At 67.9% G+C, this 57,671-nt stretch carries 43 protein-coding genes and 1 pseudogene (2 of these 44 running past the window's edge); 21 read left to right on the plus strand and 23 right to left on the minus strand.

Annotation, left to right across the window (positions count from 1 at the left end; genetic code table 11):
• Nucleotides 1–1,190, plus strand: the 3' portion of a protein-coding gene (locus C8271_RS02000; protein WP_106505902.1) for an MBL fold metallo-hydrolase. 262 nt of this gene lie to the left of the window's left edge; 1,190 of the gene's 1,452 nt are visible here — the last part of the coding sequence; its start codon lies off the left edge, out of view; it ends in the stop codon at nt 1,188–1,190.
• A gap of 479 nt (nt 1,191–1,669) precedes the next feature.
• On the opposite strand, the gene C8271_RS02005 is transcribed toward C8271_RS02000, so the two are convergent.
• The 6 genes from C8271_RS02005 to C8271_RS02030 all read right to left on the minus strand — a co-directional run bounded on the left by C8271_RS02005 (nt 1,670) and on the right by C8271_RS02030 (nt 7,405).
• Entirely contained in the window at nt 1,670–1,891 is a 222-nt protein-coding gene (locus tag C8271_RS02005) for a hypothetical protein (RefSeq protein WP_025403776.1), read from the minus strand.
• The gene (locus C8271_RS02010) at nt 1,888–2,196 is read right to left on the minus strand and encodes an ArsR family transcriptional regulator (RefSeq protein WP_106505903.1); all 309 of its coding nucleotides are present in this window, start codon (nt 2,194–2,196) and stop codon (nt 1,888–1,890) included. The genes C8271_RS02005 and C8271_RS02010 overlap by 4 nt, the downstream gene beginning before the upstream one ends.
• Nucleotides 2,197–2,542: 346 nt before the next feature.
• A protein-coding gene (locus C8271_RS02015) for an IS5 family transposase (RefSeq protein ID WP_106505904.1) occupies nt 2,543–3,431 on the minus strand; the annotation gives its coding sequence in 2 pieces (ribosomal slippage) (nt 2,543–3,079 and nt 3,081–3,431; 888 coding nt in all).
• A gap of 59 nt (nt 3,432–3,490) precedes the next feature.
• Entirely contained in the window at nt 3,491–4,603 is a 1,113-nt protein-coding gene (locus tag C8271_RS02020; protein ID WP_106505905.1) for a C40 family peptidase, read from the minus strand.
• Nucleotides 4,604–4,827: 224 nt separating this feature from the next.
• Nucleotides 4,828–6,129, minus strand: coding sequence for a dipeptide epimerase (locus tag C8271_RS02025; protein ID WP_106505906.1), 1,302 nt, complete (start codon nt 6,127–6,129; stop codon nt 4,828–4,830).
• Nucleotides 6,130–6,253: 124 nt separating this feature from the next.
• Complete coding sequence (locus tag C8271_RS02030; protein ID WP_106505907.1) at nt 6,254–7,405, minus strand: DUF819 family protein; 1,152 nt, start codon at nt 7,403–7,405, stop codon at nt 6,254–6,256.
• Nucleotides 7,406–7,553: 148 nt separating this feature from the next.
• Between C8271_RS02030 and C8271_RS02035 the strand changes: the two genes are divergently transcribed.
• Nucleotides 7,554–8,762 (plus strand): MFS transporter, encoded by a 1,209-nt coding sequence (locus tag C8271_RS02035; RefSeq protein WP_245920749.1) that lies wholly within the window; start codon nt 7,554–7,556, stop codon nt 8,760–8,762.
• Between the two features lie 1,024 nt (nt 8,763–9,786).
• Here C8271_RS02035 and C8271_RS14415 read toward each other — a convergent pair.
• A pseudogene (locus C8271_RS14415) lies at nt 9,787–10,818 on the minus strand (IS30 family transposase).
• A 1,526-nt stretch (nt 10,819–12,344) separates the two neighbouring features.
• The gene (locus tag C8271_RS02055; RefSeq protein WP_170957767.1) at nt 12,345–19,091 is read right to left on the minus strand and encodes a DNRLRE domain-containing protein; all 6,747 of its coding nucleotides are present in this window, start codon (nt 19,089–19,091) and stop codon (nt 12,345–12,347) included.
• Between the two features lie 134 nt (nt 19,092–19,225).
• Between C8271_RS02055 and C8271_RS02060 the strand changes: the two genes are divergently transcribed.
• On the plus strand, nt 19,226–20,623 hold the full coding sequence (locus tag C8271_RS02060) for an IS30 family transposase (RefSeq protein WP_425428177.1): 1,398 nt from the start codon (nt 19,226–19,228) through the stop codon (nt 20,621–20,623).
• A 102-nt stretch (nt 20,624–20,725) separates the two neighbouring features.
• Here C8271_RS02060 and C8271_RS13810 read toward each other — a convergent pair whose 3' ends face one another.
• Nucleotides 20,726–20,890, minus strand: a complete 165-nt coding sequence (locus C8271_RS13810) for a hypothetical protein (protein ID WP_170957768.1) — start codon at nt 20,888–20,890, stop codon at nt 20,726–20,728.
• Between the two features lie 47 nt (nt 20,891–20,937).
• On the opposite strand from C8271_RS13810, the gene C8271_RS02070 reads away from it, so the two are divergent.
• A complete protein-coding gene (locus C8271_RS02070) occupies nt 20,938–21,762 on the plus strand; it encodes an alpha/beta hydrolase (RefSeq protein ID WP_106505911.1) in 825 nt (274 codons plus the stop codon).
• 189 nt (nt 21,763–21,951) lie between these two features.
• On the opposite strand, the gene C8271_RS02075 is transcribed toward C8271_RS02070, so the two are convergent.
• Nucleotides 21,952–23,121, minus strand: coding sequence for a MalY/PatB family protein (locus C8271_RS02075; RefSeq protein ID WP_106505912.1), 1,170 nt, complete (start codon nt 23,119–23,121; stop codon nt 21,952–21,954).
• 651 nt (nt 23,122–23,772) lie between these two features.
• Here C8271_RS02075 and C8271_RS02085 point away from each other — a divergent pair.
• Nucleotides 23,773–24,378, plus strand: coding sequence for a hypothetical protein (locus tag C8271_RS02085; protein ID WP_106505914.1), 606 nt, complete (start codon nt 23,773–23,775; stop codon nt 24,376–24,378).
• On the opposite strand, the gene C8271_RS02090 is transcribed toward C8271_RS02085, so the two are convergent.
• The 3 genes from C8271_RS02090 to C8271_RS02100 all read right to left on the minus strand — a co-directional run bounded on the left by C8271_RS02090 (nt 24,362) and on the right by C8271_RS02100 (nt 26,896).
• Nucleotides 24,362–25,627: an alkaline phosphatase family protein gene (locus C8271_RS02090; RefSeq protein ID WP_245920761.1), complete on the minus strand. Its 1,266-nt coding sequence runs from the start codon at nt 25,625–25,627 to the stop codon at nt 24,362–24,364. The genes C8271_RS02085 and C8271_RS02090 overlap by 17 nt on opposite strands.
• Before the next feature lie 145 nt (nt 25,628–25,772).
• Entirely contained in the window at nt 25,773–26,633 is an 861-nt protein-coding gene (locus C8271_RS02095) for a hypothetical protein (RefSeq protein WP_138774506.1), read from the minus strand.
• Nucleotides 26,630–26,896, minus strand: a complete 267-nt coding sequence (locus C8271_RS02100; protein ID WP_106505917.1) for a hypothetical protein — start codon at nt 26,894–26,896, stop codon at nt 26,630–26,632. The genes C8271_RS02095 and C8271_RS02100 overlap by 4 nt, the downstream gene beginning before the upstream one ends.
• 129 nt (nt 26,897–27,025) lie before the next feature.
• Between C8271_RS02100 and C8271_RS02105 the strand changes: the two genes are divergently transcribed.
• Nucleotides 27,026–28,504, plus strand: a complete 1,479-nt coding sequence (locus C8271_RS02105; protein WP_106505918.1) for a serine/threonine protein kinase — start codon at nt 27,026–27,028, stop codon at nt 28,502–28,504.
• A gap of 80 nt (nt 28,505–28,584) precedes the next feature.
• Here the strand turns inward: C8271_RS02105 and C8271_RS02110 are convergent, their stop codons facing one another.
• Genes C8271_RS02110 through C8271_RS02125 form a run of 4 tightly spaced genes read right to left on the minus strand, consistent with a single transcriptional unit; the run spans nt 28,585 to nt 35,615 of the window.
• Complete coding sequence (locus C8271_RS02110) at nt 28,585–30,174, minus strand: serine hydrolase domain-containing protein (RefSeq protein ID WP_106507804.1); 1,590 nt, start codon at nt 30,172–30,174, stop codon at nt 28,585–28,587.
• A 5-nt stretch (nt 30,175–30,179) separates the two neighbouring features.
• Entirely contained in the window at nt 30,180–30,971 is a 792-nt protein-coding gene (locus tag C8271_RS02115) for an SWIM zinc finger family protein (protein ID WP_245921163.1), read from the minus strand.
• Nucleotides 30,972–30,981: 10 nt separating this feature from the next.
• Nucleotides 30,982–34,068 (minus strand): DEAD/DEAH box helicase, encoded by a 3,087-nt coding sequence (locus tag C8271_RS02120; protein ID WP_245920764.1) that lies wholly within the window; start codon nt 34,066–34,068, stop codon nt 30,982–30,984.
• Nucleotides 34,029–35,615: a MinD/ParA family ATP-binding protein gene (locus tag C8271_RS02125; protein WP_106505920.1), complete on the minus strand. Its 1,587-nt coding sequence runs from the start codon at nt 35,613–35,615 to the stop codon at nt 34,029–34,031. Before C8271_RS02125 ends, C8271_RS02120 begins: the two co-directional genes overlap by 40 nt.
• A 129-nt stretch (nt 35,616–35,744) precedes the next feature.
• On the opposite strand from C8271_RS02125, the gene C8271_RS02130 reads away from it, so the two are divergent.
• Nucleotides 35,745–36,536, plus strand: a complete 792-nt coding sequence (locus C8271_RS02130) for a protein phosphatase 2C domain-containing protein (protein ID WP_106505921.1) — start codon at nt 35,745–35,747, stop codon at nt 36,534–36,536.
• A 599-nt stretch (nt 36,537–37,135) separates the two neighbouring features.
• Here the strand turns inward: C8271_RS02130 and C8271_RS02135 are convergent.
• The 4 genes from C8271_RS02135 to upp form a co-directional block, all read right to left on the minus strand.
• Nucleotides 37,136–38,299 carry an IS1249 family transposase gene (locus C8271_RS02135; protein WP_106505922.1) on the minus strand — a complete coding sequence of 388 codons (1,164 nt, stop codon included), beginning with the start codon at nt 38,297–38,299 and terminating at the stop codon, nt 37,136–37,138.
• Between the two features lie 124 nt (nt 38,300–38,423).
• On the minus strand, nt 38,424–39,158 hold the full coding sequence (locus tag C8271_RS02140) for a winged helix-turn-helix domain-containing protein (RefSeq protein WP_106505923.1): 735 nt from the start codon (nt 39,156–39,158) through the stop codon (nt 38,424–38,426).
• Nucleotides 39,159–39,325: 167 nt separating this feature from the next.
• The gene (locus C8271_RS13815; protein ID WP_170957769.1) at nt 39,326–39,502 is read right to left on the minus strand and encodes a hypothetical protein; all 177 of its coding nucleotides are present in this window, start codon (nt 39,500–39,502) and stop codon (nt 39,326–39,328) included.
• Between the two features lie 40 nt (nt 39,503–39,542).
• Entirely contained in the window at nt 39,543–40,181 is a 639-nt protein-coding gene (gene upp / locus C8271_RS02145; RefSeq protein WP_106505924.1) for a uracil phosphoribosyltransferase, read from the minus strand.
• Nucleotides 40,182–40,268: 87 nt separating this feature from the next.
• Between upp and tadA the strand changes: the two genes are divergently transcribed.
• Nucleotides 40,269–40,730 (plus strand): tRNA adenosine(34) deaminase TadA, encoded by a 462-nt coding sequence (gene tadA, locus C8271_RS02150; RefSeq protein ID WP_281260354.1) that lies wholly within the window; start codon nt 40,269–40,271, stop codon nt 40,728–40,730.
• A 5-nt stretch (nt 40,731–40,735) separates the two neighbouring features.
• Here the strand turns inward: tadA and C8271_RS02155 are convergent, their stop codons facing one another.
• A complete protein-coding gene (locus tag C8271_RS02155) occupies nt 40,736–41,785 on the minus strand; it encodes a hypothetical protein (protein ID WP_106505925.1) in 1,050 nt (349 codons plus the stop codon).
• Between the two features lie 242 nt (nt 41,786–42,027).
• On the opposite strand from C8271_RS02155, the gene C8271_RS02160 reads away from it, so the two are divergent.
• The 13 genes from C8271_RS02160 (at nt 42,028) to C8271_RS02220 (ending at nt 56,089) form a co-directional block, all read left to right on the plus strand.
• On the plus strand, nt 42,028–43,026 hold the full coding sequence (locus tag C8271_RS02160) for a helix-turn-helix domain-containing protein (protein ID WP_138774507.1): 999 nt from the start codon (nt 42,028–42,030) through the stop codon (nt 43,024–43,026).
• Nucleotides 43,027–43,337: 311 nt separating this feature from the next.
• Nucleotides 43,338–44,747: a sugar transferase gene (locus C8271_RS14075; protein WP_245921164.1), complete on the plus strand. Its 1,410-nt coding sequence runs from the start codon at nt 43,338–43,340 to the stop codon at nt 44,745–44,747.
• Nucleotides 44,747–45,898, plus strand: a complete 1,152-nt coding sequence (locus C8271_RS02170) for a glycosyltransferase family 4 protein (RefSeq protein ID WP_106505927.1) — start codon at nt 44,747–44,749, stop codon at nt 45,896–45,898. Before C8271_RS14075 ends, C8271_RS02170 begins: the two co-directional genes overlap by 1 nt.
• Nucleotides 45,895–47,031 (plus strand): hypothetical protein, encoded by a 1,137-nt coding sequence (locus C8271_RS02175; protein ID WP_106505928.1) that lies wholly within the window; start codon nt 45,895–45,897, stop codon nt 47,029–47,031. Before C8271_RS02170 ends, C8271_RS02175 begins: the two co-directional genes overlap by 4 nt.
• Complete coding sequence (locus tag C8271_RS02180) at nt 47,028–48,248, plus strand: glycosyltransferase family 4 protein (protein WP_106505929.1); 1,221 nt, start codon at nt 47,028–47,030, stop codon at nt 48,246–48,248. The genes C8271_RS02175 and C8271_RS02180 overlap by 4 nt, the downstream gene beginning before the upstream one ends.
• The gene (locus tag C8271_RS02185) at nt 48,245–48,862 is read left to right on the plus strand and encodes a YveK family protein (protein WP_106505930.1); all 618 of its coding nucleotides are present in this window, start codon (nt 48,245–48,247) and stop codon (nt 48,860–48,862) included. Before C8271_RS02180 ends, C8271_RS02185 begins: the two co-directional genes overlap by 4 nt.
• On the plus strand, nt 48,859–50,061 hold the full coding sequence (locus tag C8271_RS02190) for a polysaccharide biosynthesis protein (protein WP_106505931.1): 1,203 nt from the start codon (nt 48,859–48,861) through the stop codon (nt 50,059–50,061). The genes C8271_RS02185 and C8271_RS02190 overlap by 4 nt, the downstream gene beginning before the upstream one ends.
• Nucleotides 50,058–51,260, plus strand: a complete 1,203-nt coding sequence (locus tag C8271_RS02195; RefSeq protein WP_106505932.1) for a DegT/DnrJ/EryC1/StrS family aminotransferase — start codon at nt 50,058–50,060, stop codon at nt 51,258–51,260. Before C8271_RS02190 ends, C8271_RS02195 begins: the two co-directional genes overlap by 4 nt.
• Nucleotides 51,257–51,949, plus strand: a complete 693-nt coding sequence (locus tag C8271_RS02200) for a PIG-L deacetylase family protein (RefSeq protein ID WP_106505933.1) — start codon at nt 51,257–51,259, stop codon at nt 51,947–51,949. Before C8271_RS02195 ends, C8271_RS02200 begins: the two co-directional genes overlap by 4 nt.
• A complete protein-coding gene (locus C8271_RS02205) occupies nt 51,946–53,244 on the plus strand; it encodes a lipopolysaccharide biosynthesis protein (RefSeq protein WP_106505934.1) in 1,299 nt (432 codons plus the stop codon). The genes C8271_RS02200 and C8271_RS02205 overlap by 4 nt, the downstream gene beginning before the upstream one ends.
• Nucleotides 53,241–54,263: a glycosyltransferase family 2 protein gene (locus C8271_RS02210; RefSeq protein WP_106505935.1), complete on the plus strand. Its 1,023-nt coding sequence runs from the start codon at nt 53,241–53,243 to the stop codon at nt 54,261–54,263. The genes C8271_RS02205 and C8271_RS02210 overlap by 4 nt, the downstream gene beginning before the upstream one ends.
• 150 nt (nt 54,264–54,413) lie before the next feature.
• Nucleotides 54,414–55,208, plus strand: coding sequence for an ABC transporter ATP-binding protein (locus C8271_RS02215; protein ID WP_106505936.1), 795 nt, complete (start codon nt 54,414–54,416; stop codon nt 55,206–55,208).
• The gene (locus C8271_RS02220; protein ID WP_245920766.1) at nt 55,205–56,089 is read left to right on the plus strand and encodes an ABC transporter permease; all 885 of its coding nucleotides are present in this window, start codon (nt 55,205–55,207) and stop codon (nt 56,087–56,089) included. Before C8271_RS02215 ends, C8271_RS02220 begins: the two co-directional genes overlap by 4 nt.
• Before the next feature lie 135 nt (nt 56,090–56,224).
• Here the strand turns inward: C8271_RS02220 and C8271_RS02225 are convergent, their stop codons facing one another.
• Nucleotides 56,225–57,671: the 3' portion of a S9 family peptidase gene (locus C8271_RS02225; protein ID WP_106505937.1), read on the minus strand. Its footprint extends 677 nt past the window's final position; only the last 1,447 of its 2,124 coding nucleotides appear in the window; the start codon falls outside the window, past its right edge; the stop codon is at nt 56,225–56,227.

Genomic DNA, 57,671 nt, shown 5'->3' on the forward strand with positions numbered 1-57,671 from the left:
ACGGATTCGATGCCCAGCTTCTGCGCCACAACGACACGATCACACTTGGCAACATCACCGTTCAGGCGAAGCACACGCCAGGCCATACCCCCGAGCATCTGTCGTACCTGATCACCGACGGCGCCTTCACCGACCAACCGGGCTACTACCTCACCGGTGACTTCGTGTTCTCCGGGGATCTGGGCCGACCCGACCTGCTCGATGAGGCCGTCGGCATGAAAGACACCCGTTTCGCTGGCGCCAAGCAGCTGTTCGCCTCGCTGAAGGCCCACTTCGTGGACCTGGGCGATCACATCCAGGTGTTTCCCGGTCACGGGGCTGGCTCTGCGTGCGGCAAGGCCCTGGGCGCCCTGCCCTCCACCACCATCGGCTATGAGCGCCAGTTCGCGTGGTGGGGCAAGCATCTGGCGGCCGACGATGAGCAGGGCTTCATCGACGAGCTGCTTGATGGGCAGCCCGACGCCCACGCGTACTTCGCGCGCATGAAGAAGCAGAACAAGGAAGGCCCGGCGATCCTTGGCGAGCGTTCCGAGCCGCGCCTGGTCGAGATCGACGAGCTCATCTCTGGCATGGAGTCGGGAAGCCTGGCCCTGGTCGACACCCGCCCCGTCGATGATGTCCACGCCAAGGCAGTGCCCGGTGCATTGTCCATCCCGTCGCTGGGTAAGGCAGCCACCCACATCGGCTGGGCCTTCGACCCGGAAAAGGACTCGGCGCAGCTCGTGGTCCTCGCGCCCGACGCGAAGACCGCCCAGGAGTACGGCGACCACTTCGTGCGCGTCGGCGTCGATGCCTTGGTCGGTTACACGACCACTCTCGACGGGCTGCAGACCGTCGCGCCCGAGCTCGTGGACCCCAAGGACCTCGAGGCGCTGCGTGCGAAGGAATCGACCGTGCTGCTGCTGGATGTGCGCAACCGCACCGAGCATGCTGCCGGCACTATCCCCGGCGCTGAGCAGCTCTCCGCTGGCAAGGTCGTGTTCCACCAGGACCACCTTCCCGCCCCGGACGCTGGCACCATCGTGACCTTCTGCCAGTCGGGCGTGCGCAACGCGGTGGCTGCCTCGGCCCTGCGCCGAGCCGGCTATGACGTGGTGGAGATTGACGGCAGCTTCGCGGGTTGGGAGAAGTGGGCGCGGGAGAACGGCGAAGGCGCCCAGAAGCCAGCGTCCCACGGCGCCGAGGCCTGATCGGCTTGCTCGCGCTGACCTCGCGGGTTCGCGCCGACGTCGCGGGGCTCGCGCTGACCTCGCGGGTTCGCGCTGACCTCGCGGGGCTCGCGCTGACCTCGCGAACTTGGTGCGTAGAGCATCCCATTCATGCGATTTGAGATGTCCTACGCACCAAGTTCGGCGCAAGCCGCTGGCGCAAGCTGCTGGCTGCAAGATGTCGGCTAGCCGGCGGGGGCTCAGCCACCAGAACCCGGCGTGCTCTAGGGCGTGTCTCTTAAGGTCGTGGAGGTTGGAGGTCTGACGGTGGGTGGGCTTGGACGCCTCGAGCCCGGGGCACTCGGCGCGCCAAAGTCCGCGGCCGCCGGCCTGGATCGCTCACAGGTCACCGGAGCGGACGAGTGCGTAGGGCTGGGAGCGACCAATGGACATGATGGTCTGCACGCCCTCCAGCGTCATGAAGAGGGGCGTGGCGGTCACCGGCTCTCTGGAGGGCCTGATTACTCGGGGACCTCGCTGAGTTGGGCTTCAATCCGATCCAACCGCTCGGTGATGTTGCGTAGGTGCTCCACGATGAGTTGGTTCGAACCATCGATCGCCGTCGCCGTTTCGCGTCGTGCGCTGGTGACGGTGCGTACCACCCAGACGGTAAGAACAACGAAGATCGCGAGTGGTAGTGCGGCGGCGAGGATGATAACAAATACGGTAGCGGTAAGTGTCACGAAGATTCCCTTTCCTGTTCTTGATTAATCAGGTGCACAATGTGGTCTGGAGTTATTTCAAGCCGAAACGGAGCGATCCAGTAGTGCTTCCTCACTCGGCTCTCTCCGAGCTGTTCCAGGCCACTCTCGATGAGTCGAGCAGCTTCCAAGCGGTTGAGGTGCTGGTAGAGCAGTGGCCGAGACATCCCGAGTCGGCGGGCCAGCTCACTAACATGGGTCGACTCCGTCTCTAGGGAGGCGATAATTCGCAACCGAGGCTCACTTCCGAGAGCACTGAGCATCTGAGCTAGCCGTGCTGCGTCCATCACCCCTCCGGATCGTAATCGAACGATGTCAGGTGTAAGTATATGCTTACAGTCAGCGGTGCGCAAGTTCTGCCGGGTCTGGCGGAGACGCTGGCTGCTCACCCGGGGCGGCCGGTCGGACTGCGGGCCGGCCTGCACCGCCGGCGAGTACGGGAGGAGTCGACCTCATGGGGTCGACCCCTCCTTGCGTGCGACGAGCTGCGCAGTCTCCTCGCCGCAGCGCTGGATGGACGCCTCGAGCTCGGGGTGCTCGGCGCGCAACTGCCCACGGCCGCCGACTTGGATCGAGCGCAGCTCCCCGGAACGGACGAGTGCGTAGGTCTGGGAGCGATATCCCGAAACCTCGTCAAACGAGGTGGTTGAGCCATTGGATGATCGCGCGGAGGACGGCTCCGGCTCGGTAGGTCAGGCCGAGTTTGTCGTAGCGGGTGGCCAGGCCGCGCCATTGCTTCACGTCGCTGTAGCCGCGCTCGATGACGTTGCGGCCGCGGTAGGCCTCCATGTCGAGACCCACGGGGCGTCCGCCGCGTGAACCGCGGTTGCGACGGTGTTGCTGCTGGTCGCTGGGTTCGGGGATCACGGCCTTGATCCCGCGACGGCGCAGAGTCTGGCGTGTGGCGCGGGAGGAGTAGGCCTTGTCGCCGCGCAACATGTCCGGCCTGGTGCGCGGTCTACCTGGTCCCTTGCGGGCGACGGAGAGGGCGTCGAGCAGTGGGGCGAGCATCGGTGAGTCCCCTCCCTGACCGGGTCCGCAGAGGATTACCAGCGGTAGGCCGTGTCCATCGACGAGCTGATGGATCTTCGTCGAGAGCCCGCCGCGGGAACGGCCCAGCGCGTGATCAGCTGGCTCGACGCGGAGATTCTTGTGATTCCACTGCGCCCCCTGTGGTGCGCTCGAGGGTGGTGCCGTGCTGGTGAGCGCGGCAGATCGTGGAGTCGACCGCGACCGACCAGTCCAGGTCACCGTCCGCGTCGGCACGGACCAGGAGCGCGTCGAGGACCTGGTCCCAGGTGCCATCAACTGCCCAGGCGCGGTGGCGCTTCCAGACTGTCTGCCAGGGCCCGAAGTCGGCGGGGAGATCGCGCCAGGCGATCCCGCACCGGTAGCGGTAGATGATCCCCTCGACCACCTGTCGATGATCCCGTCTCGGCCTCCCTGACCAGGGGCGCTGAGCGGGGAGCAAGGGCTGGATCATCTCCCATTGGGTATCGGACAACACGCTTCGCCGGCTCATTGACCTACCGTCACCCCCGCGTCCTCACGAACTTAGGAGACACGCCCTAGCTGGCGGGCTCAGCCCTCCAGGACCCGACGCGCCCCGGCGTACTCGCCGTCCGGGTCGTACTCGGTCAGCGACATGACCTCCACGCTGCGGGATGCGTTCGGCGCATGCAGGATGAGGTCATCGCCCAGGTAGACGGCGACATGGCGGATCGACTCGCCGCCCGGCTCACTCGCGAAAAACACCAGGTCACCGCGGCGCAGATCCTCCCGCTCGACGGCGGCCAGACCCGACTCGTGCATCTGGTCACCGGCGTCACGGGCGATGGTGATGCCGTGGTGGTGGAACATCGTGTACGTGAAGCCCGAGCAGTCGAAGCCGTAGGCGCTCACGCCGGCCCACAGGTATCGCAGCCCGAGGAAACGCTCCCCGGTGGCGATGACGTCCTCGATCGTGGGTGTCGGAGGCTGTTCGCCGTGAGCGCGAACCACCACATCGTGCGAACGCAGGTATGCGGGGCCTCGTCCCGGCACGGCTACCCGTACGGCCTTCGCGGTGCGCCCGATCACCGGCAGCACCGTGTTGAAGGAGATCTCCATGACCGGGTGCTTGCCCGAGGGGGTCTTCGTCAGCAGTGCACGGTCCGCAGTGACCGTCGCAGTCGGAGTCGAGGCGCGCAGGGCGCCGAAGGCCTCGTCGGGTGCGAGTTGCACGACCGGCACCCACCCCGGGTAGCCGCGCGGGTCGCGGGCGGTCGGCTGGGCCGTGACGACCACACGCGCCCAGTCGCCGCGCACCTCATCGACGAGGACCTCGCCGCCGAGCACGCTCTGCGTCTCAAGATTGCCGGTCAGCCAGCGCCTCGGCTCGGTCTCCAGCATGTTCTGGTTCCACGCCTCGAGGTCCGTCGGGTTCCCCAGGGACGGAGTGTCAACCTCGGGCCGGAACGTCTCGGGCTCGACCCACAGGGTCGCGGCCTGGACGGCGACGTACGCGGTGGCTCCGGGCGTGATGGGCTCGGCGGGCTTCACCGACGGAGCCGTGGCTGGCCCGCCATCGGGAGCGGCGAGAGCCGGGCCTCCGACCAGGGCGGCGGCGCCACTGGTGGTACCGAGAGTGGCCAGGCGCAGTGCACCACGGCGCGTGGTGTGGTGGGCAGCGCTCCGTGCTGTCGCGGATGACATCTGGTTCTCCTCTGCGAGTGATGGTCCTCGTGTCGGGCGTCGCCCGTCGCGGCGGGCGACAACCCGGCACGACCCTACGAAGCAGCCGCCCCGACGAACAGGGGCGGCTGCCGATTGTGGATGACGCGCAGCGGGACGGCGTCGATGTGGCCTTCGGCATGGCCGATACAGCCTTCGGCGTGTGGGGCGTGCAGAATCCGGTCCTCGTCCCGATGGTCTTGCCGTCAGGCCGACGGGTCGTCTGCTGGTGCGAGGCGGTTCAGGGCCAGCCCGGGCCCATCCGCGAGCAGCAGATGCCCGTCCTCGGCGCGGTACCCGCCGGCGGGCAGATCCGTTGCGAACCACAGCGCCGAGTCCAGGTCGATCATCGTCACTGCAGGATGCGCGGCCGCCAGGTGGGCGGCGGCGGTGATCGAGATCTTCGGCTCCATCATCGCGCCGACCATGCAGGTCACGCCCGCCTGTTGGGCGACGTTCGCCAGAGCCAGCGCCTCCTGAAGACCGCCGGTTTTGGCGAGTTTGATGTTCAACAGGTCGGCTGCCTGGGCGTCGACGATCCGTCGGGCATCCTCAGCGGTCCACACCGCCTCATCGGCCATGATCGGCGTGGTCACGGCGGCGCGCACGCGGGCAAGGCCCGCAAGGTCCGCGGCATCCACGGGCTGCTCGACGAGTTCCACGGGCAGGCCGTCCGCCTCGAAGCCCTGGATGATGCCGATCGCCTCATCCACACCCCAGCCCTGGTTCGCGTCCAGGCGCAGACGCGCATCTGGTACGGCCTCGAGTACCGCAGCGAGCCGACGGCGATCCTCATCGGCATCGCGCCCGAGCTTGATCTTCAACGTCCGGTAGCCGTCGGCCCGCGCCTGCGCGGCATGCTGTGCCATGACCTCAGGCTCCTCGAGGGAGACCGTCATGTCGTTCAGCAGGCGAACAGGGGAGTGGAGTGCGGCCGACGGTGCGGGGGCGTCGACGGCCGACGGGGCACCGGCATCTGCCGCCGACGGGGCACTGGCTTCTGCCGCCGACGGGGCGCGGGTGCCCGCCACCGACGGGGCACCGGCATCTGCCGCCGATGGGACACATGTGCCTGCCGCCGGCGGGGCAGCTGCGTCCGTCCCCGACTGTGCGGGGACGAGCAGCTCGCGCAGTGGCTGCCCGGCCGAACGCGCCCAGGCGTCGTGCAGGGCGACGTCGGCGGCGGCCTTCGCGCTGGTCGCCCCGGGCAGGGCCGCCGCGATCCGGGCCGAGAGCTGCGTGATCGTGCCCTCGGCGCCCTCGAGTGCCTCCCGGATCGGGCTGCGCAGCGCCGCCAGAATCGAGGCGGCGTCCTCCTCGGTGACCGCCACAGTCTCCGCTGCGGAGCCCTGACCGATCGTCCCGTCGGCCAGCTCGACCTCGGCCACCACGTACTCGACCGCCTCGGTTCGCCGCTTGGCAGTCACGAAAGGCCGCAGCAGCGGAGCACGATGCGCGTGGCAACGCACGGAGATCACCTGGAGGGTCTTCGGTTCTGTCATCGTCATAGCACGCTTCCTCTCGTGGTCGGGATCGGCACTGCACCAGCCCGTGCACCGTCGTGCCGGCGCCGACCCCGGCGGGGCCTGTCAGACCGACGCAGTGTCACCGCAGTGCCGGCGCCTGCACTGGTCACAGTCCGGCCATCACCTGGGCGGCGGCCAGGCCGATCCAGGTGCCGGCCAGCGACCCGATCAGCGCCATCAGCACGCCCACGGGCACCAACTGGCGGTTATAGGCCGCCGCCACCACCGGGGCCGAGGCGATGCCACCGATGTTCGCGGTGGAGGCCACAGCGATGGAGAACAGCTCGGTCTTCGTGAGCTTCGCGTACACCAGCATGATCGCGGCGTGCACGGCGAGCACCAGGAAACCGGCAATGAGGTAGATCGGCGCCTGGGTGAGGGCCGAGAAATCCGAGCCGGAGGCGATCTGGCCGATCACGATGAACAGCATGAGCGTCGCGGCCTCAGAGGAGCCAGCGACCTTCGCCAGCGGCGTGTGGGCGGCGATCAGTCCCAGTGCAGACACGATGATGATCGTCCAGGCGGAGGCGTTGATGACGTCGCCGATCTCCGGCAGCTTGTCGCCGATCCACAGAGCCGCGGTGGAGACGAACACAGAGCCGAACAGGATGATCGCAAGCGACTGCACAGTGATCGGGGCTTTCTCGTCCTCGAGGGCGCCGGCGTGCTCGTCAAGGTAGGACGTGTCCGCCTTGGTCCACGTGTTGAAGCGGGGCGAGACCGCGACGGAGGCGAACATGACCATCAGCCACACCGAGTACACGATCGTGTCGGTGATCAGGGCGTAGCCGAAGATGTTCTCGGGCGCCTGCACGATGTCCTGGACAGCGACCATGTTGGCGCTGCCGCCGGTCCAGGAGGCGAGCATCGCGCCGAACGCCTTCCAGGACTCCTCGTGCAAGGCGCCCTGGAACACGGCATAGACCGCGACAACGCCGACGGCCAGGGAGAGGGCGGTCACGAAGAAGGTCAGCAGCAGCTTCGGGCCGAGCTTGATGATCTTGCGCAGGTCGCAGCCGAACAGGAAGAGGAAGATCATGGCCGGCAGCGCCACATCCTTGACCGCTTTCACCGGTGCTCGGGTCGCGTCCTCCTGCCCGAACACCCCCAGCGAGTTCAGGGTCGCGCAGACCAGGTACATGAGCACCATGCCGGGCACGTATTTAAAGATGCGCCATCCGGTGGAGCGTTCAAGAACGATCAGGGTGCCAGCCAGGGCGAGGAGTACGCCGAGCATCAAGAGCCCGTCGGTGATCACGGGGGACCTCCAGTGTCGTAGGAAGCCGTCGGGCCCATACCGGGGAGGACGGCCGACGACGCGGGATGTGCACAGACCGTAGCGTGTGTGAGGCACGTCGGCGCAAGATGACCGCGAATCGTCGGCCCGACATTGGCATGATCTCCCCGTGCCTTCCGAGACCCCTGCCATGCGACCGGCCACGATCGGGCCCCTGCTTGCCCTGGCTGCGGTCGCCACGATGTCCCTGACGCTGCGCCCTGGTGCCACGTCGCCCGGCCCGCTCGTCGATCCGATCCTGGAGTTCTACGGCGTGGGGGAGAGCGCCGCCGGCGCACTCACCGCCCTGCCCGCATTGAGTTTCGGCGTGCTGGGCCTGCTCGCGGTGCCGATCGCGCGACGGGCTGGACTCACCGGCGCGATCGTCGGCTCGTATGTGCTCGTCATCGCGGGGCTCCTGCTTCGTCCGGCCACGCCTGGATTCGGCCTGTTCCTGCTGCTCAGCGTGCTCGCACTGATGGGTCCGGCGCTCGCCAACGTGCTCGTGCCCGCGTGGATCAAGCAGCATGGCGGCTCCCGCACCGTCGTGCTCATGACCCTGTACTCCACGCTTCTCGCCGTGGGCGGCGCCTCCGGGTCCGGCCTCGCTGTCCCGCTCATGGATGCGGCAGGTGGCTCGTGGCAGGACTCGCTGCGGTTCTGGGGGCTCGCCTCGGCGGTGCCACTGCTGGTGTGGGTTTTCGCGCTTGTTCGGGTGCGGCACGACTTCCCGGCATCGCCTCCGCGCGGTGAACTGCATGGCAGCCTCATGCGGTCACCAACGGCGCTCGCCATGATCGCCATGTTCGCCTTGCAGTCGATGAACGCCTACACCCAGTTCGGCCTGCTGCCCACGATTCTTGTAGCCGACGGCGTCAGTGCCCACACAGCGGGCTACGCCACCGCTGTGATCTCCTTGTGGGGCATCGTCGGCGGCCTGGTGATGCCGCTTCTGGTGGCGCGCTCCCGGCATCTGCCGTGGATCAGTGCAGGCCTGGGCCTGCTCACCGCCGCCGGGTACATCGGCCTGCTCGCCATGCCCGGCACGGTGCCGTTTTTCTGGGCCAGCGTGCTCGGCATCGGAGGTTTCTGCTTCCCGACGGTGATCGCCCTGATCCCCGGGCGCAGCCGCGATGCGCTGGTGACCGCCCGCCTGTCCGGGCTGGTCCAACCGGTCGGCTACCTGGGTGCAGGCACAGGATCGCTGCTCGCGGGGTGGCTCCTGGAAGCAGCGGGATCCACGGCGATGCTGGTGATGATGGCGCTCAGCGGCGTGGCCTTGGCCGTCTGTGGGTCCCGCGCCTCCGCCCGACGCATGGTCGACGACGAGATCGCCTGACCGATTCGGCCGACCCAGCTGGTGTGGGAAAGCCGCCGCCCTGGCTCAGCTGGAGCAGGCGCCTCGTGTGCCCGTGGCTCGAACATCGAGCACTGCCGGGTCGCAGACGATATACCCCAATGGGCGGAACGGTTGCGCCTCACATCGTCGTTGGTCGAGCAGGGCGCCTTAGGGATCGTCGGGGAGATCGATAGGAGAGCACCGGTCGTAGGCTCCGCGCGCGAACCACGCGCCTGCCCCCGCGGCGCGCAGTGGACATAGCCAGTTCACGGAGTGGGCTTCGCACCATGCCATTACCTCCGGCAGTGTCAGCCCGATTGAGTCCACGACTGGGCGAGCTCGTCGGGAAAGCAGGTCGGGAGCGCCCGGCGGGGAGTAGATGTCGATGCAGAAGATGCGGCCATAGACTCGAATTTCGCCGCGCAGGCCCTGGAGAAGTGTTCTTTCTGGGATTCCTGGTGCTCACGCAACCGCTTCCGCGATGTCATTATCTTATGGTAGCGGCCTTCTTCGCCGCCCCCGTTGCACTGATTCCATTACTCTCACGCAGCGAGGATCACTTGAGCGGAACAGCGAACAAGCTCCTACGGCTCGAAGAATTCCGAAACGATCCTGGAGACAGCCTCCTCCCCGAGGACGTCAACCGCCAACTCCAGCCTGTAACGCCCCCAAAATGCGCGAAAGTCTGAAACGAATAAGATTCGATCACCAACGTCCACGCCAGGCACGGGCCGTCTCTTGCCGACCGCACTCTCATTAGCCCAGCTTGCAAGCAGGGTGGCGTCAGTGTGGGGCGAGAAGTGCCAAAACCGCAACCCACCGATAGACAGATGCTCCAGACCCATTGGGGGGACGGACTCCGAATCGAATCTGAGTTCAGAGTTCAAAGCCATGGCGCCCACTTTCGTGGTTTGGAGTGCCTAATGTGCAAATTCCTGTGCTGGTGGTGTCCCCGCTGATTGATTTCCAGATTCGAACTATATCAGGGGTTCAGAGTCGAGTGTGTGGTGAGGCGTCAGTGGTGTCAAGTCGTTGAAGCAACATGGGGCTCGCCAGCGAGTAGTCGAGCGAGTGCCTTGGTGGGGGTGGGTAGCTGAGCTGTCGGCGGGGTCGGTTGTTGATCTCCTCGGAGATGGTGGTGAGGTATGGCTGATGGTCCGGGATCACGGTGTCCTTGGGCAGGTACTCGCGGTAGAGCCCCTTGGTGTTCTCGTTGCTGGGCCGCTGCCAGGGCGAGTGGGGGTCGGCGAAGTAGACCGGCATGCTCGTGGCCAGGGAGACCTTCGCGTGCTGGGCCATCTCGCTGCCCTGGTCCCACGCCAGTGACGCCTTCATCATCTGGGGTAGAGCGTTGACGTGCTCGATGACCGCATCCGCGGTGGGCTTGGCCTGCTTTGAGGGCAGGGCCAGCAGTCCGGTGAAGCCGCCATTCGCTCCACCAGCGTCGCCGCGCACGAGGCGCCATTCTTCCTGATGATCGGGTCTCCCTCCCAGTGCCCCGGCACCCGGCGCTCGGCGGCGTCCTGGCTCCGTTCACTCAGGGGCACCATCCCCACGATCGCACCGCCCCGGGACCGACCGGTGGTGCGGGGTAGGCGCTTGGTGCGCTTGGACTGCAGGAAGATCCCGCGCCGTGCGAGCTCCGGCGGGGCATCACGTCGATGTACTGGTAGATCGCCTCAGCGGACACTGTGCGGCCCCGGGCATCGGGAGAGTTCGGCATGCGTTCAACGGTCGGGTCTGCAGCTTCCAGGCGCAAGCGGCCCGCGATCTCCTTCGGCGTCCACGACGCAGCCAGGTCCGCCTCCACCCTCGCCTGCAGCACCGGATCGCCCGCGACCTTCCGTTGCTGCGGGCGAGCCCGGCGACGCTGTGCGGCAACGTCCGCGGTCACGGCCTGGTAGCCGCGTGTCTTCGTTGAGTTCCGGCGGAGTTCCCTGGAGATCACTAACGGGCAGCGCCCCAGGTGACGAGCAATCCTCCGCACGGACCATCCCGCCTTCGACGCCGTCGAGATCTCCGACTTGTCACTGAAAGACAACCCCAATCGCGACATCCGCACACTCCACCGATCAGACCCCCGCCAACCGGGAGTGTTGCTTCGACGCTATGACACCACCACCTCACTTCCTGTTTGAATATATAAACTCGACTACGGGCAAGGTGGCGCCATCCCGGCAGTATATTACAGGCCGAATCCGCCTTGATCGAAAAAAACGGCGACGTACTGGCTCTAGGCGTATTCGATCGTCCGCAATCGATTGCGCCAGTACGATAATCTTGGATCGATACTTCCGCAGATTTAACTCCATTGATGATATGTGTGTCATATCAATGATGACTTCGTCTGCTATTCCATCGCGCACCGTCATGGTCACGCCACTGCCGGAGCAGCGGGCGACGACAGGGAGTGCCGAGTCGACATCTTGAACTTCGTCGAATCCGAAATGACTCACCAGGTATTGTATGAGGCTGAAATACTCTGGCCAGGCTACAGTCGCATCGCGACCATTATCTTCGACGGGAGGATCTTTTTCCATAGGGTCCATTCCACTTCAATCCGCTTCGATACGTCACAAGCTTGCGATTCCGATAGGCGCCTCTAAAGACTATCCCCTCTTTCTTCCGGCCATTGGGCCACCCAATACGGAACTTACCCTTGTTGAGCTTCGCATGATATCCGAAAAGTCGACTGTTGACGCCGATCCCCTTCATCTTGGCCTGCTTGGCCACGGCGCCGCGTACAACTTTCCCGATGAGCCGCCCAGACTTGGCTGCTTTGGGATGAGCCTTCAAAGTGCCTCACGCGAATGCCCTTCATCTCCGTCTAGCAAATTACCTACGCCTATTCCTCGTTGCCTCATCCCGCCATGCCTTCTGCCTGGATGAGGCCGATGGTCTCGTAGTAGCCCAACGTGGTCGCGGGCACCCCCCGACCGGGCTGTGACCTCGGAAAGTCGCACCACCGCAGGCTAGACCTTCCAGTCGACTCGAGGGTCTAGCGTTGCGACTGTGACTTATGTGATAGCCCACCCCGCTTCGGCGTGAACGACCGTGTCACTCGGAAGCTCCCTGGTTCTGCTAGCAGCACCTCAATCAAGAGCATAATCATCACACCCTGCACTGCAAGGAACCACTTATCCCAAGCTGCTGCTGGCGACAATCCACCGCGTATTTCCGCGTGAAAAGTTTACGAAGTCCCCCCTCGAGATTGGCACATGCAGTTTGTATCCTAGGAGCGTTCGGGTAATAGTAGCGCATCCAGTGCTATACGCGAGAGCAAGTTCCGCCAGCGGTCGATAAACCGACTCTTGAACTCTAGGAAACTCATCAATGGCATCCTGCCACCTCCATTGCCAAGCATCCGCAAGCGTCACCTCGAATGATGTACCGTCGGTTACGGCACTTAGGATCCGTGTCGATCCGTCGATGCTGGAGATGTCGAGCTTAACCGCGTCATCCCCTGACTGCTCAACGCTACCGAGTGCTCGTTCGTTGAGTACCCTCGTTACTCCTTCGAGGAGGGCCGCGGAGAACTCGCTCCACGATTCGTCATTGCGATCCATTGCGGCTCCAGCCTCCCTATCTCTTGATGCGAAGGGTGTGAGTTCTTCTCTTGGTGTGCCAAGAGAGTGCCACAACCTTCTTCTCGATGTGTAGGTGACCCCTAAAGACCGCTCGTGCTGGCCGCGAAAGCTTCGTCCAGTGGTTGCGTGCGGCACCGAAAGAAACACGGAATGGGGCACTTTTGTTAGGTCGGCCGACCCTAACTGTATTCTTCCGGAGTTTCTTCGCCCCGCCGTATAGCTTACCGGCAGCCGAGTAGAGCCTTTTGGAAAGCTTTGATCCTTTATAGCCCTTATAGAGCAGCGAGCCCACGCGAAGTACCCTGGCGCCGCTGGCCACAACACTCAGGCCGGGCACAAGCATAGCTGCCGTGAGAGCAATGTCCCACTTGTTCTTCCATGCCCATTTGCCGGCGGCCTTAGCCCAGCGCTTCAGCTTTCCTTTCTGCCCGTCGAGGTCGAGCGTGTTGATGGGGTCGGTGGGGTAGTTGTAGGCGGTGCTATTGCCGCCGGGGACGGGGTCCATGCTGGTGAAGGCGCCGGTGGTCCGGTTGTAGAACCGGACGCCCATGAGGGTGAGGTTCGCTGTCTCGGCAGTGGTGGAGCGTTCTTTGGCCCCGAGCCAGCCGTAGCCGGCGCTCGTGGCGACGGTCGCTGTCTGGGCGGGGTCGATGGGGGTGCCGTATTCGGTGTAGCTGGACCAGCCGGTGATGGTGGTTGCTGGCGTGGTGGCGGGGGCGCCGGCGGGGATCGGGATCGTGGTGGCGATGTCCCCGTGGATGTTGGGCAGTATGAGGGAGACACCGCCGTCGGTGGCGATGCTGGCGCCGAGGTCTCCGCTGATGGAGTTGGTGTAGCGGAGGGTCTCGGTGGTCCCGTCGGGGCGCTTCGTCTCGATCCAGGAGGGGTTGTCGGAGGAGTCGGTGTAGTGCCGGGTCGTGGTCGTCACCTCCCCGCCCGTGTCACTGGACTGGACCAGGCGTCGTTTCGCGACGTCCAGGGTGAAAGTCGTGGTGGTGCCGTCCTGGGCGACCTTTTGGGGGAGGTCGTTGTCGAAGTACCCCAGCTGCACGTCGCCACCGGCGGGGTTCGGGGCGTGGGCTGCGGGGAGGGTCGTCTGCCGCCCGAGAAGGTCGTAGACGTAGCCGCCGGTGAGCCTGTCAGCGGTGTCATAGGTCAGGGTCTGATCGATGCCAGCGGTGGCTGTACCGGCGGGGGTGCCGTCCGCGTGGATCGTCTCCTTCAGCGTGGCGCGGGCGCCGTTGGTGGTGAAGGTGTAGTCCCGCACCGTGTAGGGGCTGACGTCGCTGCCCTTGACCGGGGTGCCGGTGAGGTCCTCGACCTTCGCGAGGTTCCCGGATCTGTCGTAGGTGTAGCGGTGGTCGAAGACCAGCGGGTTCCCGCCGGTCGGTTCGGTCATCTCCCCGTCGGTGGTGCCGCCGTCGGGAAGGATCCCGGCGCTTGTGGCGATGGCGGAAGCGAACGTGGTCTGGTCGGTGCGGACCCGGCCGAGGATGTCGTTGGTCTGGGACCACGCGATCCAGTCCCCCGTGGTGACATCACCGGTATCGGGGTCGGTGAGCTGTCCCGCGTAAGTCAGGCCCACCTCTTCACCGGCCTCGTCCACGTGACGGGCGACGGTGATGCCGCCGGGCAGTTTCTCCGTGGTCATCGCGCCGTTGGGGTCGTAGGCGGCGGTGTAGGTGAGGACCTGGGTGCCGGTGCGGGTGACGGTCTGCGTCGTGATGACGCCGCGCCGTTCGGGCTTCCCGTTCGCATCGGTCCCGTCGTAGGCGAAGGTCGTGGTGCCCTTCGGGTCAGCGATGGAGGTGACCCGGGCGGCGGTGTCATACCGGGTGGTGGTCTTCTCGCCGAGCTGGTTGGTGTAGCTGGTCTCCTTGCCCCACAGGTCGTAGGTGTAGGTGTCTTTCGTGCCGCCGATCCCGGTGTTCATCGGGTTCGAAACGCCGATCGCATCGACCAGCCCGGTGACCGGGTTGTACTGGGTGTAGATCGCCTCGGTCGCGACTGATCCCGGCACTCCGCTGGTGGAGGTTCTTGTCCAGATTGCGCGGCCCGCGGCGTCGTACTTCACCTCGCTGGTGCGCGTGGCACCGTCAGAGGTTTCTATAGTCGTGGTCGGTGCGAGCCAGAAGTCATACCCGGTGACCTTCGTCGAGGGCAGGGTAGGACCGCTGCTGGGCGCGGCCGCGGGATAGGTGCGGCACAGCTCACCGGCCCAGGCCTTCGCCTGGTCACTCGCCCCGCAGGACGCATCCGCGGAGTTCGCGCCAGCGGTGTAGTAGATCGTTCTGGTGGTGCCGGCATCGGAACCGTTCGAGGCCGGCATCCGGGCCTCGAGCACCTTCCCGCGGGCATCGAAGCGCTGCTTCGTGGTCCTCCCCGCCGCATCGGTGACGGTGGTCGGGACGCCGAGGACCCATCCCGACGTCGGGTCATCCAGCGCCTTCCCGTCGATCGGGGCGTAGCCGTTGGTGGTCTTCGCGACCTCCTCCACGACCGTGGTCACGCCGTCGTTCATGTCGGTGGCGTTCACGGTGACCGTGGTTGGCAGGGCATAGGCCTGACCGGTCACGGGATTCACCCCACCATTCGGTGCGCCCTCGTCATAGGTCGTGCGCGTGTGGGGGCGCAGGCGCTGCGTGGTGCCGTCGGCGAGCATCACCGTGCGGGCGGGCCCGAACGTCTCTGTCACCACAGACCCAGCAGGCAGGATCACCTTTCCGGTAGCGTCCTTCTTCTCGTCGTTGAAGACCGTGCGCGTGCCCAGGTCATCAACCTGCGAGCCCTCGAGGCTGGGGTCGGCGATCGCAGTCTGGATCGCGGTGGCGTCGAGCTCACGGATCACGTTGCCGTGATCGTCATACCGGGTTGCGGTGATCTGCCAGGCTCCGGCGCCGTAGGACGCGGTGTTGACCGTGTACGCCTCGGAGTTGATGTACTGCAGATCCGCGTACTGCAGATCCGCTGCCGAGACCCCGGAGCCGACCAAGGCGGTGACGGGCTTGTCCGGCCCGAACACCGCGTACCCGTTCACGGGCTTTTGCGCGAGATACTCCGGTGTGCCGGGATCATCCTTCACCCACGCCGCGATCCCGTCCTCGGAAAGGTTCGGCAGCCCACTGCCGGAGACAGGCACGTTGTAGACGATCGAGGCGATCTGCACCGGCGCCCCGCCACTGGTCTGCGCGCCGCGCTGGACGTTCTTGACCACCTGCGTCGGGACCGACGCATCCGGGTTCGCAGCGTAGTTCAGCGTGTACCCGGCAAGACCAGACGGAGTGATCGTTCTGATCCGGGTGGTGCTGCCCTCCCACGTGTAGGAGGTGGAGAGGTTCGAGCGGACATCGGTCACCCGCGACAGGCGCGAGAGCGAATCGTAGGTGTAGCGGGTGACGGGCTTCGACTCGACCGTCTTCGTGCCCGCGTTGTACATCACCGCGGAGACCTGTGAGAGGCGCTGGACCTGTTTGCCGTTCGGGTCGGTGACCGTGGTGTAGCTCAGATCGATGGCCCGGCAGCCTGCCGCGAGAGCGCCGCTGGTGGGGCAGGCGGTGCCGGAGAGTCCATCGGGCAGCGGGGCCACGATCCGGGTGACGACCCCGGTGGTGGGGTCGTGCCCGAACGTGGTGGAGCCGGCCTGGCCGGGCTCTGCGATCGAGGCGGGCCGCCAGTCGAGGTTCTTCGAGGCCCCGCCCGTGACCGGCACGAACGTCGTCTTCGTGCCATCGCTCTCGGTCACCACCAGCGACGGTGCCGCCGCCGTCCCCGTGATCGTTGCGGTCACACCGGACAATGCAGTGTCCTCCGTGCCGGGCACGAGGGCGCCGACGACGGTGCCTGTCTTGCCGGTGGCATTGACGAACACGAGGGCCCCGCCCTCATCGTCCAGCAGCGCGATCGTCCCATCACTCATCCGCTGGTCCACCACGTCCATCCCGGCGAGCCCCACCGCATCATCACCCTCGAGGTTCGCGGTGAACCCGGGACCGAACACGCCGGTCACGGGATCGGTCGGCCAGGCCTTCACATCCCCCGTCCCGGTAAAGGAGAGGTGGGAGCGTTCCAGGGTGAGGTTGGAGCCGTACCCGGGCACGGTCACATCCGTGGCCGTGGTTTGGAACTCGCCGGTGTACAGGGCGACCTGCCCCGCCTCCACGTCAGTGGTGGGGTATCCGCCGCCGAAAGCGTGCGGGATCCGCACCAGCACCGACTCCTGCGTCTGTCCCGTGCACAAGGGTGTCGCAACGCCGGTGTAGGAGAAGCAGACCTGGAACTGCATCCGCACCGGGGCGCGGGAGGTGTTGCCCGCCGCGGCCAGCGCCGCAGCCGCATCGAACGTCGATGAAAGCTTGACCGGGGTGCCCAGTGGTGCGGTGACGTTCGTAGCCGTCCCGGCGTTGGTCCAGGCATCGTTCGTGCCGGCCAGACGCCACTGCATCTGCGCGGTCACCGCGGTGGTCTCACTCGCTGTGCGCGGCGGAGCCGTGGCCTGGACCTGGAACTTCCCGTTCGAGGCCGACAGCGGGCCCGGCGACAGCAGCGAGGGCCCACCCCAACCGGTCGTGAACACCGCCGCGTCACTGCCCAGACGCGACGCCGTATACACCCTGGCCCGGATCTGATGCCCACCCTCGGTCTTCGGCAGCTTCACCGTCACGGATTTCCCGGCCGTGACCGTGAAGATCTGGGCCTTCACGTTTCCGTCGATGCGCACATCGAGCTGGACCGCCTGATTGTTGCCCGTTGTCGCGGGCGCAGTGACCGTGCAGGACACATCCGCGGTCGGCGGTGTCTGCACCCAGCCGCCGTTGGTGTACGTGCTGCCGCAGGTGATCGTGGGCTTGGACGGAGTGGCCTGCGCCGTCTTGATCACCGTCGACGTCGACCAGCCCCCGTTCCACAGACCCAGCTCATCCGCGACAGCAGCCCGCACATACAACGTCTTGTTATCCGGCAGATCCACACCCGGGCTGCATGACAGAGTCGCCCCCGATACCCCCATAGACGTGTCACACTCCGCGACCAACGTCGAAGCCGACGCAGTCGCCGAGGTGTGCACCTCGATATTCGCCCTGACTCGGTTCCCGTCCGGATCGGTCGCGGTCGTGGAAAGCACCGGCCGCTTACCCGGAACGAATGAGGCCTTCCCCGAGGTCGCAGCGCCCGCGACCGTCGGCGCGGTCGCGAGGTTCGGCCTGCGGTTGTACGTGAAGGTGATCGACGGAGGCGTGGTCGACTCCATCGACCCGAACCGCTTCCACCCCTGCACATTCGTCTCCGAACCCGCCTTCAGCGCCAACGTCACCGACGACGCCGCGTTGGTCGACCACGACTGCGCCAGCGACGTGATCGGGATGTTCACCCACCCCGCCGCGCAGGAGCTGTTCGCGCCCTTCGCAACCGTCACCGACCCGTACTTCGTACCCAGCGCCGGCTGGTTCGTCCACCGCGTCGACGTCGACACACTCCCGGAGCTCCACACCTCCACCGCCGATGCCGTGCACGAATACGACCACGTCTCATACAGGTTCAGCGTCGCGGACAGGACCTTCACGCCCTTGAACGCCGTGTTCGAGAACGTCAGGAAAGACCTCGCCTTGTTCTTCCCGTCATACGTGCCGACCTTCAGCTCTCGCTCGCTCGAACGATCCGACGAAATATTCGTCTGCACAAACGCATCGAAGGTCGGTCGTGCCGTCCCCTTCGCATACACCGGATCCACCGTCACCGGGAAGACTCGGGCCTCATCCAGCAGCCAGTCCCGCTCTACCCCGAGCCGCAGCGTGACCGCCGTTCCCGACTGCTCCACGATCGCAAGGCTCACTCCGGCGCGCTGGAGATGCTCCCGCGAGGCCTCATCCACGCTCGCATCCCACGCGAGCGGCGCCTCGAACGTGGAGACCACCTCCTCGTCACCATCGACGAACTCGATCCGTTCCCCCGCAATCTCCCGCGCAGTCAGTCCCTCCGAGACCCGCAGCGGCACATCCCACGACACCACACCGGACTCATCCGCCGGGGCCGGCTCCGCGCCACCACCATCGCTCAGCCCAGGCTCACCGCCACCATCACTCGCCGCCGTCGCGCCTCCGACGTACTCCAGCAGCGCTTCCCGGTCGGAGATCACGAACGACTGCTCGAACCCATCCCGCGTCGCATGCACAACCAGATCGATCCCCGGCCACGCCCCCGCATACGTCGCTGCGGATCCCTCCAGCACCGGGGCGGGCAGCGAGTCCTCCCACGCCACCGCCACCGACGCGTCCTCGCCCGCGCCGACCTCCGCCACAGGGGCCGGCTCCCCGCTCGAGCCCGCGACCTCCCCGGAAAGCACCACCCCGTCCGGCACCGCGGCCGGCGCGATCGAACCGTCCTTCTGCTCCACCAGGGTGGTGTCGTACTCCTGCCACGCCCCCTCCCCATCCTGGAACCGCACCGGCGCCGCGTACTGCGTCGTCGTCACCGTGCCGTCAGGGTTCACCCACGTCGTCGACGAATCCGTCCGCTCCGCAGTGACCTCCACCCGCTCACCCGTCGCACGCGCCTGCACCACCGCCGACGGGAAATCCACCGATTCCGCAGACACCGGCGCCGACACCTCCGGCGAGGGCTCCACCGGCGGATCCTCACCCCACGCCTGATCCGACGGCAGCCCCGAGACCACCAACGCCGCAACACACAACGCCGCCACACCAGCCAGAACCCGGTGATACCACCGGCCCACCACAGAGGACTCCACCGTAGGAACTCCCATCCCACGCGCAGCACCCACGCTGCTCCACCCCTCCGAGGCCGGAGATTGCGCACATTATGCACCCCCCGTACAGGGCGGATTCAACTGGTCGTTGCAACACCCTGTCAGAGAGGGTGGTCATGGGTCGTCCAGCGGGATGGTTGAAGGAGCTCACGGGAAGGAATCCGATGATCTCGCCCGGGGCCCCATCGAGCAGGCGGAGCATCGAGCGAGAGTTCTGGGTGCGGATCGCCAGTGGGGCCTCGTCCGAGGATGCGGCGGCGGCGATCGGCGTGTCACCCGCGGTCGGGGCCCGCTGGTTCCGTCAAGGTGGCGGCATGCCGACGATCACGTTGTCCCCGCCAGGTGGACGGTACCTGTCATTCGCCGAGCGTGAAGAAATCGCGCTGATGCACTCCGGTGGTCTTGGTGTCCGCGAGATCGCACGCAGGCTCGGCCGGGATGCCTCGACGATCTCACGAGAGCTCCGCCGGAATGCGGCGACTCGGGGTGGGAAGCTCGAGTATCGGGCTTCGGTCGCACAGTGGAAGGCCGAACTGCTTGCCCGTCGCCCGAAGACCGCGAAGCTCGTAAGCAACCCAAGATTGCGCGAGTACGTTCAACAGCGCCTGGACGGGTGCCTGCGCTTGCCCGACGGAACTTGTGTCGACGGACCCAAGGTGGCGGAGTGGAAGGGCCGGAACAAGCCGCGCCGGGGCGACCGGAAGTGGTCTCTGGCGTGGAGCCCGGAGCAGATCGCTCAGCGAGTCAAGGTCGAGTTCCCCGATGATGAGAGCATGCGGATCAGTCACGAAGCGATATACCAGGCCCTCTACATCGAAGGGCGCGGAGCGCTCAGGCGTGAACTTGTCGCCGCGTTGCGGACCGGTCGATCACTGCGCAAGCCCAGAGCAAGGACGCGGAATAAGCCCCAGGGGCACGTCACTGCCGACGTCGTCATCTCCCAGCGGCCGGCCGAAGCCGCTGACCGGGCGGTGCCAGGCCATTGGGAAGGCGACTTGATCATCGGCACGAACCGATCTGCGATCGGCACCCTCGTCGAACGCAGCAGCCGCACGACGATACTGGTGCACCTGCCCCGCCTGCCTGGCTACGGCCAGCAGCCCCGAGAGAAGAACGGTCCGGCCCTGGCTGGCTACGGGGCCGGCGCGATGGCCCAGGCGCTGACCTCGTCAATCACGAACCTGCCGGCCCAATTACGCAAGACGCTGACCTGGGACCGTGGCAAAGAGCTCTCCGATCACGCGCAATTCTCGCTCGAGACGGGCACTCAGGTGTACTTCGCCGACCCCCACTCGCCGTGGCAGCGCCCGACGAACGAGAACACGAACGGGGTTCTGCGTCAGTACTTCCCGAAAGGCACAGATCTCACACGCTGGAGCGCACTGGAGCTCGAAGCCGTCGCATACACGCTCAACAACCGCCCCCGGAAAGTCCTCGGCTGGAGAACTCCCGCTGAGGTCTTCGCCGACCAGCTACACTCACTCGACAACACCGGTGTTGCAACCACCGATTGAATCCGCCCNGAGCTCGACGCCGTCGCATACACGCTCAACAACCGCCCCCGGAAAGTCCTCGGCTGGAGAACTCCCGCTGAGGTCTTCGCCGACCAGCTACACTCACTCGACAACACCGGTGTTGCAACCACCGATTGAATCCGCCCAGTCACCCAGCGCGATGCCGTCCATCACGATCAGGTCACAACGCACAGCACGTACCTCGCCATCTGCGCTCTCGCCGATCACCACGCTGCCCGGCCTGCACAGTGCGCCCCGTGTTCGCATGCAACGCACCTCGCCGTCCGCGGGTGCGACATGGGATCATGCAGACCATGAGCATCGTGCGCGCCCTGTCGGTCCTCGCCTCTCAGTCGCCCACGCGACCCCCACGCAGCGTCGCCGCGCGTGACCGCGTCGAGCGACGCCGGCACCGCTCCGTGCCCGTCACCTGGATCGACGCCGACCGTGCACACCGTGGGACGATCGTGCACCTGCACGGCGGCGGGTATATCACCGGCGAGACCCCGCGGCACTGGGCGTGGCTGGAGGAGGTCTGCCGACGCTCCGGCACGGCAGGCGCGATGATCCACTACCGGATGCCGCCGCGCCACCCCCACCCTGCCGCACTCGATGACACGATTGCCGCCCTCACCTCCATGCTGGACGCGGCTGACCTGCGCAGCGGACGGTGGGTGCTCTCCGGAGACAGCGCCGGTGCGGGCCTGGCTCTCGCCGCTGCGATGACGCTGCAGGAACGCGAGATCGCTGGCCCCGAACTGCTGCTGCTCACCTCGCCGTGGGCGGATCTGTCCACGCAGGAGCGGCTCGGCGATGAGCTGCGCCGCAGCCGAGTGCTGTACATCGACGGATCCGACCCCCTGGACCCGCTCATCTCGCCGGTGCACGGGGATCTCACGGGCCTCGCGCCGATCCACCTCACCAACGGCGCGCAGGATGATCTGGTCGAGGATGGTCGTCGTCTCGCCCGCACGGCGCAGGCTTGTGGCGTGCCGATCACCGTGCACGAGGAGCCGGAGGCTGGCCACGACTTCCCGTTCCACGGAGGCCCCGCGGCCCAGGCCGCCCAGCGCGAGCAGATTCTCGCTGTCCGCGAGGCGCTCGGACTGCAGCAGCACGCCGCCCCGGCCGCGCACTGAGGCGAGCCGGGGCGATCAGCGCTGGTCACTCGTGGGCGCGTGCGCTCTTGCGCATCCCCCACAGGTAGTACGCGGCCAGGATCGCGAGCAGCAGGGAAGCGCAGATCGCAAGGGCCGATGCCTCCCCATACTCACGTTGTTCGAAGGCCAGCGACCGGCCTGCAGTGTGAGCAGGGCAGCGTCGGCGGGTCAGCGTGTGCGCAGCGCCGACGTCACCCGCCCGATGACCTCGCGCAGGATTGGTTGCGGCATCGCGGTCGTCATGCGGATGCACCCCTGCCCGACAGCGCCGCACTGGGACCCGTCCGTGACCGCGACTCCCGCCCGCTCCAGAAGGAATGTGGCCGGGTCTTCGGGAGCATCGGCCTCGCGCAGATCGATCCAGCTCACGTAGGTCGCTTCCGGCCGGGTGACGCGCGCTCCCGGGATCGTCTCCACGACCTGGTCGTGCACCAATGCGGTGTTCTCCTCGAGGTAGGCCGTCACCTCGGGTAGCCAATCGGACTGATCGCGATAGGCGGCGATCGTCGCGGCCTGACCGATGGTCGAGGTGCGGTGCGCCAGGGGAGGGGTCATGTTGCGCCACTGTTCGCGATCGCGGTCATTGGTCGTGACAGCCTGGGCGCACTTGAGGCCGGGGATGTTCCACCCCTTGGAGGTGGAGATCGCTGTGATGCTGTGCTCGGCGGCCTGCTCGGACACACTCGCGTAGGGAATGTGGCGGTGCCCGGCGTGGACGAGAGGCGCCCAGATCTCGTCGGCGAACACTCGAACGCCGGTGTCGGTCATGACCTGGGCGAAGGCCTCGAGCTCGGCGCGCGTGTGCGCGCGGCCCGTCGGGTTGTGCGGATTGCACAGCACGACGAGCTCGGCTCCACTCGAACGGATCGCTGCGGCGAGAGCATCGAGATCCCAGGTGTGGCGCCCGGCCTCGTCCAGGACCATCGGCACCTCGACGACGCGTCGTCCCGCGGTTGCCGCAGCATTGAAGAAGTTCATGTACGACGGGGTCGGGATGACCACAGGTGACCCGGCGGAGGTCTGAGCCATCGCCTGCTCGAAGACGGTGATGACATCGGGCACGGGGTGAACATCGCTCGGCTCGACCCGCCACTCATGCGCCCGAAGGAGGCGTTCGGCAGTGGCGTCCTGAACCTCACGGATCAGCGGGTCTGGGGTGTACCCGAAGCACCCCTTCTCGACCGCCGCGACCAGGGCCGCCTGGACCGCGGGGGATGTGCCGAAGTCCATCTCGGCCACGAACGCCCCGATGGTGGGGGCGGGCAGCGACCATTTCATGGCTCCGGTGGCCCGGAGGTCCTCAGCGGTGAGGTTGTCGAAGGTCGCGCGGAAGCTCATCAGTGGGGTTCCCTTGGTGGTTTGCGTTCAGCAGTGGTGTTCTGGTGGCTATCTTCGCAGAGGTCGTATTCGCTGTCCGCATCGATGTAGTTATGCGCAACAAAGCGTCATCTTATGGGATCTGACCTGCATGGATAAGCAGGTATTTGGGATGTGGTCCCACTGTGTGAGAATTGTTGTGAGACGATTGCCAGCCCCGCCCCAGCCAGCGATGGTGTGTGAAATGTCAAGTACGTCATAGCGGGGTTCGGCCGAGAGCAGGAGGCAGTGGTGCCACGCCAGATCCATGACATCAGTGATCCACCCAGGGTTTTCGCGGTGATCGGCGGCGGGCATCGTGCAGCCGATCGGGGCGCGTATGCAGGTTGGCCGCGACGGCGCGGTCGTCTCAGGGGCGCTCGAGGTCGGGCCGCCGCCGTACCGGGTCGTGAACGCGCACGGAAGCGCCCAGCGCGGCCTCCTCGCCGTCGGCGTCCCGCTCGAATCGATCCTCTGGGGAACTCAGTTACAGCCTCTGGCCTGCACGAACTCACGCATGCTGCGGGAAACAGACGCTGTTGCGCGAGAGGCGCTCGTGCCGGGCATCGACCAGCGCGCGGAACATCCCGGCAGTCCTGAATCCCCAATGCTTCCGGACGGTAAGATCGCGGGATGACCACTGAGCAGACGGCCGCTGCGCACGCGGGAGAGGCCCGTCATGTCCTGTGGGACGGCGAGGACCCAGCCGTGCACCGGCTCCGCGCCGTGCTCGCCCCCTTTCTGCCGAACGGCACCGTGCGGGTGGTCCTTCAACAGCTCCGGCTGCATGAACACGGCCGCCTCGACGCCATCCATGAGCTGATCGACGTCATCGTGGACGTCGAAGGAAACCTCGTGGTGATGGCACTGGGCGAGACAGTCCGCGGCGATGCCGCGGCCGCCGCCCGCCTGGATGTTGAGCTCGCCGCCGTGCGCGCCACCCTGGACGCGCACGGCCTCGTGGGCCGTGATTCGCTCGAGATCGTGCTGGACGCCGACGGCTCCGAACAGGTGCTGCTCGCCTTCGGGCTCGAGCTCGCTGCGCACGACCTTCACGAGCGGCCCGAGGCCCTCCACGGCGGAGAGCATCACGTCGCCCAGCACTCCGCTGAGCTGGATGACCTGCGTGATCGTCTCGACGCGCAGCAGCGGCGCCGCACCCCGTGGTGGCGACGGCTGCGTCGGGCGATCAGTGACCGGATCCCGCACAGCCCCCGTATCCTCAGGCGATCTCCCTGAGCCTGGCCTCCCGCATGCCGGTTGCGGTCGCCTCCTCCAGGCGCAGCCCCATCGCGGAGGCCAGTGTCACGCCGAGGTCCGCCCACGAACCTGTGGCGGATGACCGTGGCAGCCCTGGTCCACTGGCCAGTGCGTCGATCGCCGCCGTCGGATCGGTGACCGCACGCGGACCCGCGTAGTACGGGTCATCGCCCGGCACCAGTGGCCGATGCGTCGCCGATTCCCCGAACAGGATGCCCGCAGGCCCCTCGATCACAGCGATCACATCCGTGGCGTCGGTAGCTCCGACGCCGTCCTCCACGGGCCGCACCCGCAGATCGGTCTCGCGTGCGAGCTCTTCCAGCACATCCATCGCTACGGCGCGCAGAGCTGATCCCTCATCCCGTCGCACGTGGAGGGCGCCGTGCGGACCATCGGGCCAGACAACAGCGCGGAAATCCGCCAGCTGTGGCCCGTCGGTGCGCAGCAGCCCGTGAGCGGCGAGGGCTGTGTTCGGGTGCACCAGCAGCGTCGTCGGCACGAGCGGCCTGTCGTGCACCAGAAGAATCCGGTCGCCGCTGCGCGCGTCGAAAGCCTCGAGCACGGCGAGGATCTGCTCGGTGACCTCGTCGAACGTACGGCGTGCCTGCAGTGAACCGATGCCGTGGGTGCGGCGAGCCGTTCCCAACCCGGTCAGGCGCACCGCGAGCAGATCTACCGACGCCGTATCGAGCTCCCGCACGATCTCGGTGACCAGTGCATCCGGAGGCACATGGGACAGCTGCACACCTGCTTCGCGGCGGGCCCGCAGATGCTCGCGCACCATCCGCTCCGAACTGGTGCGTTCGGCCATCGCCCAGCGGTCCCGGTAGTTGCGCAGGTCCTCCACGAGGGGCAAGCACAGGTCGATGTCGGCCCCGGCGGTCGCGGGCCACTGGAGGGCGGCCGTCACCATGCCGGCCTGGGCGGCGGCGTCGAACAGCGTCGGGGCGCGCAGGGAGCTCGCGTACCACGTCGACCCCGTGGACAGAGACTCCGGAGCGAACGGCCGCTCGGTGGTGACACCGTGCCGGGCCACCGTCGTGCCGGTCATGAGGGCAGTGAGAGCCGGAGCGGTCTGCGACGGTCCGCGTGGCTCGATACGCAGCGTCACCGCGGCTCGAAGCAGTGTCGCGAGATGCCCGTCGGCCTGAGCGGCGGCGTGCAGGGCATCGCTGTCGGACGGGCCGAAGCCGTCGACGGCGATCAGCAGGGTGCGTGCGCCCTTCACGTCCCTCCCTCCGCTGCAGGACATGTCACGTCGCGTCGGTGTGACGTGACGGGACATGACGGTAGGTGCCGCGGATGGACGCCTCGCCAGGGGGCGGTGAGCACGGGGTCACGTGTGGGTGAACACCCCGTGAGCACCGGTGCGCTCAGCAGTCCTCGACGAAAGCCTGCGGGTCGGCGTCAAAGGATGACGCCCATGGATCCAGGATCTGCTCACGGGGCACGCGAGGGGAACGCAGATAGGTCGTCATGACGTGGTCCCGCACGCGCTGATGGCTTTCGCTCTGTTCGAGGGCGGGCATGGCGCGTCCGTCGTCGGACGTGGTCGCGCACATGTCCAGGCCCAAGGCCAGCACCCGCAGTCGACCCGCACCGAGCACGCCTGATTCCTCGACAGTGATGTCGGCGGCGAACCGCAGCCCGGTCGCGGCCACGGCATTGCTCGTCGGATTGAGCACCGTCCACGCCACAGTGCCGCCCACGAACAGCTTCGGCTCTACGCCTTCCTGCCCCAGGAACCAGTCGGCGGCCACGAGCGGCGCCCCCACGTGCACGAGCCCGGAATGCAGTGCCGACGTGTGGAAATAAGCCATGCCCTCCGTGAACGCCTTGTCCAGATCCGAGCTCCAGTCGGAGGGCACCAGCTCGAGCAGGGTCTCGCGCCACTGATCCACCGAGAGGTCGGCGTGTTCATGGGTCTTCAGATAGCTGGCGTCGAAGAACGCGGCGAGACTCCGCTTGGCGGTGTCAACGTCCTCGTCGGTCACCCCGGCGTCGTTCCACACGGTCTGGTTGCGTTCGTCGTGCAAGGGCGCCGACAGCAGCGCCTGCAGATCATGGCCGTCGTAGAGGTCCGCGGGCAGAGAGCCAAGCGGGTCGCGCGGAACATCCGGATTCGTCGACGGCCCACAGGAGACGAGGGCCGGAGCCAGAAGAGCCAGGGCCGGGAAGGCGCTGCTGAGGACCATCCGCCGCGCCGGTGAGCGCGGCGGGGGAGGTGTGCTCATCGCAGCTCGGGCTCCGACGCGTCGGCGCGGCCCGCGTCGGCGTCCTGACGCCGGCCGACGGTGCGAGCGGCGGCCCGGTCGCGCTCGGCGGCCTTCTTCACCAGATCGGTGGTGTCATGCTCCGGCTCCTCGGGCTGAAGCACCATCCACACGGCGAAGCCGATGGTGAGCACCACGGTTCCGATGAGCAAGATGCCCATCAGCGGCCAGGAGAAACGCACAGGATCCCAGAAGCCGCCGACGCTGGCTGCCCACACGCTCATGCCCCTCCCTGCCTGTTCTCTTGGTGCCCCGTATCCCTGCACTCGTGCCGGTGCGCGCCGTCGGGCGCACAGCGGTCACCCTGTGAGGATACTCCGGCCCGCTGTCCTGAACGCTATGCTGAGGAAACTATGGCCGATGTGATCGTGGGGCGGTTCGCGCTCATCGACCTGATCGCCAAGGGGGGATCAGGCGCAGTCTGGCGTGCCTGGGACCAGAAGACCGAAGAGGTCTGCGCTGCGAAAGTGCTGCGTCAACGTGACTCAGCGGACCTCATGCGCTTCGTGCGGGAGAAGGGCGTCAGCTTCGACCACCCGCACCTGCTGACGCCATACGGCTGGGGCGCAGAGGACGAACACGTCGTGATCGCCATGCCGCTGGTCTCCGGCGGCACCCTCGAGTCGATCGTGCGCAAACGCGGGAAGCTCTCAGAGCCGGCGACCGTCGTGATCCTCGACCAGCTGCTGGACGGCCTCGCGCATGTGCACGCTGCCGGCTGGATCCACCGTGACGTCAAGCCCGCCAACATCATGTTCGAGCCGCGTGGCCGATCCCGGCCCGTTTCACGTCTGGCGGACTTTGGTATCGCCGTGCATGAGTCCGACGTGCGGTTCACGCATGTGGGCATGGTCAACGGCACCCCCGGCTATATGGCGCCCGAGCTGTTCTCCATGGCGGAGCCCGCTCCGTCGCACGACGTGTACGCCGCGGGTGTGGTGGCGCTCGTGGCGCTGAACGGCCCGATCAAACTGCATGACGGTGCGTTCCGGCCCGACGAGCTCACGCAGTATCTGCGCGGGGTCTCCCCGAAGCTGGGAGCTGTGATCCGTCGGATGCTCGCCGCCCAGCCTGATCAGCGGTACCAGGATGCGAACGCCGTGCGGCGGGACCTGCCGAAGGTGCCGCCGGGTCTGCCCCTGACGCACGCCGACGGTGCACCGCTGGATCTGGTCGACACACTGCCGCCGTTGCCCGAGAACGCGCCCGGTGCCCGCCGTCCCGAGCGGCCGGCCCCGCGTCCCTCCGGGCCATCGATGGAGGCGATCCGGTCCGGTCGCGTTGAGCAGGGCTTCTCCGCCTCCTCCGCGTCTCCGCAGACCGGTCCACGGTGGACACCGGGGACGCCAGGCGGACCGCAGGGCCCCGGCGGCCCCGGCTACGGCCCATCACGAGGACAGCAGGGGCCGGGCCCGTCGGGCGCGATGAACCGACCAGGACCCCAGGGCGCCCTCGGGCACAGTGGCTCCGGAGCGCCGCCCCGCCCCGGGACGCCGACGGGAGCGCGCAGCGGCCCCACCGATCCGCGCACCTCGACCACATCCTTGACCGGCCTCACCGGGCTGACTGGGGCGAACCTCGCGCGCAACCGCGGAGCGCTCATTGCGATCGGCGTGGGTGTGGCTGCGGCTGTGGTGCTCGGCGCAATCGTCGCCGTGATCCTGCTGGTGATGTTCCCGACGGGCCAGAACAATGCCCGAGGCGAGGAGGCCTACGGCGTCGTGCAGGCCGGGCAGAGCTGCGGTGAGGACGATCTGGGCATCATCGGCGTCACCGAGGAGGGGGAGTACCTCTCCTGCCGCCTCAGCGAGGACGGCCCCGCCTTCGACTGACGCCGCGGGGCCCGCTGGCACCTTCCCGCGGGGCCGATGACGCCGTCCTCGGGCCCGATCACACGGCCCCGGAACCCGTCTCAGGCGTCGACCGCGGCGAGGTCCAGCTGCTGGATCTGGCACTGGCGGCGCGGGTCCATCAGCATCATGATCTGCAGTTGCTTGCCGTCCACCGTGCCGGGCACGCGCCACTGCAGCTGCGCGGGGGAGAGCACCTGCGCATCCTCCAGCCGCAGCGTCGTGAGCGCCGCCGCGTCGACACCCGCGGCCGCGAGCGCCTGGTCGCGGCGCCGCGCCCGCTCATCGCGAGGCACGTCGGGATCCATGTTCTCGGCGAACCACGCATCGGCGATCGCTGTCGCACGCTGTGCAGCATCGGAGTCGGCCGGCTGCTCGCCCGGGGCGAGCGCAGGCGCGTGTCGCAGCCAGTCCAGCGCCGCCTGAGCTGCCTCGCGGGTGCGCGGCATGAGCGTGGGCACGCGCGCAGCGAGCAGCTCCGGGCAGCGCTCGCGCAGCAGACGCAGTGCCTGCATCGACAGCGGTACCGCCGGTGCGTACTTCGAGTTCGCGAGCGCCACGATGCCGAGCCCCGTGTCGCGGTGCCAGGCCATGAATGAGCCGTAGCCAGGGAAGCCACCGGAGTGCGAGACGATCTCGCCCAGATCCGGGAACTCCTCGATGACCAGGCCGTACCCGTAACCGCGGATGCGATCGAAGCCCGCGGAGGCCTTCCCGCCCGTGGACGGCAGGGCAGGTGTGTGCTGGATGCGGTGCAGCTGCTGCATCTCGCGGCGGGAGGCGGTGGACAGCACCGACTGATCGTGGTCCGCGGCGTCCGGTGCATCGGCGGCGGCGAGGAACCGAGTCCAGGCGGCTACGTCGTCAACACTGCTAAAAAGGCCAGCCATCGCGCCGTACACGCCATGTGCGTCGAAGGGGAGCGGTTCGAAGCGGGTGGCGTCGGCCCGATCTGCGAGCCGGTGACCGGTGGCGGTGCGGGAGGCGTCGACCTCCTCGCGAGCGAATCCGGTCGAGGTCAGGCCCAGCGGGCGGAGGATCCGCGCGGTGATGTGAGCGCCGAAGTCCTCACCGGTGATCTCGTCGATCACGCGCCCCAGCAGGGAGTAGCCGGTATTGGAGTACTCGAAACCGGTTCCGGGCAGGTGCACGAAGCCGAGGGATCCCGCGAGGATGTCGGCGAACTGCTCACGGCTGATCGGCTGCTGCCGGTCGCCCCACGGATTGTCGGTGACGAAACCGGCGGACATGGTCAGGAGGTGCCGCAGCGTGATCTGCGGGGAGTCCGACGGCAGACGAATCCCCGCCGCTTCGGGTACATGCTCGGTGATCGGATCATCCAGGCGCAGACGGCCTTCATCGCGCAGCGCCAGGATCGTGGCGGCGGTGAACGACTTCGTCATCGAGCAGATGCGGGAAATCGTGCCGCGATCCATCGGCGTGGAGGCCGCGGTGGGCTCGCCGTTGCGCAGTTCGCGGTGTCCCGCAGCGCCATGGGCCAGCAGCACGTCACCGTGATCGTGCCCGCCGACAACACCCCAGGTGACACCGGCCGTGCGGTGCTCCGTCACCGCGGTGGTGAACAGGCTGTCGATCTCCTCGACAACGGCGACGGGAAGCAGGTCAGGGCGCAGTGCGGTCGGGTCAGTCATGGGTGTCACTGTAGATCCTCGGCACGTCCGGCGTGGAAGAACGAGACCAATACAGATGCCGCGTCGGGGCCGATCGCCTCCTCGATGCCGTCGGCCCGCAAACGGGTGGGATCCATACGGGCGGCCCGCAGCTCGGCGCCAGACGCAACCTCAGCAGCAGGGAATTTTTTCGCGGCGGCACTGGTCGCCGCGCCCGAGTCCGGGTCTGGTGGCGTGTCACGTGCCGCCTGCGGGGCGCCGTCCGCGTGGTGTCCGTCGACCTCCGGTGATGCTGGCGGGCGCGGCGCCACCAGGTCTTCGAGAGCGAGCCCCCGCAGGGTCAGCAGATGCAGGGGCGCCTCATCGACCGCCTCCACCAGCACGTAGGCGAGCGCAGCCACGTGCCGGCACGGTCCGGGCCAATCCAGGCACGAGCAGTCATGCGAGAGGTCGGCTGCGCCGCGGGGCAGCAGCGACACCTCGTGACGCGCGAGCTCTTGCTCGATCTCCACCGGATACGCCCCGGCCGCAAGACGCGCGGGAAGCTCCGGATGGGCCCGCGCCACCTGCAGCATCACGTCGCGATCATCCGCACGCAGCACAGGCACCTCGAGGCTCGCCTGCACGAGTGTGCCATCGGCGTGGAGCACGTCGCCGCGCGCCCGGCCAGGAGCCACATCGAGCCACTGCACGCGGCCAGCGCGCGCGTCGGCCTTCCCGCCGGAGGTGCGCCCCACGCCGAGCAGCCCCTCAAGCGCTTCGCGCAGTGCGACAGCTTGCCAGCTGGTCCCGATCGCCCCGCGTCGTGACCGCAGCATGATGCCCACGTCAGACCTCCTCATCCAGGCTCAGCAGACGGTGCAGAGCGGCATCGTCCAGATCCGCCATCCAGCCCTCCCCGGGCCCGATCGCGAGATCCGCAAGCGCTGACTTGTCCGTGAGCACCTGGTCGATCCGCTCCTCCACGGTGCCGGCCGACACCAGCGTGTGGACGGTCACGGCGCGCTGCTGCCCGATGCGGTAGGCGCGGTCCGTGGCCTGGTTCTCCACCGCCGGATTCCACCAGCGGTCCAGGTGCAGGACATGGCTCGCCGCCGTGAGCGTGAGCCCGGTGCCGCCGGCGCGAAGGCTCAGCAGCATCACCTCGGGGGTGTCGGGCTCCGCTTGGAAACGCGCCACCATCGCATCGCGATCCGCCTTGGCCACCCCGCCGTGCAGGAACGGCACGTCCACACCGAACCGCTCACGCCAGTACGGCACCAGCAGGTGGCCGAAGGCGGTGAACTGGGTGAAGGCCAGCACCTTCGCGCCGTTCGCGAACGCCGCGGCGAGCAGGTCGTCGGCCAGCGCGAGCTTGCCGGAACGGTGCTCGCCATCGCGCAGCAGTTCGGACCCGTCCTGCAGGTAATGCGCAGGGTGGTTGCACACCTGTTTCAGCCGCGTGAGGGTGCTGACCACCAGGCTGCGGCGCTGCGCCTGCTCCGCCCCATCGATCTGCACGAGCAGCTCATCCACGAGCGCCTGGTACAGCCCCGCTTGCTCAGCGGTCAGGTTCACCACCCGGGTCAGTTCGATCTTCTCGGGCAGGTCCGCAATGATCGTGCGGTCCGTCTTCAGACGCCGCAGGATGAACGGCCCGGTCACGAACTTCAGGCGGCTGAGGGCCGACGGATCGGCGTCGCGCTCGATCGGTTGCGCGATCCGCTCACGGAACCCCGCGAGCTCGCCCAGCAGGCCGGGGTTCACGGTCTCCATCAGCGCGTGGAGGTCGTCGAGTCGGTTCTCCACCGGGGTTCCGGTCAGCGCCAGCCGGTGCCGTGCCTGCAGTGATCGCGCCGCTCGCGCCACCTGGGTGCCGGGGTTCTTCACGTGCTGTGCTTCGTCCAGCACCACGCGATGCCAGTCCACGGATCCGAGCACCCCCTGGTCGCGAGCCAGCAGCGAATACGTGGTGATCACGAGGTTGGTGTCCAGGGCACCGGGTGCGAAGGACTCGTCCCGGATCCGATCGCCGCCGTGGTGCACGTGCACGCTGAGATGCGGGGCGAATGTGCGGGCCTCCCGCTGCCAGGCGCCGACCACCGACATCGGACACACGAGCAGGGTGGGGCCGAGCTCGCCGCCCACTTCCCTTTCCCGGCACAGCAGCGCAAGCACCTGCATGGTCTTGCCGAGCCCCATATCGTCGGCCAGGATGCCGCCGGCGCCCATCTCATGCAGTGCCCACATCCACTCGAGCCCGGCCTGCTGGTAGGGCCGCAGGGTGGCGTGCAGAGTGTGCGGCGGGGGCAGCTGGGGGGCGCCCGGGCCGCCGGGGAGCAGATCCAGCAGGCCGCCGCGCTGATCGGCGACAGCGTCGGCAGCGAGGTCCACGTCTGCCGCATCACCGGAGAGCAGCAGAGAGAACAGGTCCGTCCACGGCATCTGCCCGGCTGTCGGCAACGGCGGTACAGGAGGCACGGCGGCGGGCTGCCCGTCGTCGGTGCGCGGGCGTTTGGCCGGGGCGGCCTTATCCGCTCGCGGGCTCGTCACGTCGTGCTGCCCGACGTGGGCGCGCGCGGCGAAGGACTCCAGGAACCGCTCCGCCGCCCGCAGGGTCGTCGCATCTAGGCGCACCCACTGTCCACGCAGCCGCACCAGCTCGGACTGCGCGTCGCGGATCTCCTGCATCTCCTCGTCGCTCAGATCGAGGTCACCCACGGCCATGCGCCAGCGGAACGACGCCATCGCCCCCAGCCCCACGCCGGGCCGGCGCTCGCCGTCGGTCGTCTCCTCCCGCGGTTCGGCGCGCAGACGGGTGGACTGCTTCGTCCAGTCGCGCGGCAGCAGCACCGTCACGCCAGCGTCCTCGAGCGCCGGTGTGTCCAGTGACAGGAACTGTCCGGCCTGGGTGGTGGTGAGCAGCCAGTCCACGCCCGTATCGTCCACGGCGGCCTCGCGCACCGTCGGGGCGAGCTGCAGCACGGCGGCGCTCGCCTCCGCTGCGCCCGCGGCACTGACATCGCCCACCGCGCGCAGATCGGCTACCGGGTGCACAGTCCCGTCGGCCTCCCGCAGGCAGGTCTGCAATGGCCAGGCGGTGCCCAGGGGTGGTTCGTGCAGACGCACCACCAGCTGCGCATCTGTCGACGTCAGCCGCACCCCCGTGCGGGCGGTCCGCAGCCAGGTCTCCAGCGCCCGCATCAGGGTGCGCTGGGCGGGCAGATCACCGTCGAGCGGCGCCTGCGTGGCGAGGGCATCGAGCACACCCAGCGGGTCGTTCGTGTGGTGCGCTGCGGTTCCCGCGGCGGCGCGTACTGCTTCACGATGCGCTGCGAAGGCGCGGCGAGCGTGAGCATCGGTGAGGGCGGTGAGCATCGGTGGCCCGTCCCGTTCGGTCGGTGCCCAGTGCAGTGTCGTACCGCCCGCGCTGTCACGGGAGTCGATGCGCAGCTGCCGGGCATCGACCAGGTGACGGGCGCGTTCCTCGAGGGCGACGGCGGCCAGCAGATCCGGCATGGCTGCGGCCTGCTCGCTCAGCAGGGCAGCGCGACCATCGGCCAGCAGCTGTGCCAGGACCTGCCCGACCTCGTCGCCGAAGCGGTGCTCGAGAACCGAGCGCACCGCCTGCACCAGAGCGATCAGCAGATCATCCCCGAGCGCGAGCGCCGGGACGCGCCGATCCGGCCGACCGGCGCGGCCTGCCACACGCACTCGGTGCCGCAGCCGCGGCCCCTGCTGCGCCAGTGCTGTGCGCACAGCAGGTGGGCAGGATTCCAGCACCGCCGTGAGCTCCTCGGCCGCGCGGGAACGCCCTGGCGCGGTCTGCTCCCGCACCCAGAGGGCTGGCCCCAGCTCGGGATCGAGCAGCAGGTGCAGGCGGTGCTGTGGAGCGGTCACAGCCCGTCGACGACCAGTGCCGTGGCCTCCATCCACGCCTCCTTCGTGGCGGGAGTGATCCGATCCCACTCCAGATGGGAGCCGTCCACGAAGGCTTCCTCATACGGGACTTCCGCGATCGCACGCGTGTGCGCGCCGAAGTGCGTCATCAGCCGGCGGCGCAGCGTTGCCTCGATCTTCCCCTTCGCCGAGTGGGACAGGATCGTGACCGCATTGTCGACCTGGGAGCCGAGCCCGGTGGCGCGCAGCTCGTCGATCATCCAGGCGGCGGCATTGAAGGTGTCCTCACGCACCGTCGAGATGATTACGAGCTGATCCGCTGAGCGCACGGCCGCGAGCCAGTTGGAGGCGCGCACGTTGTTGCCGGTGTCGATCACTTTGAGGCGGTAGAACCGCGACAGAGTCTCGTCGAGCTCCTCGAAAGCGCGCCCGTCGATCGAGGCGGCCGAGCCCGGGTCCTCATCAGAGGCGAGGATGTCGAATCGGGTCACGCCCTGGTGGCGCACGTAACGGTCCAGGTCTGCCACCGACGCCTGGGGGGAGCGCAGCTGGTCCAGGTCGTGCAGCAGATCCAGTGCCGTGCGGTGGTGGTCGCTGGGCACACCGCGCCAGCCCAGGGTGCCGCGGGTCTCGTTGTTGTCCCAGGCCAGCACGCTGCCGCCACGGGCCACGCCCAGCGTGGCGGCGAGCATGAGAGTGGCGGTGGTCTTGTGAGCGCCGCCCTTGAGGTTCACCACGGCGATGTTCCGGGGACCGTCAACGGGCCGACGAAGCCGCTCGGCGCGATCGCGCTCGTGCCGCTCTGTGCGGTTCGGCCGTGGCGAGATGACACCGCCGGTCACGCGGGTGATGAACCCGGGCAGCCCCTTGGTGGCCGGGACCTTCTTGGGCGTGCGCGCTGTGGACTGCAGGTCCTGGAGTGTGGGCCGAGAGGGATCGGTCTGGTCCGCCGTCGGCAGATTCCGCTCGGGCTTCTGCGGTGTCTCGGGCGTCTGCCCGGTGGCCGTGTCGGCGTCGCCGGGTGCGTCCGCGGGGCGCGTGTCGTCATCGGACAGCTCCGGATCATCCGCGTGCTCGGGCGGCCGGGACGATGGGGCGCTGCTGGCGCTCGCGGCACTCACAGCGCTGGAGGCGCTGTGACCGCTTGCGCCGCTCGATACCGCTGCACTCACCCCGGACGTGCGTCCCCAGGATGCGCTCGCTGCGGAATGCGCGCCGCGGTGGCGGCGCGGGGTCACCGAACCAGCACCCTCACGCGGGGCCAGCCCCGATGACGGCGCCCACGATGCATCGCTCGGGGACGCCAGCGGCGCGGGTGTGCTGTCCTCTGGGCCGTACAGCGGACGATCGTCGGCCGGTCGGCTCGCGATCCGGCCCGACGGCTCGACGCGCAGATGATGTCGTGCGTCCGGCTCAACGATCGCGATGTCGATGCCGTCACCGCTGCGTCGGGCGGCACCGATGAAGACCTGCTTGATCTGTGTGCGCAGATCGGGGAGGTCCTCACCTGCCAGCTCGACGGTGTCATCGGCCAGGTAGACGGTGGCCCGGGTGTCGGAGGTGATGCGCGCCTGCGCGATCATCGAGGTTCTCCTTGGGACGGGGGCGATCTGCGCGGAAGGCGCGATCGGGTGCCGGACCACTCTACGGCGCCCACGAGCGAACACCGAAGGCGAGCATGCGCGATGTGAACGCCGTCCTACAGTGGAGGAATGGACGCGCGCGTGCTGACAGACCCTTCGGGCAGCGCCCCCAATGAGGACGCCGCCGGGGTGCTCGGTGAGGTGGCCGTGGTGGTCGACGGTGCCGGAATCCCGGAGCGTTTCCGTGCGGGCTGCCGACACTCCGTGGCCTGGTACTCCCATCACCTGGCCTCTGCCCTGCTCCTGCACGCCCAGGACGCTGCCGATCTGCGTGAGGCCCTCGCCGCAGCCATCGGCACGGTCGCCTCCCGTCACGCGAGCACCTGTGACCTGGAGGCAGGTAGCCCGTCGGCCACTGTCACGGCCGTTCGCATCCGCCCGGACCACCTCGAGCATCTCGTGCTGTGCGATTGTTCGCTGTTGCTGCGCCGACGTGACGGCAGCGTCGAGCGCTGCACCGATGATCGCGTGGACCGCATCCAGCCGGCCGAACCCACCGCCGAGGCAGTGGAAGCCCTGCGTAATGCGCCGGGCGGGTTCTGGGTGGCCCGGCACGAGGTCGAGGCTGCTGAGCAGGCACTGGTCGGTACCGCCCCGCTCGACCAGATCGATCGCGTCCACCTGATGTCCGATGGGATCACGCGCACGATCGATCTGCTCGGCACCCATGACGCGGCGGAGCTCGAGGCAGCGCTCGCAGCGGACCCGCGGCGACTGCTGCACGACCTGAGGTCGGCGGAGGCAGCGCTGGAGGCGGCGCGGCGACCCCGCAAGATGCACGATGACGCCAGCGTCATCTCCATCGTCCTGCCCCCGCATGCCCCGGCCTCGGCGCAGCGGAGCGCACTGTACGGGCAATGATCGATGGGCACGCCCGAATCCAGTGCGGTTTTACTGAATCCATGCGCATCCGGGACCGAATCGTGGCGTTCTGCAGGGGCTGTTCATGCGTTCAAAATACCGGTGACGACCTGCGCAAATAATCCGTTCCGGTGCGTTTACAGAAGCGTCTGGAGCGCGTAGGATCATGAGCGTCACCTCGGCACGTCGAGGGCCGGACCTGGCAGTGCATGACACGTCCGTGAGGGCGCGATGGTTCGGTCATCGGTGTGACATAGTGATCCGTTCGATGGGGCGACAGGGGTATACCCCGCTGGTAGAGTTCCCACCGTTCCCTCGAGTGATTGAGAACTTCATAGTCGCGTCGTCTCCCGCCACCCCCCTCAGGGAGACGGCCAGACGGGTGAGAACCAGGTTCCCCCCACCATGGTCACCCGTCGTGCCTGATCGCCCGCACCCACCCCTGACGGTCGACAGGCCTGGCGAGCGGTCCGTGAGCCCCCGACGATGTCGAGTGCGCGCTCCGGACCGCTCGCCCTTTTCGTTCTCTGTGTCGTTCGTTGTGTCGTTTCGGGTTATTGGCCAAAATGAGTGTATGGCCGGGGCGTGTCGTGGCGGGGTCAGGGGTGTGTTCGGCCGGCCCAGCCGTGTTGGATTCCGTTGCCGTCTTCCCAGGAGAAGCTGGTGCCGAGGGTGGGGCCGGGCTCCGGGCCTGGAGTGATCGCCGGTCGCGCTGGTGGCGGTTTCCAGTGCTCTTCGCGTGCGAGTGACCAGGGCTCTCGTGGGGTTGCGGTGAGGGAGTCCAGGAGCCATTCCGCGGCTCGTCTGGCGTGGTCCGCGGGCATTCCGCGGTGTCGCCGCAGGAGGTCCTTGACGGCCGTGTTCTGAGCGCCTTCCAGGGGTGATGTCGTCCGGGGCAGCGGCTTGTCGATGTCGGGGGCGAGTTCGAGCCAGGCGAAGAGGTTCTCGTGCTTGATCAGGCCGCGGAACAAGCCACGAACACTGCGGAGGTCTCGGTGCGTGTACCACCACGGCTTCGCCAATGGCACTGATCGTGGGCGTTCTGTGCCGGTTCGTGCGTAGGTGCGTTGGCGGAGGAACTCGTTCCAGCGTGCTTCCCAGGACGCGTAGGCACCGAGCCAGAGAGCGGCCTGATCGATGTTCTGAATCTTCATGAGCGCCCTGGTCAGTGCCAGGATCTGCCTCCCGGCCTCGAGGCGTGGGGCAAGCGTGGTGTAGCGGCGGACGTTCTGGAAGATGTGGAAGTAGCAGCGTTGGACGCGTGCTTGGGGCCAGTGCTCGTGCACGGCTGCGTGCAGTCCCGTTCCACCGTCTGTGACGACCAGACGTGGTGCGGGCCAGCGCTGCAGGATCTGAGCCCAGGCGATCTTCTTCTCCCGGTCGCACCACTGCCAGTCCAGCACGTAATGACCGTTAGTCGCGATCAGCAGGCACCAGTTCTGGAAGTAGGTGCCATCGAGCATGACCACGTCGTGGAGCTCGCCCGTGGGCAGTGGCGGCGGGACCTCGATACGCCAGCACCAGCGCAGACGGCGGCGGAGCGTGCGATCGCTGCCGGCCCAGGCCGGTGGCCTCTCGCCCTTCAGCAGCCAGGCATGGAACCACTCCAGCTCAGCTCGATGGCTGATGTCGGGACGGTCCAGGACGGTGCTGGAGCCGCAGGAGCGACACCGCCACCTCGTCCGCCCCGCAGAGGTCTTCCCGCTCTTGACCAGGGACTGATCACATACACGACACCGAGGCCGATTACCAGGAGGCGACACCCAACATGCTTCCAAAGCATGTCAACACCCCTAAACCCCCAGGTCAAGGCCGAGAACTAGCCGGATCCATACACACAATCTGGCCTATAACCCGTCGTTTCGCGTCGCCGTTCAGCGGTGTCGTTCAGCGCCCTCCGAGCAGCGTCACGTCACTGCCCGGATCCAGCCGGTATCCCTCTCCGCGCACCGTCGAGACCAGCTTGCGGAAACGACCCAGCTTCGAGCGCACGCGCCGCACATGCACATCCACAGTGCGTTCGCCGATCTCCTCACCGCCACCGGCCCACACAGTGCCCATGAGCTCGGCGCGGGTCACGGTGGTCCGTGCCCGCCGAGCCAGGTGTGCGAGCAGCTCGAACTCCTTGTGCGTGAGGTCCACGTCCTGCCCGTCGATGCGCAGGCGTCGGCCGTACAGATCGAGCACGAGGCCCGGGGTGACGGCGTCGGAGGGGGAGGACGGGCTGACCGCGGTGGCGGCAAGGGCGCGCCGACGGGCGGCCTCGGCGTCTCGGCGGGCCGGAGCGGTGGGGGAGACCACGCCGGTGCGTCGGGGGCGCTGCGGCACGGCGGCCACGGTCCGGTCCTGGCGCGGCGGCAGTGCGCGCAGTGAGCCGCGGGTCGCGAACCGCTCCGGCGCGGAAATGCCGACGCTTACGGCGGCCTGCCGTGACGCGGTGAGACGCCGCGCATGAGTGCGCAGATCGTCGGCGATCAGGGCGGACTCCACATCGCTGGTGCCAGCGGGCAGGGAGACCGTGAGGGTCACGGTCACCGTATCGCCGCTGGGCTCGGTGCGATGCGCAGTTGAGGCGTGGGTCGTCGTGGTGCGGGTGACAGGGCGGTTCAGGGCGATGGTCATGGCAGCTCTTCCAGGTGCGGCGCGGTGGCGCGGCGAACGGGTGGGCCGGGATCCCGTACCGATCCGCACTACCTGGGTGGGTCGAGGGCTGTGCTCCCGGGGCACCTGGGACCCACGCCATCTGGCCGGCCCCTGTCAGCCGACCCCGGAGGAGTTCGTTCGAGCGCTCAGAGGCTCGGCTGACGCTGCAGCATGCGCATCATCATCTGCATCATCATCCGGGCGCGCATCATCGACCGGGCCACCGTGGTGGTGACCTCGGGACGGAGCGCCGGAGCGGACATGCCCGCAGGATGCCCGATCTCCTCGACGGAATGCAACAGCGTGTTCACATTGCGGGACACGCAGTTGAGCCGACGGGCCCCGCGACCCACCGTCGGCCGGTCAGTCGACGACGCCGAAGAGACGGTCGCCGGCGTCGCCAAGACCCGGCACGATGTAGCTCTTCTCGTTCAGGCCCTCATCGATCGCAGCGGTCACCACGGTGAGGTCCACCGACGGGTCGATCGCCTCCTCGAGCGTCTTCAAGCCCTCCGGAGCGGCCAGCAGGGTCACACAGGTGATGTCCTTGGCGCCGCGTTCATGCAGGTAGCGCACCGAAGCGATCAGGGTGTGGCCAGTGGCCAGCATCGGGTCGAGCACGAAGCACTGGCGGTCCGTGAGGTCATCCGGCAGACGGTTCGCGTACGTGGTGACCTCAAGGGTCTCATCGTTGCGGACCATGCCGAGGAACCCGACTTCGGCGGTGGGCAGGAGGCGGGTCATCCCGTCGAGCATGCCCAGGCCCGCACGCAGGATCGGCACGACCATCGGGCGCGGCTTCGTGAGTTTCCGGCCGACGGTGGAGGTCACCGGGGTCTCGATCTCGACGTCGGCAACTTCGACGTGGCGGGTGGCCTCGTAGGCCAGCAGGGTCACGAGCTCATCGGCGAGGCGACGGAACACGGCCGACGGGGTGTGCCTGTCCCGCAGGACCGTGAGTTTGTGGTCGACGAGCGGGTGGTGGATGTCGAGAACGCGCATGAGTCGAATCTACCTGAGTACAAGGCCCTCGTCCCGGGAAACAGTGACCACGATCAGTGCCTGGGAGGCTGCTGCGACACTGGAAGCGTGGACGACGAGACGATGATGGGCCTTGCCCTCGAGCAGGCGCGCGCCGCCGCCAACCGGAACCCCGCTGACGTGCCGATCGGCGCGGTCGTGCTCGGGCTCGACGGGGAGCTTCTGTCTGAGGCCGGCAACCGTCGGGAAGCCGACGAGGACCCCACCGCGCATGCGGAGATCCTCGCCCTGCGCGCGGCCGCTCGCGTCACCGGTCGCTGGAACCTCACCGGCTGCACGCTCGCCGTCACGCTCGAGCCGTGCACGATGTGCGCCGGTGCGATCGTTCTGTCCCGTCTGCAGCGCGTCGTCGTCGGCGCGATGGATCCCAAAGCTGGTGCCGCCGGATCTCTGTATGACCTGGTGCGCGAGCCGCGGCTGAATCACCGCGTCGAGCTCACCACCGGGGTGCGGGGCCAGGAATGCGGTGACCTGTTGCGCGCATTCTTCCGCGAGCGTCGGCGACGCTGAGCCGCTCAACCAGTCTGTGTGAGCGAGGACGCGAGTGCCTTGTCGAACACCCCGGGGGCGAGAGCAACGTCCGCTGTGAACCCCGGCGCGATGTCGACGACCACGAGGCCATCCTGCAGACGGTTCTGCAGCCACACGGTGCACGGTCCCGTCATCCCCATTGCTCGGGCTGCAGCGATCGCTGTCCGTTCGGCGTCGGGGAACGAGATCCGTTGTGAACGCCCGTCCGTCGGCCCACCCGCGGTGTCAAGGCGTCGGGGAACCGTGACGACGGCCGCATGCTGGCCACCCTTGCCGTCCCGTGCCCGGAACAGCGGCACGCAATAGCAGTCGCCCTGATCCGGTTCGAGCAGGAGCTGCTTGTCATGGATGGCATCGCGAGTCTCCTGCGGCGTGGTCAGCACGCGAGAGTCCACAGCCTCAGCCGCATCGCGGGGTACGGCAACCAGAGCACCGCCTGCTGCGGCGAGCAGGTGCGACCAGCGGGGGTCATCGGGAGCGTCCGGAACATCCAGGATCAGATGGGGAACGGGAACGCCGCGAGCTCGCAGATGCGCATGGGTGTACAGGCGGTCTCCCGCAAGACTCGTCGCACCGATATTTCCTCCCAGCGTGGCGATGCCCGCCTCATCGAAGAGTGCGCGGCCTGTGGTGACGGCGTAGTGCTCGGCGATCCCTGTCGGTACGACGAGCCGAGCGCGCACGTCGACCGCGACCCGAAGCAGAGGGAGGACGTCGACATCACCGGGCTCACCGCAATCCATGACGAGCACGGTGTACTTCCGCTGCGTCAGCAAAGAGACGATGACGGCGCGGGCTGGGTCGTCGGGACCGACGACGATCGCTGCTGTGGGCCCGCCGTCGGATGCCGGGAGGTCTCCTCCTGCTGCGGCTCCCCACCCTGTGCGTCCCGCTCCGGCGGAGGCTCGGTTCCTTCCGCGGAGCACGGTGGCTGCGTGCGGCGTCGAACGCCGTGGTCGCCGTGCCGGGGAGTCGTTGGATGCGTCAGGTTGTGGCAGTGTCGCAGCTGGCCCCTGGTTCAGCTCAGCGGGCATAGCGGTCCTCCTTCGTGCTCTGGAGTGCCCCGAGCGCCTACACGATCACCGGGGCCAGATTCGAGGCTAGGAAGAGCCGTTCACAGATTTCGGATGTGTAGCTTTACAATCCGAATCTCCGTGCCGCAGTCGCGATAGGCCGAGCTCATGCTCGCCTGACTCTCGGCGTCGACGACCCATGAACCCTCGCGCACGCTGCGCCGTTGAACCCCCGCGCACCCCGTGCCGTCACGTCGGAGAAGATGACGATCCACACCACCACCCCGTCCGAGGACCACCGTCCTGACGCCCAGGTCGCTGAACGGCCCGTTGGCCGCACGGCCGCGCCGAGCACCACAGCGATGCACGCGCCTCCGGGCTCGACCACGGATTTCGCCACCTTCTTGCGCTCTGCGATCCGCACGCGCGGGGTCACTCTCGCCGAGCTCGCCGAGCAGCTCCGTGCACAGGGGCGCGGCGTCTCGAAAGCGACGCTCTCGCACTGGCAGTCGGGCCGCAGCCAGCCCGATCCGTCGCGCTCGATCGGAGCCCTGACCGCGCTCGAAACAATCCTTGTCATGCAGCCGGGAGAACTCGTGAGCCGGCTCGCAGCGCCCCGAGCACGGGGTAGGACGGTCAAGGATGTGCACGCCGGCGCCGATATCGAGGTGCCTGAACAATTCGTCGATGCCCTCGCGGCGCTCGGCTTCGATGAGCCGAACTCGATCCCGCACTCACGCATGGCGCATGAGCTCCTTGAGGTCGACAGCTCACGGATGCATCAGACCTTCACGTATCACTCGGTGATTCGCGCCACCGCCGACGGGATCGCCAGGGTCCCGATCATCGTCGAGTTCGAGGCGGAGCGGCCCGCACATCCCCCCGTGATGGAGAGCCACATGGGGTGCCGGGTCGGGAAGCGCTACGTCGATGAGGAGCGCAGCGTGTTCGGCATGGCAGTGGAGAGTCTGGCACCGGTGCAGCGCGGAAGCCTGCTCCTGATGAGCTACGGCTACTGGGTCCCGATGGACGCTGAATGCCTGACCAGCGCCCACCACTCGATTCCCCGTCGGGCGAGCGAGGTCGTTGTCGAGGTGGCCTTCACCGGGCCACGCACACCGTGCGGCCTGCACACGTTCCGACGGGACTCGGACGGTGACGAGGTGGAATCACCGGCGCAGCTCGACGGGCGTCACCGCGTTCAAGCCGCCGCGACGGGTTTCGGTCCGGGAACCCTTGGTGTGCGCTGGCAGTGGCGCTGAGGAGACTTGCCGCGTTGCTCCGGAGAGTCGTACGATCCGGGCAGGGTTGCGGAGCGATCCGCCCCCTGTGCATCGATGGGACCTGGCGTCCTGGCGCCCCTGGCCATGAGCATGGGCTCGACTGAAGTCGCCCCACCTGCTGGCCCGCGCTGAACGTGATCTCGCCCTCCCGTCTCCCTGACATAGCGTGAGCGCGTTGCCGTTGCGACCTGCCCGCCGTTCCCGTGGGCAGCCGTTGACTGTGCCCGCGACCACTTCCTCACGCGCTGCCCGTAGTCGCCCGATGGGCGAGGTCGAACGGAGGCGGCGTGATGACCGCATTGGTGAAGGATCCCCCTGATACTGCGCGCCAGGAGCTCGGGGCGAGCAAGCCGGCCACACGATTCGTGCCATCTCGCTTGCGCGTTGCAGGCAGAGCCCTGACGCAGGTTGCTCTCGCCGGTATCCTCGCCGGCGCAGTCGTGCTCATGACCAGACGGCTCGGGCCGGCGCTCGGACAGCTGGCGACCACAGACTCCGTCGCCGCGGACCTCCTGCTCACCGCCCTCTGGTTCGGTGTCCTGGGTGCCTCGGGCGGCCTGACCGCGCACGGCCTGAGCCACCGGATCCCGCACGGGCTGCTTGCCGCTGGCCTGATCACCGTCGTCGCTTTCGTGGCGATCGATCACCGTCGCATCGCAGCGGCAGGACACGCCGTGGTGCTGCTCTGCGCGCTGACAGCAGCCTTCGCTCTTGCGCAACCAGCGATCGTTCGGATCGCCGAGTTCCTCGTGCCGCCACGCAGTCTTCGTGTAAGCAGCGCTCCGGCACGAGGCCGCGCGCGGACAGCGGGACGTGGGGAACGCGTTGCGGCGTTCGGAACGCGTGCGCTGAGAGACCCTGATCTCGTCCGCGCCGCCGTGATCGCAGAGCTCGAGGCACTGCATGCCGATCGCATCATCCTGGACATGGACGTCCCGCCGGACGTCATTGACCTGGTCAGCTGGGAGCTGCGCGGAACCGGCGTAGACCTTCGGCTCGGCAGCCGCACCCTGCCGCATATCGACGCCTCGCGCCTCGTGCTCCCCACAGCGGCACCAGCCGCGGAGCTGGGGATCACCGCGCCACGGGCACGCTGGCCCCACCGTGCTCTACGCCGTCTGCTCGACGTCGTCGCCGCCGGGGCGGGACTCCTGATGCTGGCGCCGATTCTGATCCTGATCGCTCTGCTTGTTCGACACCAGGACGGGGGGCCGTCATTGTTCCGGCAGGAACGGATCGGCCGGGACGGGAAACCGTTCACGATCCTGAAGTTCCGCACGATGGTGCTCGATGCTGATGCCCAGTTGACGGAGCTTCTTGCGCAGCAGTCTCGCGGTGGCACACCCCTGTTCAAGGTCGACGATGATCCGCGGATCACGCCGCTCGGCCGCGTGCTTCGGGACACGTCTTTGGACGAGCTGCCGCAGCTGGTGAACGTCCTGACCGGAGCGATGAGTCTCATCGGTCCCCGGCCACAGCGCCGCGAAGAAGTCGAGCTGTACACGGAGCGTGATCGCCGTCGTCTCGACGTCCGCCCAGGGATCACTGGGCTCTGGCAGATCTCCGGCCGTTCCCGGCTCGGCTGGGAGCAGGCGCGCGAGCTCGACCTCCGGTACGTCGAGAACCCGTCGATCCTCATGGATCTGCGGATCCTGATTGCGACCGTTGGCGTTGTCCTGCGTCGGGACGGAGCCCAGTGATGAGAGTCCTGCACATCGTTCACGACACCGGCATCGGCGGCGTCCAGCGCATCGCGGCGGATCTGCGGAACTGCGGTCACCTGCAGGGGGATGAGTGCTCGGAGCGCACCGATTCCCGTCGAGTCGCGGCTGATCCGGGGCCGACGGCGCCTCGGGGGCTCACATACCGGGTGGCGGCACTGCGCCGCCCCTCACCTCGCACCGACCTGTTCACCCCCGACATCCCGGGGCGCGGCCTGAACTCCCCGCTGGGATGGATCGTGCTGGCGCGGATGATCCGACACCGCGCGACGGAGCCCGACCTCGTGATCTGTTCACTATGGCGCTCCGTGCTCGTGATGCAGCTGGCGCGGCTCCTCGGAAGCCGCGTGCGCTGGGCCATCTGGGTCCATAGTTCACGCTTTACCAGTGCGCCGGATCGCTGGATCCACCGCTGGGCGCTACCGCGTGCGGACCACGTGCTGTGCGATTCCACAACCGCGCGTGACGACCTCGTGCTGCCGATCGTGCGGGCCGCCGGTGCATCGATACCGGTTCACATCGTGCGACCCGCCGTGCGCCCGTTCATGGCATCCGGCCACCGACCGCTGAGCATGGATCGGCCGATTCGGCTTGTCGCCTGGGGGCGCATCGAGCGCGCGAAGAACCTTCAGGCGGCTGTTGATATCGGCGCCGCGCTCGCTGATGTCTGGCCAGCAGGCGCCTGGCTGACCGTCATCGGACCGGACGGCGGCGACGCCGAGCGGGTCCGCCAGCACGCCGTCGAAGGCGGCTTTGGCCCGCACCTCGAGCTGGCGGGCATCGGGGACCGAGACCGTATCGCGCGTGCGGTGAGGAACGCTGATGTCTTCATCCAGACCTCGCAGTTCGAGGGATTCTCGATCGCGGCGCACGAAGCACTTGCGAGCGGCATGCTGTGCGTTCTCACACCCGTCGGGGATCTCGCGACCGACACTGTCGACGGGGTACACGCCGTGCATCACCACGGGGATGTGCGGGCCACCGCTACGAGACTCGCCGAGCTCTGCCGCGACGCGGCACGCGTGCGGCGCATGCGGGAAGCCGCTGCGAGCCTGCCGCAGCACAACCTGTGCGACACGTTTCATCGAGTCTGCAGCACGACGGTGGCCGACGGGGCGGAGATGAGATGACCGCCGCGACACCCTCCACCGAGCACATCACCCCAGGACAGTTCGTCCTGGTCGCGGCGGGTGGCGCCGCCCTCACCATCGCGCCATTCATGTACAGCCTCCTGCCCGAGCAGTACCTCCGGGACGCCATGCACCTGGAGGAAGCGATGGGGCCTCGGCACATGACCGACAGTGCGGCCTCCTTCCAGGACATGGCTGCGGTCTATCTGGCTCTCGGCCTGGATCGGTCTCGGATCCTCGCTGCGCTGCTCGGGATCATCGTCTTCGGGCTTGGAGTCCTCGCTGCGACCGGGTGGCGCCGCCTGGGTTCCCTTCACCTCTGGGAGATCGCCCTGTGTGCCGGGTCGTTCGTGCCGGCCCTTGCCTATCTGGCGCAGTACACCAAGGAGCTTGCGACCTCGGTGCTCGTGCTGCTCGTCCTGCTGCTGCCCACGAGCCGGTCACACCGTGGACAGTGGGCCGCCCATCTCGTCGTGGTCATACTGTGCCTGCTGTACGGGGCTGCTCTGCGGCCGTACTGGATCATTGTCGCGGCGCTGTATCTGCTGTGGACCCTCGTCCTGTCCAGGACAGCGTCGCTCCTGGTCGGGCTTGCTGCCGTGGCCATCTCCTATGCGGTGATGCAGCCGCTCTTCCGTGCCGTGCTCGGCACAGGACTGCAGGGCCAACGCGACTGGTCCAACCTCGAACGGGCGCAGACCGGTGTCGAGGTGCACAGCCAGATCGCATCGTTCATGCCGGAGGCAACGGGTGCTCTCGGCGTGCTCGCGGCGATGATCGCCCTCGCCGCGACGGCCCTGCCGTGGCCGCTGCTCCTGTCCGGTTCGCCGTTCCACACCGCGGCGGGGCTCGGTATCGCGGCGCTGTGGGGGACCGTGCTGCTCTCCATCCTGCGCGGCACGCTCCTGACACGCCCCGCGCCGTCGGGGAACAGCCCCGAGACACAGGCCCTCGAGCGCGCGGGGGCTGTCGTGTGCGCAGATCTTCTGCGTCGCCGCAGGACGGCAGCGCTTCTCATCGCCTTCCTCGTGGTGCAGGCGCTGTTCGAACCCGATTACGGATCGGCCCTGAAGCACCTGACGCCGATGCTGCCGCTGGTCCTCGCCGTGACGATCGACAGGAGCGAAGGATGACACGAGACCCGTTGACGATCACGCACATCACCGATGCGTCGGCCTCCGGTGTCCTTGCCGCGGTGACAGCACTGGCCAAAGCCCAGTCTGAACTCGAGATGGTCGATGTCGAATTCCTGTACTGCCCTCGGCCCGACTCACCGAGCATCGACCGGATCCGAGACATGCTCGGCCCGGACGTCCGTGTGCGGCGCCTGACCACGGAGCCACGGCTAGCCGTCCCCGCGCTCGCCGCGTGCCTTCCCAGGGTGCTGGCGCGCCGACATGGTGTTGTCCACCTGCATTCCTCTCGTGCGGGCCTGATCGGACGGCTTCTCGCCCCGGTGCTCGGTGCGCGACGGCGCACGGTCTACAGCCCGCATTGCTTCGCCTTCGACCGCACCGGCATCACGCGATGGCAAAGAGCCTTCCTCGTGCTGGCGGAGCGGATCGGCGTGCGGGCTGCGCCCGCGCTGATCGCGGTCTCCGCAGGGGAAGAGCAGCTCGCCCACGATGCGGTGGCGGCGACGCGCACGGCGGTGCTGCGTAACCGGATCGATCCGGCGCGCATCGATGAGGCGCGGAAAACGCTCGGCGTTGATGCCCACGACAGCGAAGGCGGCAGCTTTGGCCCGCAGAAGCGCTTGCCCCTTCGCGTCGTCCATGTGGGTCGGATCACCGCGCAGAAGCGTCCGGACGAGTTCGCTGCCATCGCGGCATGGTGTGCGGCCGAGCATCCGGACATCCCGGTCGTCTTCCGATGGGTGGGCGATGGAGATCGTGCCCTGCTGGGGGAGACCGCGACCAGCGGAAACGTCACCGTGACCGGTTGGGTGACAGCTGCCGATGTGCTCCGAGAACTCAGCCGCGCCGATCTCATGCTCTTCACGAGCGCGGGGGAGGGCTTGCCGATCGCTGTCCTCGAAGCGCAAGCGATGGGGGTGCCTGTCATCGCCCATGACGTGACGGGACTCGCCGATGTCATCGACGACGGCACAACCGGGGTCCTGTGCACGCGCCGCGCTGAGATGCAGGACGCACTGGCGTCCCTGTTGCGTGATGCCGCGGCGCGCCGAGCCCTGTCACGCAACGCGATCGCCGCGATCGCACGTTCTGACACCGCGGAGGCACTGGCCCGAGAGTCCCTTGAGGCGTATCGGCAGGTCGGCGTGCTTCGTAAACAGGGTCCTGGTCACGACACGGTCCGCGAGGCGGACGGCACGGAAGGAGAGAGATGACAACGCAGACAGCACTCACGCGGCTCCGCGCCCGGTGGTGGATTCCGCTCGTCGGCGGGTTCCTCGGGGTGGCCCTCGCTCTTGCCCTGGTCAGCGCGCTGCCGCGGACCTATGAGGCTGAGGCAGAGGTCCTACTGCGCGAAAAATCTGCCGACAGGGACCTGGATGGGCCGGTGCAGCCGATCATCGACGCGAGCGTACCGACGTACATCGACCTCATGGGATCGGATGACGCTCGCCAGGAGATCAACGCCGCCTCCGGCATGTCCCTGTCCTCCGCAGAGCTCGAGAACAGGGTGCGGATCGAACCCGCGGAGGGATCGGCGGTCATCCGCATCACGGCGCAGGCACCCGACGCGCACGACGCGGCACGCCTCGCAGAAGCAGCGTCGACAGCCTTCGCCTCCGTTGTCCAGGACACACCGCTCTCCTCCGTCCCGCTCACGATGCAGGTCGTGAGAACCCCCGAGCCGCCGAGGGAGCCCTCTGCTCCGGACACGGGCGCATTCGTGGCCGCCGGTGTGTGCGCGGGCGTGGTCATCGGCGTGCTGATCGCCCTGAGTATGGCGACTGCGGCCGAGCGGCGCGGCTCACCATCGGAGGTGGCGGCATGAAGACCCTCCGTCTGTTTCCGCGCTCAAGCGTGACCCGCAGAGCCCGGGAGGCTAATGCCACTGACAGCCCCGGCGCGCGTCTCATGGCTCGGCTCGAGGAGCTCGCCGGGGGTCCGCCGCCCGACGCGATCCACACCCGCGTGCGCGAACTGGTTGCGGGGCGTCGGGTGCTCGTCACGGGGGCGGGCGGCTCGATCGGCAGTGAGATCGTTCGACAGCTGAGCTGCTTCGAGGTCTCGGCCGTGGTGATGCTCGACGGCGATGACACGGCTGTGCATGACATATCGCTGGAGATCGACGGGAACGGCCTGCTGGAGAGTCCGCACGCCGTGCTCGCCGATATCCGTGACGCGCAGGCCGTCGACCGAGTGTTCGAGATGCATCGGCCCGAGATCGTGATCCACGCAGCGGCACTGAAGCATCTGCCACTGCTGGAGCGTTTTCCGCACGAGGCGTGGGCCACCAACGTCCACGGCACGCTGAACGTTCTGGCCGCTGCGCAGCGGTACGACGTGGAGCGTTTCGTGAACATCTCGACGGACAAAGCTGCATCCCCCTGCAGCGTGCTGGGCAGATCCAAGCGGATCACGGAGGCGCTCTGCGCACAGGCGGCTGTTGCAACGTGCTCGCCGTATGTATCCGTCAGGTTCGGCAACGTCCTGGGGTCACGAGGCTCTGTGGTCCCCACCTTCATACGTCAGGCGATGCGCGGCGGACCGCTCAGCGTGACGCATCCGAACGCGACACGCTTCCTGATGACCATCCCGCAGGCCACAACGCTCGCCCTGGGGGCGGCCGCTGTCGGTGAGCCTCAGGACATCCTTGTGCTGGATATGGGGGAACCGGTGCGGATCCTCGATATCGCACGAGCCGTCAGTGACGAGTTCTCTCCTGACTGCCCGATCGTGTTCACGGGACTGCGCCCGGGGGAGAAGCTTCATGAGGAGCTGCACGCCCCCGATACCCGGCTGGAACCGACCGTCGTTCCCGGGGTGCGGCGCATGACCTCCGCGACGCTCGACCCGTCTGCGCTGCCGGGACCCGACGCCGGGTCCGAGGCCATCGCCGCGTTCCTCACGCCGCCGGACACAGCGCGGCCGGCGCATCTCGCGATGCTGTACGAGGACGGCCCCGAGGAACAGCTCGTCGGGGCCTCCGCGCCGCATTCGGGTCGACCTCGCGAAGGAGCCGTCGGATGACCGCGGTCAGGATTCCTCTCTCGAACCCGACGACCGGACCACAGGAACGCTCTATGGTCAACGAGGTGCTCGCGAGTGGGTGGGTGGCTCCCGCCGGTCCCATGCTGGAGCGCTTCGAGCAGGAGCTCGCGGCGACGACGGGCCGCCGATACGCCGTCGCGCTCTCCAGCGGGACCGCGGCCTTGCAGCTGCAGCTCCTCGCGGCGGGGGTCGGAGAGGGAAGCATCGTCATCTGTCCGACGCTCACCTTCGTGGCCACGCTCAACGCGATCACGCACGCCGGAGCGACGCCGATGCTCGTGGACTGCGACGAGAGCGGACTGCTCGACGTCGCTCTTGTCGAGCAGGCGCTTCGCCGGGACGCTGAGCGCCGCATCGCCGCTGTCGTTCCCGTCGACCTGTATGGGCGCCTCGCCGACCACCGCGCGTTGGAGGAGCTCACGTCCCAGCACGGGGCGGAGCTGCTGGTCGATGCGGCCGAGTCGCTCGGGGCGCAGCACAACGGGCTGCGTGGCGGCGGGAGCGGCCGCGCGGCCGCTGTCTCCTTCAACGGGAACAAGATCGTCACCGCCGCAGGAGGCGGCGCCGTCGTCACGGATGACGAGCGCCTTGCCCACAAGGTCCGCTACCTGTCCACGCAGGCGAAGGCGCGCTCGGATCTCTACTTCCACACCGAGCCGGGATTCAACTTCCGCATGTCGAGCCTGCAGGCGGCCGTGGGGCTTGCCCAACTGCAGCGACTGGACGAGTTCCTGTCGGTGCGGTCTGCTCATCGCAAGCGTTATCGGCAGCTGTGCGCCGAGAACACCGGTGTATCCATTCTCGGAGGCGACGCCCCTGGGGATAACTGCTGGCTGACAGTGCTCACCTTCGACGGGGTCGGCAGTGAGGCCATCGACGCGCTGCGCGACCACCTCGCCGCCGAGGGGATCGAGACCCGACGGGTATTCACGCCGCTGCACCTGATGCCGCTGACCGCCGCGAACAGACAGTGCCCGCGGGTGCTGAGCGGCCGTGCCGTCGAGCTGTTCGACACGTCGCTGGCTGTGCCGAGTTCACCGATCTCACCCCCCGAGGCGATCGACGAGGTCGCAGAGCGGATCGGGCAGTGGTGGCGCACACAGGCAGCCCGTTTCCGGGATCGGCGACCGGGACGGCGCCGCAGACCAGTCACCACGACGTCGGGAGGACACGAATGAGCACGCGCACAGCATTGGTCATCGCACCGCATCCGGACGACGAGGTGCTCGGCGCCGGAGCCACCATCGCCCGGCTCGCCGCAGAGGGGTGGGCGGTTGACGTCAGCGTGGTCTGCGCCGACCTGCCACCGCTGTATGACGCCGACGTCTCGCGGACCGTTGAGCGAGAAGCGCGCGACGCTCATGCGCTGCTCGGTGTTCGTCGGTCCGTGTTCCACGGCTTTCCGTCTGTCGAGGTCTCCCGGTCCCCGCTCGCCGAGCTGACCGGCGCGGTCCGTTCGGCCGTTGAGGCCAGCGAGCCCTCACTCGTGCTGATCCCGTTCCCCGATCGGCATGCCGATCACCGTGCGGTTTTCGACGCGGCGATGGTCGCGACGCGCCCCATTGGGATCGGGCGGCAGATCCAGACTCTCGCGATGTACGAGACAGTCTCGGAGACCTTCTGGAACGCGCCCGGAGCAGAACCGAGCTTCGTGCCGACGATGCACGTCGACATCAGTGATCACCTGGAGACCAAGCTGCAGGCGATGCAGTGCTATGCCTCGCAGCTTCAGCCCGATCCCGGCCCGCGATCGCTGCGTGCCTTGCGCTCCCTGGCCGGTTTCCGCGGCAGCCAAGTGAGCATGCGCTCAGCCGAAGCCTTCCAGACGGTGCGTGTGAGTGTTCCACGCGGTGACGTTCTCGCATGACACCGAGCAAGCGCCTCGACGCCGACGGGCCCGACCTGGATGGGCCATCGGCGTCGGGCAGGAGTCCGCAGCGGCGGGCATCGGCTCCACGCGATGCTGTGCTCATCGCACTGGGCTACCTGATCAGTTACAGCTACCCCCTGGTCTCGCTGCCCGTCCTCGCCCGTGTGCTGGGCCCGCACGATCTCGGTGTTCTCCTGACCGTCCTCGCGCTGCTTCAAGTCATCGTGTTCGTCACGGATTTCGGGTTCGGCATGAGCTCTCTGCGGCGTGCAGCTGAGCCCCGTGCGCGAGCGGAGGTGGGCACGGTCGCGCGGATCCTCGCGGAGACCTGCTGGGGTCGGAGTCTGCTGTGGGCGGTCAGCGGCGGTGTTCTTCTGGTCATTGCCATGCTGGTCCCGTCGTGGCGGCATCAGCTTCCCGCACTGTGCGCAGGGCTCCTGTTGGTGCTGGGCGGTGCCTGGTATCCCGGCTGGCTCCTGCAGGCGCATGGCCGCGTGGTGGCGTTCGCGGTGATCATGGCATCCACCCGGCTGATCGCTCTCGGGGGACTGCTGCTCACCGTCAGGACGGCAGGCGACCTGACGCTCGCCGTGGTGTGGCAGCTCGCGCCGCAGGCGTTCGCCGCACTCGCCGGGTGGGGCCTGCTGATCGCCCGGTGGGGACCGGCCATCTGCCGTCTGCCGACACCACGCGGAGTCCTCACGGCGCTGAAGGACGCCGCACCGTTGTTCGCGGCCAATGCGTCCGCCATGGTGTCGGGCACCGCCTGCACTCTTGCGCTCGGTGTGGCGTCGACCCCGGCGCAGGTGGCGTACTTCGGTGCCGCGGAGCGCTTCGGCAACGCGGTGCGAGGAGTGATGCGTGGGGTCGGCGACGCCATGCTGGCTCGTCTTGTCCACGATGCCGATCCGACGGCGCGAAGGAGCGCTGTCCTGACCGTTGCCGGAGGCTTCGCTGCGGCAGGACTCGCACTCGCAGCATTCGCTCCCCTCGTTCTGCCCTGGTACCTGGGCCCCGAGATGGTCCCCGCCGTTCTGCCGACGATGCTCTTCGGCGCTGGGATGTTGCCGGCCGGCGCGGTCGCCGTCCTCACCCTGCTGGCCGCACGCCGCCATCGCTACGGCATCATCGCGCGGATCGCTGCCGTCGGAGCCACGGGCCTGCTCCTGGCGTGCGTCCCCGCTGCCGCGCTCGGGGGAGCCGTTGCTATGGCCTGCGTCGTGATCGGCGCTGAGCTGCTCCAGGCCCTCTGCTATCTGATCGCCCGCCCCACTCGTCAGGAGACGCCATGACGCATGTCCCGCAACGGGACCGCAGCACCGAACCCGCGGCCACGATTGTCGTTCCCAGCTTTAACAGCGCGGAGTGCCTGCCGACGGCACTCGCCTCCATCTCCGCGCAGACGGTCCAGGATCTGGAGATCCTCGTCATTGACGATGGCTCCACCCAGCTCCCCGTGACACAGGAGATGCTCGCGCACGAACCGCGCGCGGTGCTGCATGCGCTGCCGGAGAACATCGGCTATGGCGCGGTGACCAACTATGCGATCAGAGCCGCGCGCGGCGAGTGGATCGTCTTCGTCGACGCGGACGATGAGATCGAGCCCTGGTGCGTCGAGCGCCTGCTCGCCCGCGGGCGCGAGGAGGATGCAGACATCGTCCTCATGCCCTTGATGTGCCGCCGCGGCGGGCGTCGCATCGGACCGTTGGCCTTCCCACGCGAGGGGCAGGTTCTGACACCCGCGCAGGCGGCGGTGGCCTGGGCGCGGCATGAGCTCGTGCTCTCGGAGCACTGCCTGCTGCGGCGCCCACGCCCGGACGCGCCCGAGGGCTACACCTACTCCGATGCCGTGCACGTCCTCGCGCACATCACGCGATCACGTCGGATCGCGCTCCTGCACGAGCCCGGGTACATCTATGACGTCCACGCCGGGTCCACCACCGGCACCCTGCGCCCGAACATCATCGAGCTGATGCAGATGCCCGCGCGCACGGCGGACTCGTGCCGCGCGGTCACGTCGGGCAGACAGCGTCAAGAGCTCCTGCAGACGGTGTCCGACTACACGGTGAGCCAGGTGCTGCACAAAGCCGCGCGGGAGACCCGCCCCACCCCGCTGCGACGCCATGTGGAGGGCTGGTGCCGAGCCCGCGTGAGCGTGCGAGGCGTCCTGCGGCATCTGCGGCGTCGCCAGGTCAGTGCCGCGGCATCCTGGATGCTGTTCCTGATCAGTCCCGCACTCCACCGTCGGATGTACACGGCGTACGACAGGTCGAAAGACCGGCGCGCGTCACGAAGCCATTCCGAATCCTGAGTCACGTGTCCCAGTCGGTGAGAATGCTCGTAGGCTGACCTCCTGGCGGGGATACGTTCCCGCCGGTACCCGGCATGAGCGCCGCGACAGGGCCCGTTGAGGTGTCCGAGCGCGCTGGCCCCGTCGTCTAAGTCCCGACCAGGAGCATCCGTGAGCACCCCGACTGCCGCACCGCCAGCCGTCGTCGCCGACACCGTCTCGAAGGTGTTCTTCTCCGGTTCCACACCCGTCTGGGCACTCGAGGACTTCTCGCTTCAGCTCGAGGACGGCTCCTTCACCTGCATCGTCGGCCCTTCGGGCTGCGGCAAGTCCACCTTCCTGCGCATCCTCGGTGGACTCGAGGAGCGCACCGACGGTGCCGTCACCATCTCCGCCGTCGACCATCCGATCCCTGCCGCGTACGTCTTCCAGGAGCACGGCCTGTTCCCCTGGATGAGCGTCGAGGACAACGTCGCCTTCGGGCTGCGCATGACCGGTGTCGGCGCCGCCGAGCGCCGCAGCACCGCACGTGCGTGGCTGTCGCGTGTGCGGCTGGACGAGTTCGCCCGCGCCTATCCGCATCAGCTCTCCGGCGGTATGCGGCAGCGCGTCGCCATCGCCCGCGCTTTCGCCACCGGCTCTCCGGTGCTGCTGATGGACGAGCCGCTCGGTGCGCTCGACGCGCAGACCCGCATGCTCATGCAGGAAGAGCTGACCTCCCTGTGGGAGGCAGAACGCAAGACCGTCCTCATGGTCACGCACGATATTGATGAAGCGATCGTCCTGGGTGATCGGGTTCTGGTCATGTCCGGACGCCCCGGCACCCTGCGCGACGACATCACCGTGCCCTTTGAGCGCCCCCGTCGGCTCACCGAGATCGAGCGAGACCCCGCCTTCACGGCGCTGCGCTCGCGCATCTGGGACCTGCTGCGCGAGGACGCCCAGCACGCGGAGGAGGAGGCATGAGCACCCCTGATATGACCTCGGCATCGCATCCCGACGCAATCGCTGCGACCCGCGACGCAGCCACGGAACGCCGTGAAGAGCGCACGCTCGCCGCTGCCCGCGCCGCGCACGAACGGGAGCGCAGGCTGCGCCGACGGGATGCGATCCTTGCGGTCGCCACGCCGATCCTGCTCGCTGTGCTGTGGGAGATCACCGCCCGGGTCGAGGTCATTGATCCGCGCTTCTTCCCACCGCCCAGCGAGATCGCGATGTCCGGTGTGAGCATGCTGGGCGATGGAGAACTGGTGACCCACACCGTTCCGACCTTGGTGCGGCTTCTCGTGGGTGGTGGTCTGGGCGCGGTCGCAGGTGTCGCTGTCGGACTGCTGATGGGCGTCTCGAGGCCGCTCAACGCTGCTGTTGGCCCGCTGTTCTCCGCTCTCTACCCACTGCCGAAGATCGCGATCTTCCCGATCCTGCTGATGATCTTCGGCCCCACCGAGATCCCCAAGATCATCGCCGTGTTCATCACGACGTTCTTCGTCATGCAGATCAACACGGTCTCGGGTGTGCGCGCCATCGACACACGCCTGCTGGAGGCGGGAGCTGCCTACGGGGCGACGGGCCTGGACCGGTTCCGCTTCGTGATCCTGCCCGGCGCCATGCCGTTCGTGTTCAGCGGTCTGCGCACCGCCACCGGTACCGCTGTCGTGGTGATCACCGCTGTGGAGTTCACCGGCGCCTCGAACACCGGTCTTGGCTACCTCATCTGGAATTCCTGGCAGCTGTTCCTGCCGGAGAAGCTCTATGTGGGCCTCGTGGTGATCGGTGGCATCGGCGCCCTGCTGACCTGGGGCCTGGCGGTGCTCGAGCGGGTCGTCCTGCCCTGGCGCCGCGACTGACCGGCCGCTGGGGCGCGCGCCCCGCATGGTGAGCGCCCGTGATGCTCGGAGGGCGCCGACCCATCCTGTGCGGGGACGACGGATGGGGCCCGACTCGGCATCGCCAGATCGGGCCCTGCCTGTGCCGGGAGGTGATCAGCCGAGCTCGGCCGGACGCTCCCACTGCTGCTCGCGCACATGCTCATCGAGGAACGCGATGAAGGTGCGGTACCAGACCTCCGCGTTGCCGCGGCCCATGATCCAGTGGCCCTCATCGGGGAAATACAGGTAGCGGTGGCGGGTGCGGCCGGTCTCGTCCTTCGGCGTTGCGGAGAAAGTGTTGAGGTCGTACCACAGCGCGTGGCCCTGGGCGATCGGCACGCGGTAGTCCTTGTCGCCGTGGATCACGAGCATCGGCACCTGGATGTCGCGAACGAACAGGGCGGGGTTGTAGGTGTCGTTCTGGCTGCGCATCGGCGGTTCCCACGCCGCGTTGTCCGTGGTGGCGCCCATGGAGCGGGTGTCCCACAGGGAGGCGTGGGTGACGATGCAGCGGAACCTCGTGCCGGTGTGTCCGGCGGTCCAGTTCGCCATGTACCCGCCGTAGGATCCGCCGGCGAAGGCGGTGCGCTCGGCATCGATGTCCTCCCGCTCAACGGTCGCATCCACCAGCGCCATGATGTCGGTGAACGGCGCGCCTCCCAGCTCATGCTGGCCGCGGTCGATCATCGCCTGGCCATATCCGGTGGAGATCGCCGGATCAGGCAGCAGCACCGCGTAGCCTGCCTCCACGAAGGGGTTCGGGTTCCAGCGGTACGTCCACGCATTCCACGAGCCCCACGGGCCGCCGTGCGCGAACACCACGAGCGGGTGCGGGCCCTCGCCGTCGGGCAGGCGCAGCCATGCGCGTACCTCGGTGCCGTCCTCACCGTGAGCGGTGAGCTCAGTGAGGGTGCCGGGTGCCTCGAGCGCATCGGCGGGATTCGGCAGTGCCGTGACGGTGCCTGAGGTCGGGTCGATCCGCACCGGATGCGGGGCCACGGCGATACCGGAGGCCGACGCGTACACGGCGCCGCCAGCCACCTGGACATCCGAGAAGGTCAGCGGCTGCCCAGGGCCGCCGGCCAGACGGTGCGGCGTCTCATCGGTAACGGAGCCGATCCACACCGAGCCGCGCCCGGTGTCGTCGCTCGAGGCCACCAGCGTGCTCTCATCCAGCCAGACTGGGGAGAACCACTGGTCCAGGCCCGGCCACACAGGCGTGGTCTGGCCGGTGGCGACATCCAACAGCTCAACGCCCGAGGACAGCGCGGCCGACTCGGTCCAGCCCTGGTGGCGAGAGACCAGCGCCTGCGTGCCGTCGGGGCTGAAGGCGATCCCGGACATGCCCACGCGATCAGCGGTGGTTTCGTGCAGCAGGCAGGGCTCCTCGGAGCCGGTGAGGTCCACGAGGTACAGGCGGCTCGCGCCGATGCGGTCGGCCCAGCTGTCGTTCATGGACACCAGCGCGCGACGGCCCGCCCGATCAGCGACCCAGCCGTTGAGGCGGCCCTCGGGCAGGTCGACGTAGCGGAAGTGCAGGAGCTGCTCGGCCGGCTTGTCG

This window comes from Brachybacterium timonense (assembly GCF_900258505.1).
GTDB classification, from domain to species: Bacteria; Actinomycetota; Actinomycetes; order Actinomycetales; family Dermabacteraceae; genus Brachybacterium; species Brachybacterium timonense.

Bases quoted from the DNA above. Each gene is read 5' to 3' on its own strand.
- C8271_RS02115 (WP_245921163.1), bottom strand. From the start codon at position 30,971: ATGCTGCGGTCACGACGCGGGGCGATCGGGACCAGCTGGCAAGCTGTC.
- C8271_RS02200 (WP_106505933.1), top strand. From the start codon at position 51,257: ATGAGCACGCGCACAGCATTGGTCATCGCACCGCATCCGGACGACGAG.
- C8271_RS14075 (WP_245921164.1), top strand. From the start codon at position 43,338: ATGACCGCATTGGTGAAGGATCCCCCTGATACTGCGCGCCAGGAGCTC.
- C8271_RS02100 (WP_106505917.1), bottom strand. From the start codon at position 26,896: ATGAGCGTGTGGGCAGCCAGCGTCGGCGGCTTCTGGGATCCTGTGCGT.
- C8271_RS02110 (WP_106507804.1), bottom strand. From the start codon at position 30,174: ATGACTGACCCGACCGCACTGCGCCCTGACCTGCTTCCCGTCGCCGTT.
- C8271_RS02020 (WP_106505905.1), bottom strand. From the start codon at position 4,603: ATGTCATCCGCGACAGCACGGAGCGCTGCCCACCACACCACGCGCCGT.
- C8271_RS02140 (WP_106505923.1), bottom strand. From the start codon at position 39,158: ATGACCATCGCCCTGAACCGCCCTGTCACCCGCACCACGACGACCCAC.
- C8271_RS02060 (WP_425428177.1), top strand. From the start codon at position 19,226: ATGGGTCGTCCAGCGGGATGGTTGAAGGAGCTCACGGGAAGGAATCCG.
- C8271_RS02205 (WP_106505934.1), top strand. From the start codon at position 51,946: ATGACACCGAGCAAGCGCCTCGACGCCGACGGGCCCGACCTGGATGGG.
- C8271_RS02155 (WP_106505925.1), bottom strand. From the start codon at position 41,785: ATGCCCGCTGAGCTGAACCAGGGGCCAGCTGCGACACTGCCACAACCT.
- C8271_RS02130 (WP_106505921.1), top strand. From the start codon at position 35,745: ATGGACGCGCGCGTGCTGACAGACCCTTCGGGCAGCGCCCCCAATGAG.
- C8271_RS02075 (WP_106505912.1), bottom strand. From the start codon at position 23,121: ATGAGCTTCCGCGCGACCTTCGACAACCTCACCGCTGAGGACCTCCGG.
- C8271_RS02220 (WP_245920766.1), top strand. From the start codon at position 55,205: ATGAGCACCCCTGATATGACCTCGGCATCGCATCCCGACGCAATCGCT.
- C8271_RS02180 (WP_106505929.1), top strand. From the start codon at position 47,028: ATGACACGAGACCCGTTGACGATCACGCACATCACCGATGCGTCGGCC.
- C8271_RS02010 (WP_106505903.1), bottom strand. From the start codon at position 2,196: ATGGACGCAGCACGGCTAGCTCAGATGCTCAGTGCTCTCGGAAGTGAG.
- C8271_RS02170 (WP_106505927.1), top strand. From the start codon at position 44,747: ATGAGAGTCCTGCACATCGTTCACGACACCGGCATCGGCGGCGTCCAG.
- C8271_RS02210 (WP_106505935.1), top strand. From the start codon at position 53,241: ATGACGCATGTCCCGCAACGGGACCGCAGCACCGAACCCGCGGCCACG.
- C8271_RS02185 (WP_106505930.1), top strand. From the start codon at position 48,245: ATGACAACGCAGACAGCACTCACGCGGCTCCGCGCCCGGTGGTGGATT.
- C8271_RS02085 (WP_106505914.1), top strand. From the start codon at position 23,773: ATGACCACTGAGCAGACGGCCGCTGCGCACGCGGGAGAGGCCCGTCAT.
- C8271_RS02160 (WP_138774507.1), top strand. From the start codon at position 42,028: ATGACGATCCACACCACCACCCCGTCCGAGGACCACCGTCCTGACGCC.
- upp (WP_106505924.1), bottom strand. From the start codon at position 40,181: ATGCGCGTTCTCGACATCCACCACCCGCTCGTCGACCACAAACTCACG.
- C8271_RS02105 (WP_106505918.1), top strand. From the start codon at position 27,026: ATGGCCGATGTGATCGTGGGGCGGTTCGCGCTCATCGACCTGATCGCC.
- C8271_RS02070 (WP_106505911.1), top strand. From the start codon at position 20,938: ATGAGCATCGTGCGCGCCCTGTCGGTCCTCGCCTCTCAGTCGCCCACG.
- C8271_RS02195 (WP_106505932.1), top strand. From the start codon at position 50,058: ATGACCGCGGTCAGGATTCCTCTCTCGAACCCGACGACCGGACCACAG.
- C8271_RS02025 (WP_106505906.1), bottom strand. From the start codon at position 6,129: ATGACGATGACAGAACCGAAGACCCTCCAGGTGATCTCCGTGCGTTGC.
- C8271_RS02125 (WP_106505920.1), bottom strand. From the start codon at position 35,615: ATGATCGCGCAGGCGCGCATCACCTCCGACACCCGGGCCACCGTCTAC.
- C8271_RS02190 (WP_106505931.1), top strand. From the start codon at position 48,859: ATGAAGACCCTCCGTCTGTTTCCGCGCTCAAGCGTGACCCGCAGAGCC.
- C8271_RS13810 (WP_170957768.1), bottom strand. From the start codon at position 20,890: ATGCGAACACGGGGCGCACTGTGCAGGCCGGGCAGCGTGGTGATCGGC.
- C8271_RS02175 (WP_106505928.1), top strand. From the start codon at position 45,895: ATGACCGCCGCGACACCCTCCACCGAGCACATCACCCCAGGACAGTTC.
- C8271_RS02095 (WP_138774506.1), bottom strand. From the start codon at position 26,633: ATGAGCACACCTCCCCCGCCGCGCTCACCGGCGCGGCGGATGGTCCTC.